This window comes from Dapis purpurea BLCC-M126 (genome assembly GCF_050015975.1).
Lineage (GTDB): Bacteria > Cyanobacteriota > Cyanobacteriia > Cyanobacteriales > Microcoleaceae > Trichodesmium.
This window is the reverse complement of record NZ_JBNHER010000300.1, coordinates 1-47,393: the sequence shown is the minus strand read 5'-3', so window position 1 is coordinate 47,393 and position 47,393 is coordinate 1. Positions and strand designations below refer to the sequence as shown.

The following is a 47,393-nucleotide window of genomic DNA, read 5'->3' as shown; positions in this document are numbered from 1 at the left end:
TCCTAACTCCTAGCTAACGCGCATATTTATAAAGATACGCTTAGGGGTTCTATATATTATTGAAGTTCGCTATGATGGAAGAATTTGGAAAACATTGAATTAATTTATGTGGGAATTGTTCAGCTACGGAGTTATACATCTGTGGTTAGAAATGGCAGGGATACAAACTATTGGGCAGAACACTATAGCTAGACTCAAATGGCAGGCAGGTCTACCTCAATTAATTTCTCCTCAAAATTCAGATGAAATATTGACCTTAGAAGTAGATGAATATTTAGAAAGCTTAAAAACAAAAGGATTACTAACTGCTGATTCTCAGGGTATCTGGATACAGTCAGAACTAAGTTCTCTACATAGTCACGAAGGTACAATTCCTATTCCCGGTGCTTCTTTAACTAAAATCGCTACATCTTTAGCTGCACTGGAAACTTGGGGACCTCAACATCAATTTGAAACTTTGATTAGTACCACAGGTCCAATTACTAATGGCATCTTGCGAGGAAATTTAGTCATTAATGGTGGTGGTGACCCTTATTTTGTCTGGGAAGAGGCGATCGCCCTGGGCAACGCTATACAAAAATTGGGTATCAATCAGGTGACGGGTAATTTAGTTATAGTAGGCGATTTTTCGATGAATAATCGCTATGATCCTGTAGTCGCTGGTCAGTTCTTGCGAGAAGGTATAAATTCAGGAACTTGGTCTAGAAATGTCAGAAGTATCTACAACCGAATGCCACTAGGAACACCGATGCCGAAAGTAGCGATCGCTGGTTCTGTTATATCCCAAAAATCTGTATCTCAGAAAATTCCTATTATTAGACACAAATCATTACCGCTGGTGTATATTCTCAAAACAATGAATGTGGAAAGTAAGAATAATTTAGCTGAGAGGTTAGCGGAAAATTTGGGAGGAGCAAAAGTTGTGCAACGAAAAGCTGCTTGGAGTGCTGGAGTGCCGGAGGCAGAAATACAGTTAATTAATGGTTCTGGATTGGGAGTAGAAAATCTGATTTCTCCAAGAGCAGTAACTGCAATGTTGGTAGCTATTCAACGGTGTCTGCAAAATTCTGAGTGGGTTATTGCCGATCTGTTTCCGGTATCTGGGTACGACACGGGAACTTTAACCGATCAGTCACGGAATATTCCCCAGGGAGCGGCGGTAAAGACTGGTACTTTGAATGATGTTATTGCTTTAGCGGGAGTTTTTCCCACGCGGGAACAGGGTTTGGTTTGGTTTACGATGGTTAACCGGAGTCCTTATTGGGAGGAAACACGAGCAGAGCAGGATAAATTTTTACAGGAATTAGTTAAGAGGTGGGGAGCAACAACGCCACCTGGAGGTATTGTTCCTAAGATAAATGGCGATCGCTTGGGTTTGGGAGATAGTAGAAGAAATATTATGCTTTCAGGAAATTAGTTTGAGGAAAGTTTTGAGTGAAAATAGCGAACAGATACAGATGATAATTAGTTTAACGTATCTGCTGATGTACAACTTTCTAGGAGATAATCAGCATTTCTGGCTATTTAGCAGAAATTCTGGTTCTTAACAGTCCCTAAATTTCCTCGTTTAGAAAAAGTTGCACACAGCGTTGCATTAGTCCTAGAAGCAACCAAGGCATATGCAATAACATTTGCAGGATAATTACGCATATTAGCAGTAGTTAGGGATTGCTGATTAAATCTTAAAGCATTGACAGATAAAAGTTTTAGCCTTTTTAGGTCGGGAAAACGTACCTAGTACCGCTACGCGGAAGTCAGAATTCAGAATTCAACCCACCCCTGCCCCTCCCAGGAGGGGAAGTCAAAAGTTTTGATTGGTAAGGCTTTGAGTATTTTGTCACTGGTCACTTACAGCGGCTTCCGAAGTTATGAGGTACACCAAGAAGCGGGCAAGATGCCCGCACTGCAATATTTTCACTATTCACCTTGTACCTTATTTGCCCGAAATCTGCTGTATTTCTGTCATCCTGCACTATTTTTTAGCTCTTTATGCTCAAAAAGTTAGGATTTTGGGCAAGAGTTGAGCCAAAAAATTACTCCCCTACTCCCCTACTCCCCTACTCCTTAAAAAAGACTTTTTCAGTAAACCGTAGTTAAACTCTATCAAATAGCTTGTTTATCCTATAAAAGCAGCTGAACTAGCAGGAATGTCATGGGGATAATTTCTACTTAACTTAGGAAAATATCAAGTCTTTCGCTTGACTCAAGAATTGCAGGAATTGGAAGTAGAAAGTTTCGGCAGCCATCAGTAATACATCACTTAACCCAAGCTTGCTCCCAACCTCCGCCACCTACTTCTAAACCACATAGATCGCTACGCGCCTCCAAAATTAACTTTGAATAACCATCCCTAACTTCTCTTAACTTCAAAGTTAAATTACCCCGCATGGTATCCCGACACAAAAATATTAATCCCTGTTCTGATGGTGCCCGTAGAGGTGTACCAGAATGATTTGTAGTTGCAGTCAACTCTACCTCAAATAAATCATTTTTTGCCTGCATTTTCCATTCTCCCCAAGGCTGAATTTGCCAATATACTTCAGAGTTCCACGGTACAAACTCATAAAATTTCCCTTGGTAATGAATACCCACCATTGCCACTTCTTCCATCCACCACAATACTCCTCGCTTACCACCGCCAGCAGTTAAAGCTAAATCTGGTTCATCATAAAAACTGTTGCAGTTCAACCAAAACCATTTTTTGGGGAAGGCTCCACCCCAATTTTTCTCACTGTAGGCTGGTGCATTGGTAAATTCATAGGTATTTCCATTCCATTCTATCCAACCACTAGCAAAACCATGAGCCATTAATATTTGCCATCCAGGCTCAAAAATTGGTAAAAACGAGAGCCAACCTGCTGTTGATTGTTGTATTGCATCTGGGTTTCCCCAACCATATATAGGTTGTGTTTCATATTGCCAACGGCAATAATTATTTGTTCCTGGGTCAAAAAGAATTCCTTGATGCCAAGTTGCTGTAGCTTGATACCCTTGTTTGATTTGAGTATCAAATACTTGTGGCTCTAGATAGCCAACAGGACCTTGTAAAGTTGTTTGTCCCCAATGACCTAATTCTAGAACCTCTGGAGTTGCCCAAAATTTTTTGACATCTGGAAAAGTACGACAGAGATATTCGTCATTTGGGCCAAGAATTTGAGCGCCACCACCACTATAAGTTTGATCGCCAATAGGATCTTCTATAGAATACATGAAAGCAAAGGTTTGTTTTTCTTCTGGTAGGGTGACTCGATAATACCAGCCTTCAAAGAAACGGCGATCACTACCATCCCAGTGATAGCCACTATGAGGTGTTTGTTTTGGGTATCCTCTCACAATTCTTTAAGTAATTTTGTTTAAATGAGCTAAATTCTTGTAAGCAAAGGGTACGCTCACATTATTTTGATAATATTGTGCGATCGCACCCAATATTTAATATTTTATCCTAATATAAGACTTGATTAACGAGACATACCTACTTCTTCTGAGGAACGATTTAGCATAGATTCTTGTAGATGTTCTTCATTTTGCCGTTTTTGAGCAATTAGTTCTGTGGCTTTTTCTTCCTCTGTATGATTTGCTGTCTGTTCGACTTCTTCTCAGGCTCGGTTTTGCATAGATTATTGTAGATTTTCTTCGTGGAGTCTATTTTTTACCATTAGTTCCCGGGCTTGTTCATCAGTATTCATTTTTGTTTTCTCGAGATGGTCTTTCTTTTATAACTAATCTGGCACGACCCTTGTTCCTTTGTAATAATAACTACAAAAAAATTAACATCTACTAAAAATGGTTTTTGGTTAATTAGGAGACTACACTTCAACAGGTTCTACATGAGTTAAGGTACTTTAACTACATTATTGAGGAATAATTTCTGTTACTACATTGCTATTACCACCTTCAATAATAACTGTTTCATTTTTTAGTTGTCCCACTGCCCTTGGGCCTCTAACATTAAATGGTGGATCGACTTGACGATAAAATACATTACCTTCTGCTTCAAAAGTTTGATTTTTCAAATACCAAGTTAGGCGATCGCTATTTAATTGAGCTTGATTTTCTTGCCCAACACCAATGACATCTCCTGATAAAATAAAGGTATTGTTCTGAAAATTTCCTTGACCTTTATTTGCTTGTAAAACTACTTTTTCTCCTTGTTCTAATACTGTTATAGGTCCTGGTGAATCAATTAAATCTTGTGGCATATTCCAAATCATCAAATCACTACTTATTTGTAATTTTGGATTAGTTCGGAGCAGTTGTACATTTTTCTTTAGAGTAGCTATTTGACTTTCTAAATTAAATTCTGATTCGTCACCATAAGCTATGCCAATAACTTTGTTATCTTTTAATTCTTCTATTTTGATTGGTTGATTAGCAATCAATTTTTTTTTATCTATCTCCCAAAATAATTGGTCTGTTTGTATTTTCATTACAGGTTCTTGGAACATAGCTACTACTTGACCATAAAATTCTATTCTTTTTTCTAGGCTAATAACTTTTGCCGTTTGAGCTGATGCTTGTATCTGTTCGTTACTACCTGTTATATTGTTGCGAACAATAATGATTCCTGGTTCAGTTAACCATTCTAATTGTTGTCCTCTGATAACTATTTTATTTTGAATATCATATACTTCTATTTCTTCTATCAGTAAAATTTTGTTTCCATCTTGATATACTTCTCCTTGCAATGCAGTAATTTTATAGGCTAATTTTCCATCTCGAAACAATTCACCTTCAGGTTTAGTTACCCTCACTAATTCTTTATCTTGTACATAGGAAGCTTGTTTAGATTTTACCCTCCACAACATTTCACCTGCTTCCGATGCTTCTTCAAGAGTAACGTCATTTAAGGTTAAATCACTTTCTGGTGTTTGATTAGGGATAGTTTGTTCTGAGATATTTTCTTGAGTTTGATTTTGTTGATTACAAGCCGTTATTCCTAGAAGTAAAGTTACTAAGATTAATAAAGGGATTGATATTTTTTTTGAATGGGGAAAAGAATTATTTTGTGTTGTCATAAAAAGTCTATTATATTCAGATTATGTTTATCCATATAATTATTACATAAGTCTACAATACACAGGAGAAAATAAACAGTATATAAGGGCATTAATAAAAGGAATAAAAAGATTTAATTTTGAATTTTCAAGAAGTATGAAGATAATTTTCACAAACAAAATATGTAATAATTCGGCAATAAATAAAATTGATATAGCGTTTCCCAAGCTAATGAGGTACAGTTGTTTTTCTTCTTTATTATTCCTAAGGAACCAGAATTACTACTCCCTACTCCCTCTTCCGTGTTCCCTAAAACCAAGGAACTTTACCTCACCAGTATGGGAATTGCTATATTATACTAAACCTGGGTATAAAAGCAGGCTTTTCCCATCCCCAAATCCTTTACTTAGCAACGGCTTTAATTTTAAAAAATACCCTCTCAACTAAGGCTCATTTGATATTATCTATAGCAATCAGGAATCAGATGTAAGAATTCAGATATTTCTTAAAAGAACAGAATATAGCAGTTATCTTATTCATATCTATTCGTTTTTTTATTCTTCTCTGTTCCCTATTACCTTTTCCCTGCTCCCTAAAAGTCTCCAATATCTCACAACTCAAAACATATTGCTATATATTCATAAATTCTATATCTGCAAAAAGACTCAAGGAAAGTTTTTCATCATAAGCACAAATTTTTCCAGCTTTCACTTGAATAATGCTTAGTTTTTTCAACTTTCCTTGTAGTTAAATAATATTTAATTTTTGCTCTAATTTACTTTTCAAACCTAGACAGAAAAATGCTTCAGGTATTAATCTACTAAACTCAACAAAAATTCACACCACTTTGAAATTAATTATTGTTCTAAAATTTGACAAATTTTCTAAGTTACATTAGACCAAATATTATCCTTAATCATGTTCATCCATCAACCCTATAGCTGATAAAGGACGATAGGTATAGCTAGGAGATTTTGAAGTTTTTTGAATGTCTTCTTTAATCTGTTCCAGGTCTATATAACGATCAGAAACATTAATTAAACTATCGCTAGTCATAGCTCTAAGACTAACCACTTCAACCCTAACACCTCTATAACTAACAGCATCTACAGCATAAGCTAAATCTCCATCTCCACTAACTAATACAGCAGTGTCATAAGAACCTACTAAAGCCATCATATCAACAGCTATTTCTACATCAAGATTAGCTTTTTTAGAACCATCTGGTAATTGTACCAAGTCTTTAGAAATGACCCGATAACCATTACGACGCATCCATAACAAAAACCCTTGCTGTTTTTCATTAGTACGATCTACTCCAGTGTAGAAAAAGGAACGTAGAAGACGAGAACCTCCTGTAAGACGTGAAAGAAGTTTCGTATAATCTATCTCAATTCCTAACTGCAAAGCAGCATAAAATAAGTTAGATCCATCAATAAAAATAGCTACTTTGCCACGATTTTCTAGAACTTGTTCTGGTGTAAATATTTCATTACACTCTATTTGTATTTGTTGATGATTCAACATGATTTTTAACCTCAGTTTTTTTATGAAATAAAGAAATTTAATTCTTAATCAGAGATAATTTGTAAGAGAAAAAACAAGCTATGTAATTAAAAAAACAAAAGTACAATTGGCTTTATTAAGCAACAGTTTCTGTCAGTTCTAGTCTTTGAAAAACAGGTTGAGGTTTCCCCAGAATTTGATTTACAGGTAGAGCGCCCCAACTTATTTGTTTGGCAAAAGTTTCTGAACTATAAATTACTGATTTATTGTTAAAATCATTTGAGAAACCTAGTTGCTGATAGATAGCATTGCTAATATTAGGAATAATCGGCGATAAAAGATAGGCTGCTAATCTAACAGACTCCAACACAGAATATAACACTTCTGCTACAGCTTCTAATTGACCCTGTTTATATAAACTCCACGGAGCAGTTTCGTCTATATATTTATTGCAGGTTCTAACTAAAACTAATACTGCTTCACAAACTTTACTAAAAGCTAAAGATGTGTAAGCTTGACTAACTTCTTCGCCCAAACTGATGCCTATTGTTTTGAGTGGATGAGTAACTTCTACTTCCTCACCATTAATATTAGGAATTTGACCATTAAAGTATTTATGAGCCATTTTCAGGGTACGATTTAGTAAATTACCCAAGTCATTTGCTAAGTCAGCATTTAGGACATTGATAAACCGGGTTTCACTAAAATCACCATCAACTCCAAATTCGATTTCTTTGAGAAAATAGTAACGAACTGCATCAGAGCCGTACTTTTGGATTAATTCAAAAGGATCTAAAGTATTACCTAGAGATTTACCCATTTTCTTGCCGTCTTTAGTCAAAAACCCATGTCCAAATACACCGCCAGGCATAGGTAAATCTGCTGACATTAGCATTGCTGGCCAATAAACAGCATGAAAACGTAATATATCTTTCCCAATTAGGTGTAGATTAATCGGCCACCATTTTGATAAAGCATTCTCTAGGGTGGGTTCACTATCAGGATCTAAAAGGGCCGTAACATAACCTAAGAGAGCATCAAACCAAACATATATGGTATGGTTGGGATCGATAGGTAGTTGAAAGCCCCAATCCACATTAACTCTAGAGATTGAAAAGTCTTGTAATCCTTGATTGACAAAGCTTAAGACTTCATTCCGACGGCTTTCGGGTTGAATAAATTCTGGCCTTTCTTGGTAGAAAGCTTGTAGTTGTTCCTGATACCTAGAGAGACGAAAGAAGTAGTTTTGCTCATCGCGCCATTCTACTTTTTGGTTAGTGTGAATAGCACAATATTTATCTTCTAGAAGTTCGCGCTCTTCTTTAAATTCTTCACAAGATACGCAATACCATCCTTGTTGCTGACTTAAGTAGATATCACCTCGATCCCAAACTCTTCGAAAAAATTCTTTGACAATTTTTTCGTGGTTAGATGCAGTAGTACGACTAAAACGGTCATACTGAATATTTAGTTGTTGCCAAAGAGATTCAAATCCTGTAACTACTGAGTCACAGTGTTCTTTAGGAGACCTTCCTTTGTTCTGAGCTGTTCTTTGAATTTTCTGGCCATGCTCATCTGTACCAGTAATCATAAGTACTGATTTACCTTGTAGCCTTTGAAAACGAGCTACCGTATCGGCGGCAATAGTGGTATAAGCACTACCTATATGTGGTAAATCGTTAACGTAGTAAAGGGGGGTTGTAATTGCAAAGGTATTTGTATTTGTATATATGTTTTTCATGGAAAATCAGAATTAAATACTTTTGATTTGAACTGGCAAAGGTGATAATCATTTTCTAGTAGTATCGACCTATTTTATTTGCTACTTAGCTTAACTACTTGTTTGCTGACCTAAATTAACTTGATTATAATTAGCTAATCGAGGCAATAATATCCCCTACCCTAACAGTAATGCTCTTGTATTGTTCTTCTAGAATTTCTCAAAGAAATTTTAACTATTGGTATTTTGGTGTTATGATTCTTACAGAATATCTATTTATCCAAATTCTAGAATTGATTCTCTAGTTAGAGGCAAAATGGGGATCTAAGCAAATAACACATCCTTAATTTCCCGTTTGTTCTTAGCTACTATTGGCAGTAGAACTTTTATTTAACCGAATTCCTTCAACATTAGGCATGCTTCTTGTAACTAACCATGGTAGTTTTATGGACCCTTCGTTAATTGCAGTGTCCTTTAATCGTCAAATCCTATTTGCCTGCCATCACTATATGAGCCAAGTACCTTTGGTATGGGAAGTAGCGACTGGTTTAGGAGGTTTTCCTTTAGATTATCCTACTCATAGAAAAAAGCATTTTTTCTAACAGGTAATAAAATTATTAGAAGCTCACGAAATAGTTGGAGTATTGCCATGAAGGTGCTCCACCTATGGTGAAATTTACCGAAAAATCAAGGTATAAAGCCTCTCCATTGATGAAAAAAAAGAAAAAATTTTTTTTTAGCCCAATACTCTTCTTTATAAGAAGAGGTAATAATTAATTATTAATTATTAATTGTTGAACCATCCTAATTTTGTTGGTGATTTTCAAAGAAGATTTGCCCATTTGGCTCTACGAGCGCCAGTATCAAATCTGGCAATATGACCAGTAATGAGCGCTTCATATGATGAGCAGTTAATTTCTTCCAGAATACCCTTGAAATTATTAAGTTTTTTTGATCCTTCAGAACCTTCAGAACCTTTGTTTAATCAATCTGAATGACATCCTGGAATAGTTGATCAATCCTCAGATATCATGTTTATGTCCATTGTAGGTTATAGCTTTACACTGTCAACAGTATCAAGGAAAATCTGCTAAACATTTATTTAATGATATGACTAATTATGTTAGCCAAGAAATTACTAGTTTACTGGCAGAAGTCTGTGTTTAATCCTTGAATATTCGTTGATTTTAGTTGATGACTTATATTTTTATTCTAAGAAAATAACACAAAAAATTACTCTTACTCCTGTACAAATTTAATAATTAAATAACTTAATTGTTTAGGTAGTCATTTTAAGTGAAAAATAACTAATCATTAAGTAATAATTAGGTAAATCACAAAAAAATAAAAATCTCATCAAAGTATAAGCTAAATCAGAAGTTACTTAGATATCTCAACTATTAGTTATTAATTTATCAATCATTACTAATTTATATCTGTATTCAATCATGCAAGTAGAAAGTAGTAAAATTAGTTTTTTAAGGCCAACTGCCTCTCAACCAAAATTACCTCTATTTATTTTCCTACCTGCTATGGACGGTACAGGTAAATTGTTGCGATCGCAACTTTCCAGATTATCAACTGCTTTTGATATTCGGTGTCTCAGTATCCCACAAAATGATTTATCGAGTTGGGATTGGTTATCCGAGAAAACAATAGACTTGATTAAAATTGAACAGGAAGCAGTACCCAAAAGACCTGTTTATTTATGTGGAGAATCTTTTGGTGGATGTTTAGCTCTCAAAATTGCCCTAACTTTTCCTGATTTATTGGACAAACTTATTTTAGTCAATTCAGCTACTTCATTTAGTCAAGAACCTATAGTAAAATACGGCTCATATCTCACCCAATATCTACCAAGCTATCTATATCAATTATCTGTAACAGCAACTTTACCGTTTTTAGGAGCCTTAGGTCGAATACAACGAAAGGAACGTCAAGCACTACTGGAGGCTATGCAGTCAGTTTCTCAACAGACTTCCATTTGGCGGTTCGAGTTAATGCGCTCATTTAAGATAGACAAAAATCAACTAAAAAATTTCCCAAAGTCTACATTAATTATTGCTAGTGCTGTAGACCGACTTTTACCATCAGTATCAGAGGCTAAATTTTTAGTCCAGCATTTGCCTGAAGCTCAAATGGTTGTCCTTCCTAACAGTGGCCACGCCTGCCTGCTAGAAGCAGACGTAGACCTTTATGAAATTATTCGAGGCCAGTGGGGGAATAATTTAGTGGAATTAAGAACAAATAGAGTCTCTACTACCTTAAGTATTTAGTTTAAACTAAGCCACTTTTGAGCATTCAAGCGTTGAACCACACCAGATACCAATAATTTCAGAGTAATTTTACGCTCATCAATTAAAAAAGGTTCCAGGGTAGCAGGTTTAGTTCCATTATCAGCACAGGAGAAAGCTCTAGGGCCTTTAATATCCTTTTTGGGGAAATATACATTGAACTGACGCTGGCCTTTTTGGAATTTACCCACCACTTGCCAACATTCCTCAGATGAACCAAAGTCAATCATAGGTAGTTTTTGCTTCACTAGATTTAGATCAAGATCCTCAATACCTTCTTTAGTTAGAGCTTGCTGTAAAGCTGGGAAATAATCTTGCTGCACAAACTCAGCAAAAGGCTTATCTTCGACAGCAGGGGGCTTTTCTGGTTTGACCTTACCTCCAGCAGGCTTAGTTTCGGTTTTTTTAGCTTCTTGTTCTTCTGCCATAAATGCTTCCTTGGTTAAATTTCTGCATAAGCTCGTTCTATTAAACGACGAGCCAGGGTTTGAACTCCTGTATGTTCATAATAATTGGTACTCACATCTAGGAATGCAGCCAAATAGTCCAATTTATCATCGCTAAATTCTACGAAACTTTGCAAGCTATTGGCCACATTTTCTGGTGTAATGCCCCGATCACTGACAAAATCTCCCATCCAACCAGAAACAGAACCAAAAGCTTCTCCAATAAAGCCCAACTTACTATCTTTATCATCGCCAGGAATGGCATCTTCCATTTCCCGGAAACCTTGATTTTCTTCTAAGTCTGAGGGCGAAAGTCCATCTATCCAGTCAGCAGCAGCACCTAGAAAATCTGGCCCTAAAGGAATTAAACCATCAAAACAGACTAAGGCTGCTAACCGCATCAAAGATTCTCCACTATAATCTCCTAGAGCACCGACAAAATCACCAATACTATCTCCGGGAATGCCATTGATGGAACAGAAACCTAATAATTCTGCAACTACTTTCAGAGATAGATCGATAGTTTGAGCTTTTCCTGGTTTAGGAGTAAGGCTAGTTAACAAACCTCCGACAAGAGGAATTTTATCACCTACCATATTAGCTAAGGAAGCTGCACCTAAAGCACGGCCAGCTCCACTAACAGTTTGGTATAGCCACAAAGCACGTTGATATCCTTGAGCTTTGTCATTGAAAAGAATTACAGCTCGATCGCCTATTTGTTGAATTAGGTCTTCGTCGTCTTCCCCTGTTACAGTGCGGATGGTATTTTCAAATCCTACTAAGTTATCCCACTCTCCAGGAACAACAAAGTCTAAGGCGCGTAAGGATTTAATTGTAAGATTGTCAGAGGGCAGTTCATCGACTAATTCAAAGATTGGTTTGCTCATTTGAGGCTCCTTAATTTCAGTTATCAGTTATCAGTTAGCCTCCTCGGGCTGAACTGTGTTAACAGTACCTATGGCTAAAACCAGAGGCAAGAAAATCTGAATTTTCCTTTTTATCTCCCTTTATTTGGGAGGCTATTGACCTTATTTCTTGTTCAAAAGTTTAAAGTGATATATAGGAAGACACTTTTTTCAGTATTGGGGCAGAATTTTTTTATTTGAGACTAGATAGACCACTCAGATTAAATTTCTTTAGCCATGCTTCGCGATCGCTGGGTGTAAATGAGGGGTCTTTTGATTGAGCTTTTACCTGAAAACGATTATCTACTAATACAGCAGTGGTTGTTTTACCTTGTTCTACTGCTGGATATCCTCCGATTTTTTTGCTGCTATTTTGGAATTTGTTGGCAGCAGTGGGGGAAGCAGAGATGTCGTTGATAGACATAACTGCTACTTCTTTTCCATCTTTTTTAAGACTTGCTTGAGCAAAACCTTTTTTCTCTTGAGCATAGTTGAGTTTATAGTCGCCACTTGATGATGGGAAGTATTTGTTTAGACTACCACCAGATACTTGTTTTGCTTGGGAGGGACGTTCTGTTTTGCTTTGTTGTTGGGCTTGGTCGAAGCGACTGGGTTGTTTACCTCCACCACAAGCAGATGTTAGTAGTAATAGGCTAATTAATACTGGAGCTAATATTTTGGGTAATCGATGACCGAATATCATTAGACATCTCTCCTATAAATTTATATTTGAGGTTGTTGTTACAATTTTCTCTTAAAATTGCACAATTTGTGTATATTTAATTTTTTGTAATGGCCGAGGAAACTTTATCAAGCAAAATGAATTGCTATAGCAATCCTATTAAGGAGTCGTAGGGGCGATTCACATAATTAGGAGCATGAAAACGGAAATCGTTCTTACAAGAGTTAGAACTTTCAAGGTTAAGGGCTCAAATTAACGATTATTAAAACTGTCAGGACCAATGCACGGATTGCTATATATATTTTTTTTTCAGGAGTAGGCAAAAGTTCAAGAATTGAGAATTGAGAATTAAGAATTGAGAATTACCTCTCCTTGAAAACGGATAGGATTGACAAACAGGAAAATTTTTATTTATTATCCCCTATCCAAGGGGAGGCTTTAAACCACAATATTTCGGTAAGAGGTAATATTTTGTTAGGAAAAAGGTGCTAAAAATAATTATTTGCATAATTTTCTACTTTATTCAGGTATCTTTTTTAATAGTTAAATTCAAGAATTATTTATTTTATAGAATTCTCTATTATACCTATTATCTAATTCAAATATATTGTTTGCCTGTAACAAAAATAGGGTTTTTCTAAGCAGGTAAACAAAATCAATTACACATTTTGTGAGTAGGAATCACTTAGACTGTATACCTCACATCAAATTAGGCTAGGGAAACAATTTTGTTTGGGTGCTTATATCAAAACTCATTAAATAGATTAAATCAATAAACTATGACAAATAAAATATCTCAAACTGATAAAAGAAGAGAAGTTATTCTAACTCTAGAATCTGCTTATCCAATATCAAATAAAAAAGCAAATTTAGCAGTTATAGGAGGAGGTGCATGGGGTTCAGCTTTAGCAAAATTAGCAGGTCATAATCAACATGAAATATATTTATGGTCTCGTAGCTTAAATGTAAGTTTAGAACAGGTACTAAAGGATGTTGATATAATAGTTTCGGCAATTTCTATGAAAGGAGTTAATGAAACTGCTGAGAAAATTAAAAAGATTGGTTTAGCAGAAAAAGTAATTCTTGTTACTGCTACAAAAGGATTAGATACAGAAACAACTCGTACTCCTTCTCAGATTTGGGAAGCTAATTTTCCTCATAATCCTGTGGTGGTTTTATCCGGTCCTAATTTATCAAAAGAAATTGATGATAAATTACCAGCAGCAACGGTAGTTGCTAGTAAAAATAAGGCAGCAGCAACGGCGGTACAAAATATTTTTGCTTCTGGTTTATTTCGGGTTTATAGTAGTTCCGATCCGATAGGTACGGAGTTAGGTGGAACTTTAAAAAATGTCATTGCTATTGCTAGTGGAGTTTGTGATGGTTTAGAACTTGGTACGAATGCTAAATCAGCTTTATTAACTCGTGCTTTGACAGAAATTATTCGTATTGGTACTCATTTAGGTGGAAAAACTGAAACCTTTTTTGGGTTATCTGGTTTAGGAGATATGTTGGCAACCTGTAGTAGTTCTTTGAGTAGAAATTATCGGGTTGGTTATGGTTTGGCACAGGGAAAAAGTTTGGAGGAAATTTTACAGGAATTACCTGGTACTGCCGAGGGTGTTAATACTACTAATGTTTTGATGAATATTTCTAATCGAGAGGAAATTCCTCTGCCTATTTCTACCCAAGTTTTTTTATTGTTGAATGGTAAGATTACTCCAGAAGAAGCTGTGGAAGCTTTAATGGAAAGAGATTTAAAACAAGAGTTTTAACTTTGCAAGCTTGAGTTTTGTCACTTCTTCTAAGTTAAAAGGCCAAAAATGTTGCGGATTATTCAACAATTGAGAATTGAGAATTGAGAATTGAGAATTACCTCTCCTTGAAAAGAAGAGGATTGACGAACAGGAAAATTGTTATTTATTATCCCCTTAAAAGGAGAGGTTTTAAACCATAATATTTTGGTAATTTGTTTTTAGTTTCAATTTTATGATTAAAAAAATATTTGTGATATTAAGGAGAATAAAAGAGCTAAAATGTCGGAAATCCTAATCCTGTAGTCTAGGAAAATTAGTTTTTTTCCCTGCTGCTGAAATTTTTTCATAACTCATCTAATACCAATTTAATAAATGTTTGTTACAAATAGAAAGGGTATTTTTTAGGAGTCAGGAGTCAGGAGTCGTATGGGAATAGCTTCGATGCTTTTTTTTAGTTCATAAATCATCTTTTTAGTCAAAGGGACATCTCCTGTAAAATCTTTTTATCGTCCTTATTATTCGTAACATTCTTTTTTCAAAATGGTATAAAGCCCGAACATATTGACATCTTCCCCAGCCTAAAAAGCGCGGGGATTCCTACCGAGCCTTAGCTCCTCGGTGGGGTAAATTCAGAACAAAAATTTTTGACATTACCAAGGATTACCAATAATAGTAAAAGCTGCCCAATAATAAGGATGAGATAAATTTGCATCTCTATATACTGCTAACTCCTGTGGCAATTTTACCCGACTATTAGAACCATATAACTCATCTTTTCTCAAATTTACTTTACCTTTTAACATTGCTATTTGTGCTTGTCGAAGTGCCTCAGCTTTGAGTAGAATTTTTTGAAAATGTTGATAAAATTCATTCATTAAAGCCAAAGTTCCCACATCACTAACATACCAAAGACTTGCCAGGGCAGATTTAACTCCAGCTTGCACAGCTAACCCGGCAAAACCTAATTCTGCTTGTTTATCTCCCACTGCAGTTTTACAAGCACTTAATACCAATAATTCTACTTTAGGTTGATGCCATTGTAAATTTCTAATATCGTCTAATTCCAGTTTTTCTTTCTGCCAAAATTGAATATAAGAATTACTTGGTTTGCCTGATCTAAACTCAGCATGAGTAGCTAGATGAATAATTCCAAATTTCCGTTTTTGTCGTTGCTCTTGTAAATTTTCAACTGTAAAATCCTGATTAATAAATGCCTCTCCTTGCCACAATTTTTGTGTGATTTGTTTTAACTCTGTTGGTACAGCAGGTAGAGATTGATGGTCAATAAATTCTGATGCTCCCATCCCTAATACTTGCATATTTTTTCTCTGATTATAATCGGTTTCAATCATATTAAAAGCGGTAATCAGAGCGACACTATACTTTTCTATGAGAAATTTTTCTCCATCATGTAATGCTGATAATGCTAAACTACGTAAACCAGGTCCTAAACAAAAAAGAATAGTATCTACTTGTTGCTTTTCTAATTCTGACTCAATGGGAGTGACTATCCACCGATAAAGTTTTTGAGCTGGTTTGAGATATGATTCTGTGTGACGCATTCTTGGATCTACTATTTCCCCAGTCAATATTTTTACTGTATTTAATACAGTTTTTCGCTCGGCATCAGTAATACTGTATATAACTGGTATTTGATTGGGAGTGATTAACACTAATTGTATTTGTTTTTTGCGAGGCCATACCCAAATTACAGCAGGGTTTTTATCCGTTTGATATTGCCATAGATAAAGTTGTTTAGCAATAGTTTCAGCGGTTAAAGTAAAACTTGAGAGATTTGCACCAAAGTAATTTTCATAAGCTTTTTCCCAAGTTTGCTCGATTCTATTGACAATTTCTTGGACAGCCTGATTTTCTAATAGTTTATCCCACTCTGATTCTTGAATAGCAAATGCTATTTGTTTTGGTAGGATAATATGTAAGGTAATGGTACTTAGGTAAACTAATGTAAATAGGAAAGATAAAATTAGATTTTTTTTCCATCTATTGTTAAACATAATTTAACTTCCTGTTTTTTGCCAAATCTATCAATTATGATTCAGTCGAAAATTTATGGATAGCTTAAAGATAGCAATTTTACTGTTGGTGTCAGAACTTAGCTTTTGTGTTTTCCTGATCTTTAGGATTGAGGATTAAAAAAAATACAGAAATTAAAAAGCAAAGCTTAAATAAGTTAAAATTCAGTCTGTGTAAATTATGTAAGTAATAAAATTCTCATTCCCGATCTTTATTTTCAAGTCTGATTTATTTACCTAGTTTACAGTGAAACTGGATCAGAGAAAATTTATGTTATTACTAATCTCTATACAATAGTCTACACTGTGAAAAATCATAACTTTTATGTATAATTAATCGAAAATCCAAAACAAATATGACAAAAAAATAAGATTGATAGCCTCCCTTTGGATAGGGGATGAAAAAAAATAAACTTCAGTATTTCCAGCCTCCCAATACAGCAGGATGTATTCATAACTAATAACTAATAACTAATAACTGAAATGACACCTCCAGAAATTAACACTCCTCCAGAAGATTCAAATAATAATAATTTAGCACCTATAAGTTTAAAAGAGCCAGAGATTAGGTCTGATAAAGTGGGCGATATTACTTCGCAAGACTTTGGCGATCGCCAAAATTCAGAAGAAAATGATTATCTTGATCAAGTTCCCGATGAAGTAGAGATGTCTATTTTTGACCATCTCGAAGAGTTACGAATGCGGATATTTTATTCTTTAATAGCAGCAGTATTAGCTATTATTAGTTGCTTTGTTGTGGTTAAACCCATTGTCAAATTTTTAGAAATTCCTGCCCAGGGAGTAAAATTTCTCCAACTCGCTCCAGGAGAATACTTTTTTGTCACTATTAAAGTAGCTGCATATAGTGGTCTTCTTTTAGCAAGTCCCTTTATACTTTATCAAGTAGTTAAGTTTGTCCTACCTGGTTTAACTATTAGAGAAAGAAGATTTCTCGGACCAATTTTCTTAGGTTCTACAGTCTTATTTGGATTGGGATTAGTATTTGCTTATTTTGCAATTGTACCAGCAGCTTTGAAATTTTTTATTGGTTATGGTTCGGCAGTAGTAGAACAAGCATGGTCAATTGAAAGATACTTTGAATTTGTATTGTTATTAATGTTTAGTACAGCATTAGCATTTCAAATTCCGATCCTACAATTCTTATTAGGTATTGTGGGAATAGTTACTTCTCAACAAATGCTCTCTGGTTGGAGATATGTATTGTTAGGAGCTGCAGTTTTAGGAGCTGTTTTAACTCCTTCAACTGACCCTTTGACTCAAAGTTTATTGGGCGGAGCAGTAGTTGCTCTTTATCTAGGAGGTAGTTTGGTTGTTAAGTTAATTGGCAAATAAAAAATACTACCTTTACTGAGATATTAGTAGCGGTTGTACTAGCAGTAAAAGTTGATGATTTTTGCTATGATAATTGAAAGTATTTAGGAACAATAATTATCTTATCATTCCTACACTTTCTTGATTCACTACCAACTGTTTTAAATCCTTCAACTGACCCTTTGACTCAAAGTCTATAGCGCTAGGGAATAGGGAATAGGGAATAGGGAATAGTAAACTGTCAAAGGGTTTCTAGAAATGTCTTAACCTTAATAAGTAACGCTATATTAGGTGGAGCAGTAAGTCACTCTTAACTTAGGTGGTAGTTTCGCTATAAAGTTGATTAGGCTATAAAGAATAGACCTCTTGCAAAAGTTTTAATTAAATCAATTCAAGTTTTTTCTCTCAAATGGGAAGTGGGAGATTTTGCTATCTGGAATAACCGAGAAATACTTCATAGTGGAACACTTTGGCATATCTATGAAAATGACCAAAGGTTGATGCACATCTTTTTTCTTGATAGTACAGAAAAATTTACTCCAGCTTCTCAACTCTACTAAAATATAGTTTGCTCAAAAAAGTTTCAAATCAAATTATACAGTATTAACATTTCTCTACTACTTACTCCCATAGTACCAAAAATAAACTGTTTATTTTATATGAAATACAAAAAATTGTGCAAATATGCAAATATAGGAATCTAGCTATATCCCCATCTCCCCATCTCCTTATTTATATGCCAAATAAATTATAAATTCGGTTCCTTACCCAAACCAGAGCTGTTTTTTGAGAGGTTGTTTGATCATGGAGTAATCCTAAATTTTTTAAAGTCTCTAAACGTTGGGATAATTCTTCAGGAATTTTGTCCGCTAGTCTTTGATGTTTTGCCAAAAGATTTTGTAGATTTTCTTGGTCTACTACAAATAATATTGTATCTTCTAGAGCACGAAGACTAGCTGTACGAGTAATCCCTAAAAGTGGTGACATTTCTCCAATAAATTCTCCTGCGTATCTAGTCGTAATATACTTATTTGCCTTTTCTGAAAATACTTCTACCGACCCAGAAAGTATAATATAAAATGAGTCTCCTGGTTCTCCCTCTCTACAAATTATTTCACTTCTAGGAATAATTTTTCTATATCCATTTTCAATCACATCTCGTAGTTCTATACTATTACAATTCTTGAAATAACTAATCTGTCGTAATAAATCTCGTAAATTCGATTCTGAGCTTTTGTATTTAGTCTTTGGTAGATTTTTGACTAGGGAAATTGACTGGCTTATCTGATTTTTTTGAAATGTTGTTAATTCGGCTTTTTGATGCTTTTGAATTAAATCGTTAATATTGCGAATATGTAAATCTCTTTGAGGAAAAGGAACTTGAATATTCCGAGAACGTAATTCTGAGTCAATTGAAAAATTTAAAGAACTTTTGATTGGATCTGTAAGAGAAGGATATTTAATCCAGACTAATAGTTCAAAATTTAAGGCACTATCTCCAAACCCTTTAAACCAAACTTTAGGTGAAGGATTTGATAAGACTTTTTTTTCCTTTCTAGCTGCATCTAAAAGTGCTTCTGTTACTAAGATTGTATCGCTACCATAAGCAACTCCAATAGGAATATGTAGACGACATCTTGGGTCTTTGTGACTCCAATTAATAATATCTTTTTCTACCAGACAATTATTGGGAACAATGACAAAAATACCATCAAGAGTGCGGATTACAGTTGATCGGATTAAAGTTTTTTCTACTATTCCTGATAAGTCATCAACTTCGATAAAATCTCCTACTTTAATTGGTTGGGCAATCAGAATTGTTAAACCACTAATAAAGTTACTAATAATATTTTTAAGTCCGATACCTATACCAATACTTAAAGCACCAGCAATCACAGTAATTGAAGTTAAGTCAATGCCTGTGTTATGTAAAACTATTAAAACCCCAACTATTGTAATTATATAATTAATAATAGTGGCGATCGCTTCTCTTGTACCTTTTTTTACTCCTAGACTAACTAATATCCATTCATTCATCCACTTTTTGATTGTACGGGATAAAAATATTACTACAATGATTGAGAAAATAATTTGAGTAATATTCTTGATGGAGAATGATTGATTCCCTAATTCAAATATCTCTGTTTGAAAGATTTGAACTAAAAAATTAAATATATTTGCTATTTCTATAAATATTCGATTCATAGGTTTCAGCTAATCCTTTTCTAAGTAAGACAAAATAGCCTTTGCTGTTGATAGGTTTGTTGCTAAAGGTACTTGATAAACGTCACATAACATTAAAAATGCTTCTATATTTAGTTGGTTTTTTACTGCTAATATGGGTGTTCTTAAATAGATAACTGCTGATACATTTCCTGACATAATCAGGGAACCAACTGCTGTTTCTGTTCCAATCAACCTTTGATAATCTAGATATTTGCCAATGTTGATGTTGAGATTAATTTCTTTGGATAAAATATGGGCTAATTTCGGGGTAGTTGCTATTGGATGATTTTGCCAAAAATCTTGATATTTAACAATAAAATCTATGATCGGATAGTATTCATTTGCATTGGCAATTATAACTATATAATTATTTTTATTTTTGGTTTTACTTTCTTGCAATTTTTGCCAAGTTGATTTTGTCAAAACACTGATTAATTTAATGGCAATTTTCGGATGAGTATTCTTAATTTTCTCAATATCATCAAAGCTAATTATAGCGACTTCTCCATGACTAACAGCTACCACATTAGCACTTCTTGGTTGTGCCTGAATTAATGCTATTTCTCCTAATAATTCTCCTTTAGTTCGAGTTACTAATACTTCTGAATCTTCGACAACATTGATTTCTCCTTGGAGAATAATTCCTAGATAAGTTCCTATTTCTCCTTTTTTCATTAGCACTTGTCCTGCTAAGAATTGGTGGCGAGATATATAGTTACTGATTGCTTGAATTTCCTCTGTGTAAAATTCATGAAATACTTCTAGTTTCAGTAAAACATTTACTACCTCGTTCATTATATCTATCCTTTTTCTATTGCATATATTGATATCATATCCGGTTTAATAGCGATCGTAAATGGCAATAGATAAAAAGGAACAGGGAATGGGAGGGAAAAATAAGGTTAAGTAGAGTGGAGAGGGGAAAGTTTTTTTAATTATTCGGAGAGAATAGTTAGATATAAATAGTCTGCTTTGAACTAATTATGAAACTTTTTTTGCAACTATAAAATTGTTGTCTAATCCGAATAAATACTTTCAAATATCCCTGATTTATTATTTAGATCTATAGGCAATTAAAGACTGAAAATACTTAACTGATTTATACTATTCAATATTGATTAGGGAAGATTAATAAATGAGTCAAATCACTTATAATAATTTTCAAGATATAGAAATAAGAGTGGGAAAAATTATCACCGTCGAAGAATTTCCTCAAGCTAGAAAACCAGCTTATAAACTTTGGATAGATTTTGGTGAATTGGGAATAAAAAAATCTAGTGCTGGATTAACAAAACTCTATATTCCCCAAGATTTAGTAGGCAAACTAATTTTAGCAGTCACAAATCTGCCTCCACGTCAAGTGGCTAACTTTATGTCTGAAGTTTTAGTTTTAGGAGTAGTGATGGAGCATGGAGAAGTTGCGCTAATACAACCAGATCGAGATGTGCCAATAGGCTTAAGAATTTTGTAGCGTTTTGATTTGACAGAAAAATCAAAATTCTTCTACCATCCATTCTGATGCTCTCTCACCTAAATCTAAAGGAATACTCACTACCTTACCTAACCTAGGTCTTTCCTTTGTCTTCTCAATGTAATTCTTGACAGTTTCTACACCACCAAAACCGTTGATGTAGGTGGCTATGGCCTCTAAATGGGTAGAATATTCTGCTTCTGTCATGGGAAAGGATGCTTGTTCCAAATACTTCCACATCACCTGCACAAATATTTTGCCCTTTGTCCGTCGTAGTTGAATATCATAAGACTTACCCCACTTTGCCAATAATAATTGGTGTAATTCCTCGCCTGTCATTTCAGTTATTAGTTATTAGTTATCAATTATCAGTTAGGCTCCTAGGTCAGAAATTTCCTAGGTCATGCTACGCAAAGGTAACATCATCCCCTAATTCATTAGGAGGCTTAAAATCCGAAATCTCCTACTTTATCCCCTTGAAAGGGGAGGCTTGTTAAATAATTTCTTGGTCATATCTACACCTAAGATTTTCCATTGAGTTTAGTTTCCATCACAGCTTTATTGTGATATGATAATAAAATTTTTATTAAAAACTCAATAATCTATATATTACTTGCCTGCTAAATATTTACATTTCTTAATAATAAGAGTAAATGTTAAAACAATGTAATAATAATCAGGAAACGGCCTTAAGGCAGAATTGTTCTATCTAATAGAAGATTGTCAACTTGTCCGTAGTCGCAGGCTAACAGCAATTATATTTTTGTCTGCACATAATTAACGTAAATTAACAAAGAACACCCAACGTATTCATGGCTCAAGCAGAAGGAACACCAGATGTACCCGATATGGGGCGTCGCCAATTTATGAATCTTCTCACCTTTGGGACTGTAACAGGGGTAGCCCTCGGAGCCCTATATCCAGTCGTTAACTACTTTATTCCTCCATCTAGTGGTGGAGCTGGTGGTGGAGTAACAGCTAAAGATGCCCTTGGTAACGATATTATAGTTAGTGAGTTTTTAGCCAGTCATAACCCTGGAGAACGAACTTTAGCCCAAGGATTCAAAGGAGACCCTACTTATGTAGTGATCGAAGGAGACCAAACCTTAGCTGACTATGGGTTAAATGCAGTATGTACTCATCTAGGGTGTGTTGTACCTTGGAATGGTAGTGAGAATAAATTTATTTGTCCCTGTCATGGCTCTCAGTATGACAGTACAGGCAAAGTAGTGAGGGGGCCAGCACCTTTATCTCTAGCATTAGTTCATACCAATGTTAGTGATGATAAACTGGTCTTTACTCAATGGGAAGAAACAGATTTCCGGACTGGGGAAGATCCTTGGTGGGCTTAAGAAATTTTTGACTGGTAAATAATCAGTCATTGAAGCAGAAAGCTGCTATCCGTTATACCCCTGATGGTTAATGGTGGTATAACGTAAAATTTGTAGAAGTTTTAGATTTTTGAGAGAAGACATAATAAGTAATGTCAAAAATAAATTTATCAGCCGTATGGGGTAGTTTTGTTAAGCAGATCGCCAAGACAATGTTAGTAGCGATTGCTTCCATATCACTATTTCTCACAAGTTCCCCGGCAGCAAATGCCTATCCATTCTGGGCACAAGAAACTGCTCCGGCAACTCCTAGAGAAGCTACAGGCAAACTTGCTTGTGCTAACTGTCACATTGGTGCTAAACCTACCGAAGTAGAAGTACCTCAGTCTGTACTACCAGATACAGTATTTAAAGCCATTGTCAAGATTCCTTACGACACAAGTGTTGAACAAGTATTAGGAGATGGCAGTAAAGGTGGCTTAAATGTAGGTGCTGTATTGATGTTACCTGATGGCTTCAAAGTAGCACCGGAAGATAGAATACCTGAAGAGTGGCGAGAAGAAGTTGCGGATCTTTACTTCATGCCTTACTCTGAAAACCAAGAAAATATTCTTTTATTCGGACCAATGCCTGGGGATGAATACCAAGAAGTTGTATTCCCTCTCTTATCTCCAGATCCAGCAACAGATAAATCTATCCACTTTGGTAAATATGCTGTTCATGCTGGAGGCAACCGAGGTCGTGGTCAGGTTTATCCCGCTGGTAATAAGAGTAATAATACTGTTTACAATGCAGCTGCTAGTGGTAAGATTACTGACATTACTTTTGAAGAATATGTTGGTAATCAAATCACTATCGAAACTGCTGATGGTGAGACTATCGTAGATACAGTTCCTCCAGGTCCTGAACTTTTGGTTGGTGTAGGAGATACTGTTGAAGCAGGTCAAGTTATTACTAATGACCCCAATGTTGGTGGCTTTGGTCAAGCGGATGCTGAAATTGTACTGCAAGATGCAAATCGAGTTAAATGGTTGATGGCATTTTTTGCCTTGGTCATGTTAGCTCAAATTATGTTGGTTTTGAAGAAGAAACAAGTGGAGAAAGTTCAAGCTGCCGAAATGAATTTCTAGGTTGGCTAAATTTTTCCGTTAAAAATTAACTGATGGGGAGTAAAGTATCAGGAGTGGAGTTTAAATTCATTTCTGATGTTTTGCTCCTTCTGATATTTTAGGGGTGTTCAAGAAACCCAAAATATTAGGTTCAAGAATCAAAATTAACCTTGTCATATAAGTCAGCTAAAGTAATCTCAAAATCAATAAATTTTAGAGATAATTTACTCTCTTCTCCTCTATATTCAGATAATAACCATTGTCCGGATTCTGTTTTAGTAAATTGCTCAACCTGCATCGTATATTGGTCGATTAAAATATATTCTTTAAAAGTTGAAATTGTGCGGTAGGCAGCAAATTTTTTACCTCTATCAAAACCCTCAGTTGATGTTGATAAAACTTCGGCAATAATTATAGGATTAGTTAGAGTATCTCGTCTTCCTTCCTGAAATTGTAATTCACCCTCAATTATCATTACATCAGGATAAGTGTAGATTTTTTCCGTAGGAATCCAAAGTCGTTGATCTGTGATAAAAACTTGATATGGTTGACGTTTTAAAGCCAAGTTTAAGGCTGCATATAAATTCCCTGCTATTTTGTTATGATTAGGAGTACCACCTATCATAGAAATAATTTCACCATTAATATATTCATGTTTTTCTTCTGAATTAACTTCTAAAGAAAGATATTCTTCTGGAGAATATAATTTTTCAGTTTTAATTTGTGTCACCATTAGATATTATTTCTTTTTATATTTTTTTTATTTATTTTACCACCAATTTTCGCTACATTATACTCCAAATGATAAATATGCAATTAATTTTGTGTCAAGACTGAATATAATTATAAAATTTTATTTATCGGTAAACAAATTAATAAACTTTGTAGAAATAACTGTCGGTTGATAATAAGGAAAATCAGGCTTTAATAGGAGAATTACAAATATAACTTATCAAAAACCTCCAGAAAGTCTAGTTATTCTGGAGAAAAGGTCTAAAAGTTTAATTATTAATATTCCATCTGTGAGTTCTTCAAAGTCGGAGCAAATTTTCTTGTGTTTTATGGCTGTTGTATTATGTCTTATTTACTTATGTCCTTTTGTGCTATTAAGTAGCAATAGAATTGAGTGCCTGACTGGTTCATTAATAGTAAATTTTCTTTACTTATATCCCTTATTTATAGCCTGCTTTGGAAATCATATCCAAATAGCTAAACATCAGTTTTTGATTAACTGGAATCTTAGTTTTTTTATTAGATTAAGAAATAATTTGATAAATCGCGCTTTAATTATTATTGCCTGAAAATACTATCATCACCAATCCTGCCTCGTGCCTTACCGAATTTGAATTAGTATTTCAAAACAAGATTTAATATCTTAATCCCTGAATAACTAACTATTTTATAAGTAGTCAACTTTCCTACAAAAAAAAAGTAGTTTAATAGCATCAGGATAAATTCTCCCTATAAAATGATATAATCGCCAAGTTAATCTAGTCAAAAAATTAATAAAATAAATGTCAATTGAGAAAAAAAATATAACAGTCGATTCCCTCGAATGGTTTTATCGGGAAGCAAAACCCGACACCGAAACAGATAAATTGCCAATATTACTATTACATGGATTGCCTTCTCAAAGCCATAGTTGGACTGTAATTATGCCTGAATTAGCTCAAGCAGGTTATCGGGCGATCGCTCCTGACTGGATAGGTTGTGGTTTGTCTCCTAAATTAGATAAAAGAGATTTTCCCTACACACCAGAAGCTTTTATTAAGGCTTTAGCAGAATTAATTAATAGTCTACAACTTGAGCGTTTTTATCTAGTTGTGCAAGGATTTTTAGGCTCGGTAGGTTTACAATATGCGTTACGAAATCCAGAAAAAATTGAACGTTTAACTATTTTAAATACTCCTATTTCTACTGCTGCAAAATTACCTTGGCAAATGCAACAATTAGGGATACCATTTGTTGGAGATATGCTGACTCAAGACCCTCTATTTGTAGATAGAACTTTAGAAAAGGGAAGTTGTTTAGTTGTTAGTGATGAAGATTTAGATGTGTATCGTAGCCCTTATTTAAAAAGTTCTGCTGCTGGTAGAGCAATATTAGCAATTGTGCAAAAATTAGACTTAAAAAAATCAATGGCAGAAATTGAATCTGGCTTTAAAGGATGGCAGCAACCAACATTAATTATTTGGGGAATAAAAGACCCTTGGTTAGATATTAGCCAAGCGGAAAATTTAGCTAATATTTGTGAGAATGGAAAGTTAGTTAAATTGCCAGATGCAGCACATTATCCCCAGGAACATTGGTCAGGAAATATTATAGATGAACTCCTATTATTTTTGAGGCGAACAGAAGTTTAGGAAGAATTTATCTCAATTTCAATACTGCTTGGAATTATCAATAGACATCTCTAGAAAAGAGGGAATAGGGAGTAGGGACTAGGAGGAAAGAATTGACAGTTTCTGCGTATGGGATTGATTTAATTTTTTATTTTTGGAGATGTCTAATAGTGTAGTAGCTTGACACAACTAAAATGTTGCAATAGTAGGGGTGGGTTCCAGGTTAAATTAATGAAGCTTTACATTTAATCAGATGAACCTACCTACCCCTCGCTCTAAAGATGCCTCCTTAATTTAGCTGTGTCAGTTCAGTAGAGTGCGTTTCCTTTATTAGTGAGGATGAGTATGTGGAAGAAAAGCTAGAATTAATTGTAGAAATTGGTGCGAGTAGTGTTTCTATTGATGTGCATGATAAGCTAAAAGTTGATCGTCGTAATCAAGTTCCAGAGTATTTAGTTTGGCGAGTTGAAGATGGAGAAATTGATTGGTTTAGGTTAAAATCAGGAGAATATATTCAGCTTCAACCTAATTTAGAAGGCATAACTTGTAGTGAAATTTTTCCGGGGTTATGGTTAGATAAAACTGCTTTCTTAACAGCTAATTTAATGAAAGTTATTGAAGTAGTACAACTGGGGTTACGTTGAATAATTTAGAAGTTATCCAGGGTATGATACAAAATCAGGTTATCAAAAGTACCTTTTAGATTACTTTCTAGCCCTTCTGCCTTACTTTCATAATAAAGCGTCTGTATAAACCCTATTTAGTATCAGTCGTTAGAGCTTTAAAAAGTTGGTATTTTTGCAGACAAGATTCCATATCCCAATTCTTACTAAACTCCCAAAACTTCCCTCTCTCCCATTACTCTTCTTTTTTCAGCTAACCTTAACTAACAATATTCTATAGTTACCTCCTTCTGTTTTTCCCGCAAATATTTAACCAAATCTTCTATCAAATTGCGACGAATTGAAATATTTTTCGGCAATAAAGGATTTTGATAAAATTCATTAATTTTCTGCCCTACCAAAAATAAAATAGAATCAGCTTCCAATATTTCTTTTGCCAACATTACAGCGCCACTTTTATCTGAAGGCAACCTACCAAAATCACAATTACACTTTTTCAAAATATCTGTACATTTAGAAATAGTTAAAATTCCTTCCGTCACTAAATCTATTCCACTTAATTTACCTATAGGTGGCATTTCCTTAGTCATTGTGGCAATATCCATTTCAATAGTTTCCCCTAGAAAACTTGCCACAATATTTCCTGTTGTACCACCACAAACGACTCTCCGACCACGAAAATCTAATAATTTTTCTACATATTCAAAATCTCTATTTTCATCTAGAGGCGGACCTGTAAATATCATTACAGAATTTCTCTTCCTAACATAAATTCCGAGGAAAGAGGCATCATCCCCAATTTTACCTCCATACAGATTATGAGTTTTTTTAATTACATTTTGAACAATATTTCTCGCAGTATGAGTATGATTAATAAATAAACTTTCGATATGTTTAGCGATATTATCCCAACCCCAACCAAAATTTAAACTAACTCCAAGACCTGCATACAAAATTCCATCACTAATAGCTCCCAAAAAATCACCTTTTTCTAGCTTTCCTTCAGAAAAAGTTATTTTTTTATCTAAGATTTTTTCAGTTCTGATATCTAACTGAACTAATTTACCTTTTTTAAAATATAAAACAGGTGGGTTGTCAAAATTAATCACTAAAAATTTATTATTCTTGGGATTAATTTGAATAACTGTAAAAGTAGCATAGGCAATTTTTCTAACTTGACAAATAGGCAAAGTACCGATGACAGTTTCTATCACTTCTTCCAAAGAAATATCTTCGGTATTCAACATATTAATCAAAATTTCTGTAGTTAAAGTAGCCAGAATATTAGCTTTAACTCCACTACCCAAACCATCAGATAGGACAATAATAGCTTTATTTTCAGCCTTGCGGAATTTAACTTTATCACCACATAATTCTTCGCCTTTTTTATTTAAACTAAGGTTGTAAATGTCTAAAAAATTTTCCATCTAGACAGTCTCCTGATTTACCATTTTGATAATTTTTAATAAACTAACCTTCGTTTCTGCAGTTGTTTCTCCTAATAATCCAGCAATTTCTTGCACTACTTTCATTTGATGGTCTACTACTTCATTGACTTTACTAACTGTTTCATTTCTTAACTTAATCATTTCTTGTTTTCGTTGCCATTCATGGGTAATATCAACCATGATACAAGCAATTAAGTTTTGGTCACGAATAGGAAATATGACTTCTTTGACATACAAAATATCAGTTTCTGAATTTTTATGATGTTCTAGGTGATATCTTTTTTCTCTCCCCCGAATTACTTCATCTTTTTCCCAGACTTTTTGGAAATCTTTTAAATCTTCTAAAATGGTAGATGCTGGTTTACCAATAGTTTCATCTTGGTTAACATTAAACATCTTACAAAATGCGGGATTGACCAAAGTAATATTCATCTGAGTGTCAACAACAATTAAACCATTAGGGTCATATTCCCAGATAATTTGCCAGATATTTTTTTCGTTATTCAAAATAATTTACTCCCCCAATTTATCAGTTATCAGTTATAAGTTATAGCGCTACGCGCTAGGGAATAGGCAACAGGGAACAGGGAACAGGGAACAGGTAACAGTAGACAATCAAAGGGTTTCAGGATTTATAACTGTCCTAACCTTTGCTTCGACTGCTATATCAGTTAACAATTAATTTTTTTTATAATACTATAGCAAGGAACATTGAACAGTTGGGAAAATATTTTTGCTGTCTAAATTCCTCATCAGTTCTTGATTTTTGTATTGCGTCAAAATTCCTTCACTACAACTTTTTAAACAGTTAACTAATAACTAACTGTTTTATTAATACTAGGTAAAATTTCATCTCGGAATTTTTGTTCGATATTTTCGGAATTAATTTTGATAAATACTTGGTTTTTGTATTTCATTACAATTCCATCACTACAACTTTCTAAACAAAAGGAACCTTTTAATTCTATTGTGTCTTCTAGTTTATATTCACTGATCATACTTTGGAGTTTTGGCAATACTTCATAAACTCCTAATTGATGACAAGCAGAACCCATACAAAGGTATAAATTTTCTTTTTTCATCGTTCTTTTTTTGTAGGCGATGGAGAACAGGAGAGATTTTTCATACTTGTATTTTTTCTTCTAGTAGGGAGCCTAAAAATAGTTAGCAATTAAAGATTCAAGAGAATAAAGAAAAAAATTTAATAGCTAATACTAAATCCAATTTTCATAGAAGGTGTAAGCATTCAGCTATTAGCTGTCAGCTCTCAGCAATAAAAACCACACCTTAGTACCAAGCGTGAAAAAAGAATGCTAGAAATTATATTGATTAGAGATGCTTAAAAAGAGCTGCTCTAATTCATTTTAGACACCTATATCTATCATTATCATTTTTCCCTTTTTTTTCAATATTTCCTCCTTTTCTTACTTCTTTCTTTCTTTAGCTTATAGCTGAAAGCTGACGGCTGAATGCTTACTAGAAGGTTTATTCAAATGATTATTTTTTTATTCCTGACAGTAAAATTCTTTAAATTTGCCTATCCTAGCTCTCAATAAAAAAGAAAAAGGAAGATATTTTTGGAGATGGGGAGTGATAATTTTTTACTCCTACTTAGAGGGTAAATATCATATAGCAATCCTATTTTATTTGTGTATAAAAACCTTGAATTTTTGGATTTATTCAAATTTTAGATGCACCCTACTTAGACTTCTATAACTTTCATTTTCTATTGATATAGAAATTCCCATACTCGTGAGGTACACAATTTTTTTGCTTTGGTAAGTAGAAAATTTATAGGAGTATGAAGATAAGAAAAATAACTGTACTTCATAACTCTGGGAATTGCTATAATTTTCTTTCCTTCTCCTTCTCTCCTAGATAACTAAAGCCTTCTTCCTTCTTTTAATTCCGATAAACCTCATCTAAAACAGTACCATTTGCAGAAATTAATTGAATATGTAGTGGCATTTTACCTGCTGCATGAGTCGAACAACTTAAACAAGGATCGAAAGCACGAATACCAGCTTCAACTCTGTTTAACATTCCTTCTGGAATTTGATTATTGTGAATATAATGTTTGGCTATTTGAGTGACAGTTTGATTCATTGCCAAATTATTTTGACCAGTAGCAATAATCATATTTACTTTCTGAATAATGCCATTTTCATCTACTTTATAATGATGGAATAAAGTACCCCTTGGCGCTTCACTAACTCCTACTCCTTCTAAACAGTTAATACCAGCAGTAGCACGGGTGCGTGGGGAAACAATATCTGGGTCATCTATTAGTTGTTCAATTCTTTCTAAACAAGCAATAATTTCTACCAAACGAGCATAATGATAAAAGAAAGAAGAAGTCGGAACACCACCCGCACGGTCTCGAAATCCTTTTAATTCTTGGTCTGCTTTTTCTGTACCAATTTGCGAACAAACGTTTAAGCGAGCAAGAGGTCCGACTCGATAAATACCATTAGGATAACCCATTGGTTTATAATAGGGAAATTTTAAATAAGACCAACTTTCTACCGCTTCTCCTAAAAATTCCTGATAATTATCTTCACTTAAATTATCGGCAACAATATTACCTTCACTATCAGTAAACCGTAACTTTCCACCGTAATGTTCCCAGTCACCATTTGCGCCAACTAATCCCATAAATAATGATGGAAACTTACCAAAAACTTCGGCTTCAGTTTTGAATTGTTCGTCTAATAAACCTTTAAACAAATTGAGAGCAATATTAGTAGTTTCAAAAGATTCTGGCAGACGATTTCTTATCCATTCTCGCCCTTCTTCAGATAGAGGAGTTCGGACACCACCAGGCACTGCCCAAGCAGCATGAATTTTTTTAGCTCCTAACAATTCTATGACAGTTTGACCGAACTGCCGGAGTCGAATTCCTGCCCTTGCCAAATCTGGATTTTCTGCCATTAAACCAAAGACATTTCGTTTAGCAGGTTCGCTATCCCAACCCAATAGAAAATCAGGACTACTAAGATGAAAAAAACTTAGAGCATGAGACTGAGTTAACTGCCCTAAATTCATCATTCGGCGCAATTTTTCCCCAGCTGGAGGAACTTGGACTGCGAGAATTTTATCTCCTGTTTTGGCAGATGCTAATAAATGACTTACAGGGCAAATTCCACAAATTCTTGCTGTTATTCCTGCCATTTCTGTAAAGGGTCGTCCTTCACAGAATTTTTCAAAGCCGCGATATTCTACAACATGAAATCGACAGTCGGATACTTCTCCAGCATCATCTAATATAACGGATATTTTGGCATGACCTTCGATTCTAGTTACGGGGTCAATGACTACTGTTTTAGACATAGTTTATTTTCTCCTTAGTTTAATAAAATTATGATTTTTTTGATTAAGTCTAGAGGTAAATTTAATAAACTTAAGCATTTCATTATTAGCAGTAACTTTTAACTCTTTCTCAATTTATCAATTGCTTTTACTTCCTCCAAAATCAATAGTTAATAGCTGATAACTAGATGCTTACCCTAATATAATATCTCAATTGAATTATAAAAAAAATTCTTGTTTGTAGTTGGGCTTTAGCCCTAACAATATTTGAGGGGCTAAAGCCCAACTACAAGCTTTAATTATAACTACTTAAATCCTAATTACAAACACGGGCTTTTTGCCAATATTGTTGATAATTCCACACACCTAAACCTGCTTGTATGGCAGAATTTTGAGCATTTAAGTAAGCGCTTTTTTAACTAGGGCAAGTATCATTTAGGTGTTTACACAAAAGATAAGCTTTTCCTTCACTAACCAGTTGTAAGTTAATGGAAATATTATCTTTAAATACCTCTGTAACTATCCGTTGATGACTACTTTTTCCTGTATCACTAACTAATACTATTGTACCTCTAGAAATTAATGTTTCAAGTCTACTTCTAGCAGCCTCAAAAAAAAGGACTATCTCCATAATCAAGACCATCAATACAGGGAAGTTGTAGGCGACATAATTGTGAATTTCCTTTCCAAGGAATTCGACATTGTGACATAGTAACTTATAAAGTATTTCCATCAAGAATTCGAGAAATTCTTGCCTGTTGAGTAGCTAAAGACTTGGGAGTATTTAATAGAGATAATATTATTAAAATCCCACAGGATATAAAGGCTAAAATTAGATTAATGTTTTGTCTTTTCATTCTGCTTTTTTTGTGAGTTATTTAGTTTGTAGTTGGGCTTTAGCCCAGTTTGAAAAAAGAATGTTACGAATAATAATGGCGATTGAAAGACTTTAGAGAATAAAAAATGTTATCAAAACTCTTTATTCTGACTCCTGACTCCTAAAAAATTCCCTAGCTATCTGTAGCAAACATTTATCAAATTGCTATTAGCCTCTCAAATATTGTTAGGGCTAAAGCCCAACTACTAACCTACTAAAATTCAGCCAAACTTAATCATTTCTCGGCCTACCATTTTTGGTTTTTCACCCTTTAATAAAGGTTCTAAAGTTGCCTTAATTCTATCAGCAGAAGGTGGACATCCAGGCATAAAAATATCTACAGGTACAATTTCATGTACTGGTCGAACTTTATCAAGTAATTCTGGTACAATTCCCGGTGCGTATGGTAATTGTTTATTTTCATCTGCCAATTCTAAATAAGCTCTTTCTAAAACAGAGCTTGTACCACCTAACATATTTCGCATAGCTGGCACATTTGCAGTAACAGCACAATCTCCAAAAGAAATTAACGTTTTTGTCTTTTTCCTGACGTCAAGAATTATTTCTAAATTATCTTGATTAGCCACGCCTCCTTCTACTAAACAAACATCAACATTTTCTGGATATTCTTTAATATCACTGCCAACCGGACTATAAACAACATCGACATGATTTGCTAGTTCAAACAACCATTCATCTAAGTCGAGAAACGACATATGACAACCAGAACATCCAGCTAACCAAACTGTGGCAAATTTTATTTTGTTTGACATAATTAATACCTTGAATTAGGGAATAGGGAGTAGGGAATAGGGAACAGGGGACAGGGAATAGAGAATGGAAAATAACTCTATTTTTTTGTTTCAGAAATATCACTTACCCACAGGGGCAAGATGCTCCCACTGAATAATTTTTGTATTTTTAACTTCTGACTTCTGACTTCTAACTTCTGACTTCATTCACCTTGTCCACTGGTGATTTTCCCTCGCATTGACCAAAAATTCTAATTTTGAGCGATCGCGTTCCATCTCAGCTACTGTTGCTCCCTTACGGAAAATTGCTCCAGTAGGGCAAGCATCCACACATTTACCGCAGGAAGTACAAGCATCCACCTCTCCCCAAGGTTGATTCAAACCAGAAACAATAAAACAAGCAGCACCACGACTACCCACATCCCAAACGTGGGCACCTTCTATTTCGTCACAAACCCGCACACAGCGAGTACACAAAATACAACGATTATGATCTATACCAAACTGCTTATGAGACAGATCCATTCCTCGATCTGGGAAACGATAAGTAAACCGAGAATGATCCATCCCTACTTCAATTGCCACATTTTGCAGTTCACAGTTTCCATTGGCAACACAAACCGCACAAACATGATTACCCTCAGAAAACAACAACTCCACCAACATCCGCCGATATTCTTGCAACTTCGGAGTCTGAGTCTGTATTTGCATTCCCTCGGCAACCTGAGTTACGCAAGCAGGCAATAACTTTCTCATCCCAGAAATTTCTACCAGACACAACCGACAAGCTCCAATATCGGTGACACCCTCCAAATGACAGAGAGTGGGAATGTGAACTCCTGCTTCCTTCGCCGCTTTGAGAATAGTAGTTCCTTCCTCAACTGCAATTTGATTACCATCAATAGTTAACGTTTTTACTGACATATTTTTTTCTCCTCATCTATAACTATACCTAATTCAAAAAAGAAGGATATTTACCTTACCTTTCTAGGGGCGAATGACTGTAGGGCGAATGGCGATTTGCCCCTACTAACTCAATTAGTAGCAGTTACAATATGACCATTATGAAATGCTGATTCCTGCAACAAATCCAGATATTCTTGCTTAAAATACTGCAACGTACTCAAAACTGGATTAGGTGCAGTCATTCCCAAACCACACAAGCTAGTATCTTTCACCAGATAAGACAACTGTTCCAACCTTTCCAAATCAAGAGAAGTCGCCTGTTTATTCAGAATTTTAGTCAGCAAAGCGTACAATTGTACAGTACCAGTCCGACAGGGAATACATTTACCGCAAGTTTCACCACGACAAAATTCCATATAAAACTGTGCTACCTCTACCATACTCGTTTCGTTATCCATGACAACCATACCACCAGAACCCATCATGGAACCCACACTGCTGAGAGATTTGTAGTCTACAGGAGTGTCAAGCATGGAAGCAGGAATGCAGCCACCAGAAGGCCCACCTGTTTGCACCGCTTTCACTTCCCCACCGGGAACGCCACCGCCCATTTCTTCTACTATTTCTCGTAGAGTAATTCCCATCGGCACTTCAATTAAACCATTATTCCGGACTTTGCCTGTGAGAGCGAATATTTTTGTACCTTTACTATCTTCAGTGCCAATACTAGCGTACCAGTCTGCTCCTTTTTTGATAATAGGAGCAATATTGGCAAAGGTTTCCACGTTATTAATCAGAGTCGGGCAACCCCAAATACCAGACTCAGCAGGATATGGCGGACGGGGTACTGGGTTGCCACGTTTGCCTTCTACTGATTGAATGAGGGCAGTTTCTTCCCCGCAGACAAAGGCACCGGCACCGATGCGGATGTCGATTTTGAAGTCAAAGGGGCTATCGAATATTTGACTACCCAAGAGTCCGTATTTTTTTGCTTGTTGAATAGCTTTTTTTAAACGTTGGATGGCGAGGGGATATTCGGCGCGAACGTATATGAAACCATGATTTGCTCCTACAGCATAAGCAGCGATCGCCATTCCTTCTAATACTAAATGAGGGTCACTTTCTAATACACTCCGATCCATAAATGCACCGGGATCTCCTTCATCACCGTTGCAGATAATATATTTTTGAGCTTCTGGCATTTTGGCAACTGTTGCCCATTTTAAACCAGTGGGATAACCGCCACCACCTCTACCCCGCAACCCACTGCGAGTAATTTCCTCTACGACTTCACTAGGAGACATTTCATGTATAGCGTGATATAAAGATTGATATCCACCTACAGCTATGTATTCTTCTATGCGTTCGGGGTCAATTTTTCCTGTGTGTTCCCTGACGATGCGGAGTTGATGAGAAAAGAATGGGTGTTGAGAGTCGCCTTTGATAGCTTCGGTTGTACCACCATTGAGTGCATCAATAATGCTAGCTGCGTTTTCAGGTTCTACCTCTTCATAGAGAATGTCATCAGGGTCTATTTGTACTAGGGGGCCACGTCCGCAAGCTCCCATGCAGCCTACTCCTACTACTTGGACGCGATCTTCGAGACCAAGTGTTTTGACTGCATTCTTCATATTTTTCATAACGTCTACAGAGTTAGAAGCTTGACAACCTGTAGACGTACAACAGTGAACCCGAATACTTTTTTGCCTATTTTTTTCCGTTTCGGCAATGTCAAGCAATTCTTGATAGTCCATATTTCGTTCTCCTCTTTTTTTTGTAGGTATTCAGCTTATTTTTCCTGGTGTTGGGTTTCACTTCCTCAAACTAATCTACCCTTATGGCAAACTATTAGTTGTGCCATATCACTATAATTATCAATGCTGAGAGAAAGTTTAATAGTTATTAAATGAAATTATTTATTTTAGTTCCCAAGCCAAAAACTTACTGGCAATTTATCTATTCAATATTATCGGCTAAACATAGCATTTTTTCTGACTTTAAGAATTTATGCAATCAAAAAATATCAACTTTAAACCAGATAAAACTTTCCCTACTTTTCTAAATTGATCTATTTATTTTTGATAACTGACAACTGATTTACCGAAAAATAAAGGTATAAAACCTCTTCATTCATGCAGAAAAAATTTCCTTTTAGGCAATCCTTCTATGACAGAAGAGTTAATTATTAATTGTTTACCGAAAAATAAAGGTATAAAGCCTCTTCTTTAAAGGAGAAAAAGGAGAAACAAGAAAAAATTTTCCTTTTATTCAATCCTCTTCCTTTTAGGGAGAGGTAATTATCAATTATCCATTATCAATTATCAATTATTTATCCTGCCAACCTTTAATTTTTTCCATCACTGTTTCAGGAGTTTGTTTACCAGCAACCCTACCATCAAATACCACTGCTGGTGCAATTCCACAAGCTCCTATACAACGGGCAGCCATCAGAGAAATTTGATTATCTGGCGTTGTTTCTCCTACTTTAATTTCTAACTGTTTTTCTACTGCTTTAACTACTTCTCCACCACCTTTTACATAACAAGCAGTACCCATACATACCACACAAGTATGAGCACCACTAGGCTTGAGTGAAAAAAGATGGTAAAAAGTTGCTACTCCATAAACTCTACTTAATGGTAACTTTAAACCCCTTGCTACATAGGTCAAAACATCTGCTTCTAAATAGCCAAATGTTTCCTGGGCTTTATGCAGTACCTCAATCAAAGAATCTTGACGATATTGATTCCGCTTCATTGTCATATCTAACTGTTTGAAGCGTTTATCGCCACTGGGATGACCTTTTTTTGCTTGTTGAGTATCTTTGCTTTTAGTATCTTTTGTGGCAGTTTCCATATATGAATGAATCTCCCTAAGCTTACTTTTATTGGTATTTGCTTCTGAATAATATCCTAATATTTACCTTATTTTTACTGTCTGTTTCTTTCTACTTAAGTTAGAATTTTACCTTCTCTATAATTGTTACATATTGCTGTTTTCTAGGAGAACTTAATTTACATTTTATTACAATCTTGTTTATCTTATTTAATAAACAACTTCCTAATTGTTTAACTACAAAAGAGGGAGTAGGGAATAGGGAGTAGGGAGTAGGAGGAAATAATTGATGATTTCTTGACCAAAAAATAAAGTCTCAAGCATCCTTTTTCAAGGGGATGAAAAAAAATTCGATTCAATATTTCAAGCCTCTGGCTTCAGGCACAGAGAGGTACTGTTTCGCTCCGCGATATGAAAAACGCAGTTCATCTGCCAGGAGGCTAACTGATAACTGAAATGACGGCAATTAATTTTATTTTTTATTATTGGAGATGTCTAAATCGACGTAATTCCCTTGTCTAGTCTGAATTATGATTAGGGCTTTCTGATTAACTTTCAAAGCCTTTATCTGTACAAATTATAGCATTTTTAGAGTAAAAAAAGGTGCAAGGTTTTTGGTATAGGGGGCTAAAAAAGTTAGGGTTTCGAGTAGATCAGGATAGAAAAATGAAGTGATATTTATACCTCCTAACTCCTCTAAATTATGAATTCTAAATTCTTAATTCTACCCTCAACCATAAGACTTTTTCAGTAAACCCTAATTAACCTTTTGTTTTAGCTTGATCGAGTCCAGCTTTTACCCAGTTAATACATTCATATTCAGACTGAAAAATTTTTGGAGCAGCAACATTAGTCAAACTATCAGGTTTATAATGGTCGTAAAAGAATTTATCAGCCTTTTGATGAATAATAATTAAATCATCATTATAAACGTATCTTAACTTAAAATAATCACCATGAGATTTCACATCTGAATTTTCATACAAATGTGATTGAGCAACTTTAATTATTTTCTCAATGCTATTAGTATAAAAACCTGTAGGATTTTCCTCTAGATGAAAATTTCCCTTATGTCCTAACTCAGATAATAATTTATATGAATAAATTGGAATATCGTTGGCGATCGCTAAGACATAAGGAATAATCAAATAACCTTGATAGGAAACTGAATTTTCGTAAATAAATCTATTTATCATCATACTTATAAAGAGAGGATTTATATAAAACCTGTTCTTGATGAGTATATACAGTACAATCAGACAAAGGAATAGCTACACAAGTAAGAATATAACCAGCTTCTTTTTCCTCAGAGCGCAAAAACTTTTGCTCGCTTTGGTCAACTTCACCACTCACCAATTTTCCCAAACAACCAGAACAATTTCCTTGCCTACATCCATAAGGTAAAAGAATCCCATAATCTTCAGCGATATCTAATATATACTCATCTTCAGGTACTTCAATAGTTTCATCTAAACCAATTTCTGGATTTAACAAACGAACTTGATAAATAGTCATTTTTACTTCTTATTGAATACTACCGTCATTATTAAAAAATAATGGGGCTGAGTTAACGTTGTCTACCATAGGGATACAAAAATTAATAAATTAACTGAAAAATATTACAAGTATATTGCTTTGTAAGGTATTTTCTTAAATAAAAATTAATAATTTTTCTGGCACTTGAGCTGATAGCTGTTTGTGCAGCATTCCAGAAGGGAAATGCTTAAAGCTATCGGACTTATTTGTTGGGCAAATTACTACTAATTCCCAGGGAGAAAATTCTGAAAATTTTCTCTAAATTATTAATAAAATATTCAGTTAGGTCGATGTCAACTTCTGTATTTTCTAATTGTAAGAATTTCCAAAGATTTCCTGTTGTAACGATGCCATAAATGGTGGAAATTTGATTACCTTGTTGTTGATTAAATATTTGTCCGGCAATCATTTCTGCCAGACATTGCCCTAATCCGGCGTTTAAGTTTTCTTTTTTGGCTTCAACAATGGCAAAAACTGGAGATTTAATAAATAGTTGTTCTGAGTCTAGACTAATGAGAAAGTCACAAGTACCGTTTAATCCTCTGGCAGTATCGACGTTAAATTCTGTTCCTGAAAAGAGGCTAATTTGATTATTGAGGATTTTTCTGAATTCAATTAAAATCGGAGCAATAATCATTTCTGTTTGCGGAGCATTCCGTCAGGAAACGGGCTTTTTCTGTATTAATTGCTAAGGCTAATGGTAAATTATTTTGTAATGTTTGTTTTAAAAAATCCCTTGGTTTAACTTCTGGAATATTAGGAAAAAGATCGACTTGTTCATTGATGGTTAAAGAAAACTCTTGTTGGATTTTAGGTAATGTGAAATCGCTGTAAGGCATTTGATTTTTACTCCTTTTATAGCAATTCCCATAGTTATGAGGTATATTCACGATCCCCCTAAATCCCCCTTAAAAAGGCGGACTTTGAAGACTCCCCCCTTTTTAAGCGGTTCCCCCCTTACTAAGGGGGGTTAGGGGGTATCTGGGGGCAGGGGGGGATCTAAAACTGTACTTCATAGGTCAAAGAACTGTTATAGTATTAATAATAATAATTATTATTATGTTTACCACTCCCCTACTCAAGTCGGTTCTGAATCATTACCTAACTTTTCTAATACTTCTACTAAAGATGAACGCACTGTTGAATCATCATATTTAAGTAGAGTTAATATAGCTTGCACAACTGGCTCTGAATGATTACTTAATTTGCCTAACACCTGTGCCGCAGAATAACGCACAGTTGAATTGTCATCTTGAAGTAGAGTTAATAGAGTTTGCACAACTGCTTCTGAAGTATTATCTAATTTATCTAATGCTTCTGGTGCTGAACAATTGACTTCTAAACTGTCATCTTGTAGTTGATTTTTTTGTTGAATAAACTCCTCAAATTCCTCAAATGTAGGTTCTTCTAATTGATATTTTTCCTTAGTATAGTCTCCAGAACCTGCATCAAGTTCTTGGAGAAAACGTAACATTCCCACAACACCTAATGAATCTATTAGTGCTTCGTATCCTTTTTGTCTAATTTCTGTTAGTTTCATCATTTTCCTCCTGCAAAACAATTATTAACCAAGTAACTGGATTTTCTACCTTTATAGTAATTAAATCTGGATATTTTTTAGCCTTTCGTAAAAGTCTATCATCAGTAGTTAAAAAAACATCAAGATTATAGACTTGAGCAGAAGCTAAGTGTAAAGCATCATACAGTTTGAATCCTAGTTTTACTAAATCTGATGCTAATAATTTTACGGCTTCATTAGTCTTTAAATAATTAGTAGCATCAGTAGCAATAGATAAGAGCTTTTCTAGTTTTTCTTTTTTATAGTTTACACTTTTGGCAATTTCAAATTCAATTACATCACTGTTTACTAATGTCCATTTTTTCTGTTCGCACTTTTCTAGAATAGATATTATAGCTTCTGCTTCTAATTTTATTCTAGATTGCTGTAAATCGTCTAGAGGGCGACATAAACAACAAATATCAGCGTAGATTAAATAGTTTTTAGTCATTACTTATTCTTATCAATAGTCTTAATCTTCAGAAAGTTGTGAATTAATGCCCAACTTTTCTAATGCCTTTGCAGCAGAGGAACGCACATCTAAATCTTCATCTTGAAGTAAAGGTAAAAGAGCTTGCACCACAGTTTCAGAAGCATTGCCTAAGTTGCCCAACGCCTCCGCAACAGATTGACGTATATCCCAATCGTTATCATGAAGTAAAGGTAAAAGAGCTTGCACTACAGGTTCAGAAGCATTGCCTAAGTTGCCCAATGCTTTTACACCAGATTCACGCACAGATAAATCATGAAGTAAAGGTAAAAGAGCTTGCACTACAGGTTCAGAAGAATTGCCTAAGTTGCCCAATGCTCTTACAGCAGATTCACGCACAGATAAAAGGTGATCATGAAGTAAAGGTAAAAGAGCTTGCACCACAGGCTTAGAATCATTGCCTAAGTTACCCAATGCCTCTGCAGCAGATTGACGCATATCCGAATCTTCATCATGAAGTAAAGGCAAAAGAGCTTGCACTACAGGTTCAGAAGCATTGCCTAAGTTGCCCAATGCTCTTACAGCAGATTCACGCACAATTGAATCTTCATCATGAAGTAAAGGTAAAAGAGCTTGCACCACAGGTTCAGAATCATTGCCTAAGTTGCCCAATGCCTCTGCAGCAGAATAACGCAAAGATGAATCATCATCTTTTAGATATTTAACAATATCAAGAGCAACAAACTTAGCAACTGAACCACTATCTCCAATTTTTTGAAGATCGTCCACCCTATCTTGTACGGTTGCCCCTGGAGCAAACAAGTTTCGCACAAGCCTTTTAATCCTTTGCCTCTCTAACTCTTTTTGTAAAGCCTCCAAATCTAATCCTGCTAATTTCCCAATTTCATCTGCTACAAAATTGGGTACTCTCACCTCCGAACCTTTTGCCAAACAACAATCTCTCACTGCCAACAAAAAGCCTTTAATTTCTTCCTTACCCAACTTTTGCTCTGCTGTTGCTAGGAACTCCCCCCACTTTTTCTCATCATCCTTATTCTCCTCTACCAAATATAGTGCAGCCAAATATTCTGCCAACGGATCGAGAGCAAAGCGAATTTTGTTTCTGTCTTTTCTTTCACCATATCCAATAGACTTTAGCAGTCTTAGGTATTTCTCAAAATACTCAAGACATGATATTGCATCATCTCTCCCCAAACTGCTAAAAGCTTCAATCACTTCTTTGCGCTCCGCATAGGATGGTTTATAATTTTGCTCCAAACATTTCCAAGCAATTAGTTGAGCATCCTTTTTAACCGTAGGATATTCACTTCTAGTCTCTCTTTCACCTTGACGGTTCAACTTTTCTAAGTGGTTAAGTATTAGATCGGGAATATTGTCGAGAGAACCCTCGGAGGTAACATTATTCTCCTGACTATTAATCATCTTCTCAGCATAAAGCTTTGCCAGCAAAACAGTAATAGTCTTCTGTTCCCCAACTATTCGCGCAAGTTGAGCGCATTCGTGTAAAAATTCTTCTTGATCCGCCTCAAATAAATGCCACTTACCGCACTCCTTCAAATATTGCTCGATAAAATAAGCTAACTTTCCTCCATCAAACCTGAGAGTTTGAATTTTAATATCAATACCCCGGAAATCTTCCTCTATTCTGGAAGTGACAATTAAAGCATTTGCTGGAAACTCCTTCGAGTCAGGATTAAATTTTGCTTGAGTTTCCTGATTCATCTCCGAATAGCGATCGACTATCAATAAAATTCGGCGCTGTCGCAGGAGTTGTTTAACCAATAATTCATCGACTATCATTTGTTCGTTGTCGATCAACTCCTGAATTTCTGCCATTATTGCTTCCATTATCGGTTTGATGCCATCTCCAGTATTATCAATTTCCTTCTCAATTAAAACTGGTAACATCAAATGTTTAGCTAAAGCTTTGGATTGATCCTGTTTTTTCATTGCCCATTTAGCAATTTGACAAGCAATAGTTGTTTTTCCCGATCCTCCCTCCCCCCAAATTAACAGTCGCACTCGCTTTTCTTTTTTAAAAGGTTCGCTCAAGGTTTCCGCTGTCAGTTCATCAATTTCTTCACTATTTAATTCAACCGGAAGCGAAACATAATCTTTTCGCTCCTCAACAGTTTCATTCTCCAGAAACTTCCTTTCAAAAGTCTCCAGATGTTCTTTAACCCAAGCATCTAATACCCAGGGGCGATACTTGAGAAAAAGTAAGATACCAACAGGTAATTTCAGCTCTGGAGTTTTAGGTGTTTCCGGTATCTTCAATTCCGCAGGTAGTTTCAATAACCATAGGGGGCGAACCCAGAGAATTCCCAAATACAAACCCATCAGCGCAGGAATTAAAATTAACCACCCTTCCAACCCTTTCTCATCATCATAATTTTCCGGTTTTTCCTGTGTTTTTTGTTCGGTGGGTTGACTTGTCTTTTTTGGTTCAAGACTAGCACTAGGTTGAGGACTAGGTTGAACATTTACTTGGGCAAATACCAGACTATTAATTTGCTTAGTGCCTGGATATACTAGAGAAAAATTTGTTGCTATTAAAGGCAAAGAAGTAGACAAGAGAGCTATTTTCAGCAAAGCTAATAAGGTCTGTTTAGGTGGTTTGACCATAAATTAGAATACCCAAAAAGAGAATTTTTGAAAGTATATTATAGTATAAAAATACATAAACCGGGTTTATATTAGATATCTGGTGAAAATTAAAAATCAAATCAATTCTTATCCAGAAATTATCTATTATTTCTTCCTGTTCCCTGTTCCCTTTTCCCTGTTCCCTCTTTTATAGAGATGTCTATTAGATACCTTTCCATGCTGATAACTGATAAGTGATAACTGATAACTGATAAGTGGTATCCTAAATAAAAGTTACTAACTTTAACAAATCAACTTTCAATGACTATCTCAATTCCAAACACCCCCAAACATAAGAAAGCTAAAGCACTCAGACCAGGTGCTCGTCGCCCTGCCAAAGAACTCTGTAGCGAATGTGGTCTTTGCGATACATATTATATCCATTATGTCAAGGATGCCTGTGCATTTCTTAACCAACAATTTGACAATCTCGAACAACAAACTCACGGACGCACTCGCAACCTGGATCGGGAAAATGAAACCTATTTCGGCGTTCATCAAGATATGATGGCAGCTCGGAAAAAACAACCTATTGAGGGGGCACAATGGACTGGTATTGTAAGTACGATCGCCTGTGAAATGCTAAATCAAGGTATTGTAGAGGGTGTAGTCTGTGTACAAAATACTAAGGAAGACCGCTTTCAACCAATGCCAGTTATTGCTCGTACTCCAGAGGAAGTATTGGCAGCAAAAGTTAATAAACCGACTCTTTCTCCTAATCTTTCAGTATTAGAAGAAATTGAAAAATCAGGGCTGAAAAAATTATTAGTAATAGGGGTTGGTTGTCAGATTCAAGCATTACGAGCGGTGGAAAAACAATTAGGTCTAGAAAAGCTCTATGTTTTAGGAACTCCCTGTGTGGATAATGTGACAAGAGAGGGTTTGCAAAAGTTCTTGGAAACTACAAGTAGGTCACCAGAAACTGTTGTACATTATGAATTTATGCAAGACTTCCGAGTACATTTTAAACATGAGGATGGTTCGATAGAAAAAGTACCGTTTTTTGGTTTAAATACTAAAAAGCTAAAAGATATTTTTGCTCCTTCTTGTCTGAGTTGTTTTGACTATGTAAATGGTTTAGCAGATTTAGTAGTTGGATATATGGGAGCGCCCTTTGGTTGGCAGTGGATTACTGTTAGAAATGAGACGGGAAAACAAATGTTAGATTTGGTGATGGATCAGTTAGATACTCAACCTGTAATGTCTCAAGGAGATAGACATGAAGCTGTTCAACAAAGTATTCCAGCTTATGACAAAGCTGTAACATTACCAATGTGGGCTGCCAAATTAATGGGAGTTGTAATTGAAAGAATTGGTCCTAAAGGTTTGGAATATGGACGATTTTCTATTGATTCCCATTTCACTCGCAATTATCTTTATGTAAAGCGGAATCATCCAGAAAAATTAGAGGCTCATGTCCCAGAGTTTGCCAAAAAAATTGTAGAACAATATAAGTTGCCAGAATAATTTTTTTGTGTTGGATTTTCAGGTAATATTTTTTCCATATCTAAGTTAATTAGGTAGGAGAAAATAAACCTAATATCATGTCCAGTTGAATAGTTATAATTAAAGTTCGTAGTAGGGCTTCAGCCCTATCCATGACTTAGGGCTGAAGCCCTACTACAAACAAAAACTTTTTTATCACTGATTATCCGGACATGATATAACTATATAAAAAAATAGCGAATAAACAGACCTAAAACCATTATCAATTATCAATTATCAATTATCCATTATCCATTAATGAATCGTGTTTTAGATAATTTCAAAGTCATCTGTAGTGAGAGTATTTTGATCAAATGGCATTTCTAAAACTGCATACTGTTGTAGTGTATTAGTTGAGTCAACAAAGTAAAGATTTCCTGTATTTTCTTCGTAAACTATATTACTAACATCATTAAATTCTCCAATGTTTTGAACTATTTGTAAGTCAGCAGTACTACCAGAAATTATTGTATCATCTATCTGAATAATATCGCCCTCTGCAGTGCCTTGGAAATTGGTGAGAGTATCAATATTTCCTGGAGCATTATCAAAAATATAAACATCTGCTCCACTGCCCCCATCAATGATGTCATTACCAATGCCACCAATCAAGGTGTCTGCACCTTCACCACCTAGGAGAGTATCGTCACCATTCCCACCTTGCAGGAAGTCATTATCAATACCACCATTTAAACAGTCATTACCAATTCCACCGAATAAGGTATCATTGCCAATATTACCTATCAGGGTATCATTACCATCATCACCTAATAAAGAATCATTACCTAGTCCACCATCTAGGATATCATTATTTTTTCCACCTCGAATAGTATCATTACCCTCTTCACCAAACAGGATATCATCTCCTTGGTTACCTTGAAGGAAGTCGTTACCATCACCACCTCTCAGGGTATCATTACCTAGATCACCAAATAGGATATCATCTCCTTCATTACCTTCAACGAAGTCATTATCTTTTCCAGCGAATACAGTATCATTACCGAGTCTACCAGCGATGGTATCACTACCTTCATTACCCTGAATATAATCATCTCCATCACCTCCATCTACTGTATCATTGTCTTCATTACCGTAAATAGTATCGTTACCATTTCCACCAGAAAGATTATCATCATTTTTTCCACCATAGATAATATCATTGCCATCATCTCCTGTGATGGTATCATTGTCTCGGTTGCCGTGGAGTTCGTCATTCCCCACCCCACCTCGGAGAACATCATTACCATTTTTTCCTTGAAGAAAATCATCTCCTTGACTACCTATCATTGAGTCATCGCCATCTCCCCCGCAGATGGTATCATCACCCTCTAAACCAACGGCTACATCATTCAGGGAACCTAGTTGGATTCGATCATTATTAATGGTACCATTTAAGCGATTTAGGCGATCGTCGAATCCTTCGATGATTACGGTGCCTGTGTTGGGATCAATTTGTATACTTTCAGGTAAGGTAGGATTAATTATTATTTCTGACATAGTAATTTTTATTTTGTAGTTTATGTTGACTATTAGTAGGTTTGGAAATATTTGTTAACTACTCTAAGTATTTTGTGATAAAGATTGATAATATTGAGCATACATGAGGAAAAAATTGACAAAAAAATACTGCGCTTTTACGGTTTACTATTCCGTGTTAGCGAGTTGATTTTGTTAATTTGGTTGTAGATAATAATTGTCTTACTTGACAATTTTCCTGATAATTAAATAAGTATTTCAACTATCTAGTTTTACTAATGTGAATTTTTATATCAGGAAAGTAACTGCAAAAATTTTGAAATTTATAATCTTATTTTCCTGGCTGCGGACTAGGATTTTCGATAATAGTTCCCGGATATTAGATATTTATTTATGTATAGGAAAGAGAACTTATATTGATTATATTTTCTCCTAGTTTTCACTTAAGCCAAATCATTTATTAATTATTTAAAGACGAAATCAAATAGTTTATAACTAATACTAAAGGCGTATATTAATAGTTCTTAAATCATATCATGTCCACTGGTATCGGACTGTGTAAACAAGAGGGTGGATATCTACAGAAAATTTAAGTTTTTCCAGCTTTTAAGCCTTCTTACTTCACCCTTATTTTACAATACCGATGCTACCGGACTTGCTCTAATATCATATTCGGATAATCACTTATAATAAAGTATATGGTTTGTAGTAGGGCTTCAGCCCTATCTACAGTTCGGGCTGAAGCCCTACTACGAACTTTAATTATGTATAACTATTTAACCGTTAGCGTAGCTCCCCCGAAGGGGGCACATAATATAATACCATTTATCAAAAATCTTGCTATATCTGATTGGGTGGGGAAGTTTGCGGAGTGTGGGAGGTGGGGAGAAAGGTTAACAATAAGAATAATATCATGTCCGGTAGCATCGGTATTGTAAGGTAAGGGTAAGGAAGAAGTTAGTTATCTAGGAGAGAAGGCTTACAGCGCTTTTCATTTGAGTAGACCACTAAACTCATTGTTAGGAGTCAGGAGTTAGGAGTTAGTAGTCAGGAGTTAGGAGTTAGGAGTTAGGAGGCAGGAGTTAGAAGTTAAGAGTTAGGAATTAGGAGTTAGTATCATTGTGGTTTATTGATATGAAAACCGCTGTAAAAGCCTAAAAAAACTTTAATTTCCTGTAAATATTCACACTTGGGTTTACACAAACGATACCAGCGGACATGATATAATCATGACTAATAATGGTCAAAAATAGACTTTGAATCTTCCTAACTTATGATCTGTTGAAGTATAGAACCCATTTGAGATCTATATAATTATGCAAGTTAAGTCTTTTCGTGCATC

Annotated in this window: 42 protein-coding genes; 12 read left to right on the top strand and 30 right to left on the bottom strand. The window is 35.0% G+C overall.

Features of this window, described 5'->3' with window-relative positions:
* Nucleotides 1-106: 106 nt before the first annotated feature.
* Nucleotides 107-1,417: a D-alanyl-D-alanine carboxypeptidase gene (locus tag ACP6PL_RS27300; protein WP_426548485.1), complete on the top strand. Its 1,311-nt coding sequence runs from the start codon at nucleotides 107-109 to the stop codon at nucleotides 1,415-1,417.
* Nucleotides 1,418-2,256: 839 nt separating this feature from the next.
* On the opposite strand, the gene ACP6PL_RS27295 is transcribed toward ACP6PL_RS27300, so the two are convergent.
* From ACP6PL_RS27295 to metG, 4 genes are all read right to left on the bottom strand, one after another.
* Nucleotides 2,257-3,333, bottom strand: a complete 1,077-nt coding sequence (locus ACP6PL_RS27295; protein ID WP_426548484.1) for a tocopherol cyclase family protein — start codon at nucleotides 3,331-3,333, stop codon at nucleotides 2,257-2,259.
* A gap of 518 nt (nucleotides 3,334-3,851) precedes the next feature.
* Nucleotides 3,852-5,015, bottom strand: coding sequence for an LPS export ABC transporter periplasmic protein LptC (lptC, locus tag ACP6PL_RS27290; RefSeq protein ID WP_426548483.1), 1,164 nt, complete (start codon nucleotides 5,013-5,015; stop codon nucleotides 3,852-3,854).
* A gap of 892 nt (nucleotides 5,016-5,907) precedes the next feature.
* The gene (locus ACP6PL_RS27285) at nucleotides 5,908-6,522 is read right to left on the bottom strand and encodes a LabA-like NYN domain-containing protein (RefSeq protein WP_293104224.1); all 615 of its coding nucleotides are present in this window, start codon (nucleotides 6,520-6,522) and stop codon (nucleotides 5,908-5,910) included.
* Nucleotides 6,523-6,637: 115 nt separating this feature from the next.
* Nucleotides 6,638-8,242, bottom strand: a complete 1,605-nt coding sequence (metG, locus tag ACP6PL_RS27280; protein WP_426548482.1) for a methionine--tRNA ligase — start codon at nucleotides 8,240-8,242, stop codon at nucleotides 6,638-6,640.
* 425 nt (nucleotides 8,243-8,667) lie between these two features.
* Between metG and ACP6PL_RS27275 the strand changes: the two genes are divergently transcribed.
* Both ACP6PL_RS27275 and ACP6PL_RS27270 read left to right on the top strand, forming a co-directional pair.
* A complete protein-coding gene (locus ACP6PL_RS27275) occupies nucleotides 8,668-8,823 on the top strand; it encodes a hypothetical protein (protein ID WP_426548481.1) in 156 nt (51 codons plus the stop codon).
* Between the two features lie 846 nt (nucleotides 8,824-9,669).
* A complete protein-coding gene (locus tag ACP6PL_RS27270) occupies nucleotides 9,670-10,497 on the top strand; it encodes an alpha/beta fold hydrolase (RefSeq protein WP_426548480.1) in 828 nt (275 codons plus the stop codon).
* Here the strand turns inward: ACP6PL_RS27270 and ACP6PL_RS27265 are convergent.
* From ACP6PL_RS27265 to ACP6PL_RS27255, 3 genes are all read right to left on the bottom strand, one after another.
* Nucleotides 10,494-10,943: a DUF2996 domain-containing protein gene (locus ACP6PL_RS27265; RefSeq protein ID WP_426548479.1), complete on the bottom strand. Its 450-nt coding sequence runs from the start codon at nucleotides 10,941-10,943 to the stop codon at nucleotides 10,494-10,496. The genes ACP6PL_RS27270 and ACP6PL_RS27265 overlap by 4 nt on opposite strands.
* Before the next feature lie 14 nt (nucleotides 10,944-10,957).
* Nucleotides 10,958-11,848: a hypothetical protein gene (locus ACP6PL_RS27260; protein WP_426548478.1), complete on the bottom strand. Its 891-nt coding sequence runs from the start codon at nucleotides 11,846-11,848 to the stop codon at nucleotides 10,958-10,960.
* Between the two features lie 211 nt (nucleotides 11,849-12,059).
* Nucleotides 12,060-12,569, bottom strand: a complete 510-nt coding sequence (locus ACP6PL_RS27255) for a hypothetical protein (protein WP_426548477.1) — start codon at nucleotides 12,567-12,569, stop codon at nucleotides 12,060-12,062.
* A 758-nt stretch (nucleotides 12,570-13,327) separates the two neighbouring features.
* Between ACP6PL_RS27255 and ACP6PL_RS27250 the strand changes: the two genes are divergently transcribed.
* The gene (locus tag ACP6PL_RS27250; RefSeq protein WP_426548476.1) at nucleotides 13,328-14,323 is read left to right on the top strand and encodes an NAD(P)H-dependent glycerol-3-phosphate dehydrogenase; all 996 of its coding nucleotides are present in this window, start codon (nucleotides 13,328-13,330) and stop codon (nucleotides 14,321-14,323) included.
* Nucleotides 14,324-14,955: 632 nt separating this feature from the next.
* On the opposite strand, the gene ACP6PL_RS27245 is transcribed toward ACP6PL_RS27250, so the two are convergent.
* Nucleotides 14,956-16,320, bottom strand: coding sequence for a CHAT domain-containing protein (locus ACP6PL_RS27245; protein ID WP_426548475.1), 1,365 nt, complete (start codon nucleotides 16,318-16,320; stop codon nucleotides 14,956-14,958).
* 501 nt (nucleotides 16,321-16,821) lie between these two features.
* Between ACP6PL_RS27245 and tatC the strand changes: the two genes are divergently transcribed.
* Nucleotides 16,822-17,691: a twin-arginine translocase subunit TatC gene (gene tatC / locus ACP6PL_RS27240; protein WP_426548474.1), complete on the top strand. Its 870-nt coding sequence runs from the start codon at nucleotides 16,822-16,824 to the stop codon at nucleotides 17,689-17,691.
* Nucleotides 17,692-18,020: 329 nt separating this feature from the next.
* The gene (locus ACP6PL_RS27235) at nucleotides 18,021-18,230 is read left to right on the top strand and encodes a TauD/TfdA family dioxygenase (protein ID WP_426548486.1); all 210 of its coding nucleotides are present in this window, start codon (nucleotides 18,021-18,023) and stop codon (nucleotides 18,228-18,230) included.
* Between the two features lie 172 nt (nucleotides 18,231-18,402).
* Here the strand turns inward: ACP6PL_RS27235 and ACP6PL_RS27230 are convergent, their stop codons facing one another.
* The gene (locus ACP6PL_RS27230) at nucleotides 18,403-19,875 is read right to left on the bottom strand and encodes a mechanosensitive ion channel domain-containing protein (RefSeq protein ID WP_426548473.1); all 1,473 of its coding nucleotides are present in this window, start codon (nucleotides 19,873-19,875) and stop codon (nucleotides 18,403-18,405) included.
* Between the two features lie 9 nt (nucleotides 19,876-19,884).
* On the bottom strand, nucleotides 19,885-20,691 hold the full coding sequence (locus ACP6PL_RS27225; protein ID WP_426548472.1) for a cyclic nucleotide-binding domain-containing protein: 807 nt from the start codon (nucleotides 20,689-20,691) through the stop codon (nucleotides 19,885-19,887).
* A 340-nt stretch (nucleotides 20,692-21,031) separates the two neighbouring features.
* On the opposite strand from ACP6PL_RS27225, the gene ACP6PL_RS27220 reads away from it, so the two are divergent.
* Nucleotides 21,032-21,367, top strand: coding sequence for a tRNA-binding protein (locus ACP6PL_RS27220; protein WP_426548471.1), 336 nt, complete (start codon nucleotides 21,032-21,034; stop codon nucleotides 21,365-21,367).
* A 21-nt stretch (nucleotides 21,368-21,388) separates the two neighbouring features.
* On the opposite strand, the gene ACP6PL_RS27215 is transcribed toward ACP6PL_RS27220, so the two are convergent.
* Nucleotides 21,389-21,706 carry a DUF3067 family protein gene (locus tag ACP6PL_RS27215; RefSeq protein ID WP_426548470.1) on the bottom strand — a complete coding sequence of 106 codons (318 nt, stop codon included), beginning with the start codon at nucleotides 21,704-21,706 and terminating at the stop codon, nucleotides 21,389-21,391.
* 473 nt (nucleotides 21,707-22,179) lie between these two features.
* Between ACP6PL_RS27215 and petC the strand changes: the two genes are divergently transcribed.
* Both petC and petA read left to right on the top strand, forming a co-directional pair.
* On the top strand, nucleotides 22,180-22,719 hold the full coding sequence (gene petC / locus ACP6PL_RS27210; RefSeq protein WP_426548469.1) for a cytochrome b6-f complex iron-sulfur subunit: 540 nt from the start codon (nucleotides 22,180-22,182) through the stop codon (nucleotides 22,717-22,719).
* A gap of 131 nt (nucleotides 22,720-22,850) precedes the next feature.
* The gene (gene petA / locus ACP6PL_RS27205) at nucleotides 22,851-23,828 is read left to right on the top strand and encodes a cytochrome f (protein WP_426548468.1); all 978 of its coding nucleotides are present in this window, start codon (nucleotides 22,851-22,853) and stop codon (nucleotides 23,826-23,828) included.
* Between the two features lie 130 nt (nucleotides 23,829-23,958).
* Here petA and ACP6PL_RS27200 read toward each other — a convergent pair whose 3' ends face one another.
* Nucleotides 23,959-24,540 carry a Uma2 family endonuclease gene (locus ACP6PL_RS27200; protein WP_426548467.1) on the bottom strand — a complete coding sequence of 194 codons (582 nt, stop codon included), beginning with the start codon at nucleotides 24,538-24,540 and terminating at the stop codon, nucleotides 23,959-23,961.
* Nucleotides 24,541-25,321: 781 nt separating this feature from the next.
* Here ACP6PL_RS27200 and ACP6PL_RS27195 point away from each other — a divergent pair.
* Nucleotides 25,322-26,170 carry an alpha/beta fold hydrolase gene (locus tag ACP6PL_RS27195; RefSeq protein WP_426548466.1) on the top strand — a complete coding sequence of 283 codons (849 nt, stop codon included), beginning with the start codon at nucleotides 25,322-25,324 and terminating at the stop codon, nucleotides 26,168-26,170.
* Between the two features lie 326 nt (nucleotides 26,171-26,496).
* Nucleotides 26,497-26,793, top strand: coding sequence for a Uma2 family endonuclease (locus tag ACP6PL_RS27190; RefSeq protein WP_426548465.1), 297 nt, complete (start codon nucleotides 26,497-26,499; stop codon nucleotides 26,791-26,793).
* 242 nt (nucleotides 26,794-27,035) lie between these two features.
* Here the strand turns inward: ACP6PL_RS27190 and ACP6PL_RS27185 are convergent, their stop codons facing one another.
* From ACP6PL_RS27185 to ACP6PL_RS27105, 17 genes are all read right to left on the bottom strand, one after another.
* Complete coding sequence (locus ACP6PL_RS27185; protein WP_426548464.1) at nucleotides 27,036-28,199, bottom strand: SpoIIE family protein phosphatase; 1,164 nt, start codon at nucleotides 28,197-28,199, stop codon at nucleotides 27,036-27,038.
* Entirely contained in the window at nucleotides 28,200-28,727 is a 528-nt protein-coding gene (locus ACP6PL_RS27180) for a PAS domain-containing protein (RefSeq protein ID WP_426548463.1), read from the bottom strand.
* 305 nt (nucleotides 28,728-29,032) lie between these two features.
* Complete coding sequence (locus ACP6PL_RS27175) at nucleotides 29,033-29,302, bottom strand: (2Fe-2S) ferredoxin domain-containing protein (protein WP_426548462.1); 270 nt, start codon at nucleotides 29,300-29,302, stop codon at nucleotides 29,033-29,035.
* Between the two features lie 820 nt (nucleotides 29,303-30,122).
* A complete protein-coding gene (locus tag ACP6PL_RS27170) occupies nucleotides 30,123-31,550 on the bottom strand; it encodes a Ni/Fe hydrogenase subunit alpha (RefSeq protein ID WP_426548461.1) in 1,428 nt (475 codons plus the stop codon).
* 394 nt (nucleotides 31,551-31,944) lie between these two features.
* The gene (locus tag ACP6PL_RS27165; protein ID WP_426548460.1) at nucleotides 31,945-32,160 is read right to left on the bottom strand and encodes a thermonuclease family protein; all 216 of its coding nucleotides are present in this window, start codon (nucleotides 32,158-32,160) and stop codon (nucleotides 31,945-31,947) included.
* 85 nt (nucleotides 32,161-32,245) lie between these two features.
* A complete protein-coding gene (locus ACP6PL_RS27160) occupies nucleotides 32,246-32,386 on the bottom strand; it encodes a hypothetical protein (RefSeq protein ID WP_426548459.1) in 141 nt (46 codons plus the stop codon).
* A 241-nt stretch (nucleotides 32,387-32,627) separates the two neighbouring features.
* Complete coding sequence (locus tag ACP6PL_RS27155) at nucleotides 32,628-33,179, bottom strand: NADH-quinone oxidoreductase subunit B family protein (RefSeq protein ID WP_426548458.1); 552 nt, start codon at nucleotides 33,177-33,179, stop codon at nucleotides 32,628-32,630.
* A gap of 186 nt (nucleotides 33,180-33,365) precedes the next feature.
* Entirely contained in the window at nucleotides 33,366-34,082 is a 717-nt protein-coding gene (gene hoxU, locus ACP6PL_RS27150; RefSeq protein WP_426548457.1) for a bidirectional hydrogenase complex protein HoxU, read from the bottom strand.
* Nucleotides 34,083-34,192: 110 nt separating this feature from the next.
* Nucleotides 34,193-35,818 (bottom strand): NuoF family protein, encoded by a 1,626-nt coding sequence (locus ACP6PL_RS27145; RefSeq protein ID WP_426548456.1) that lies wholly within the window; start codon nucleotides 35,816-35,818, stop codon nucleotides 34,193-34,195.
* A gap of 571 nt (nucleotides 35,819-36,389) precedes the next feature.
* A complete protein-coding gene (gene hoxE / locus ACP6PL_RS27140; RefSeq protein WP_426548455.1) occupies nucleotides 36,390-36,920 on the bottom strand; it encodes a bidirectional hydrogenase complex protein HoxE in 531 nt (176 codons plus the stop codon).
* A gap of 740 nt (nucleotides 36,921-37,660) precedes the next feature.
* Nucleotides 37,661-38,098 carry a hypothetical protein gene (locus tag ACP6PL_RS27135; RefSeq protein WP_426548454.1) on the bottom strand — a complete coding sequence of 146 codons (438 nt, stop codon included), beginning with the start codon at nucleotides 38,096-38,098 and terminating at the stop codon, nucleotides 37,661-37,663.
* Complete coding sequence (locus tag ACP6PL_RS27130; protein ID WP_426548453.1) at nucleotides 38,085-38,414, bottom strand: 2Fe-2S iron-sulfur cluster-binding protein; 330 nt, start codon at nucleotides 38,412-38,414, stop codon at nucleotides 38,085-38,087. The genes ACP6PL_RS27135 and ACP6PL_RS27130 overlap by 14 nt, the downstream gene beginning before the upstream one ends.
* Nucleotides 38,415-38,637: 223 nt before the next feature.
* On the bottom strand, nucleotides 38,638-39,072 hold the full coding sequence (locus ACP6PL_RS27125; protein WP_426548452.1) for a hypothetical protein: 435 nt from the start codon (nucleotides 39,070-39,072) through the stop codon (nucleotides 38,638-38,640).
* Nucleotides 39,047-39,274, bottom strand: a complete 228-nt coding sequence (locus ACP6PL_RS27120; protein ID WP_426548451.1) for a hypothetical protein — start codon at nucleotides 39,272-39,274, stop codon at nucleotides 39,047-39,049. The genes ACP6PL_RS27125 and ACP6PL_RS27120 overlap by 26 nt, the downstream gene beginning before the upstream one ends.
* Nucleotides 39,275-39,513: 239 nt before the next feature.
* The gene (locus ACP6PL_RS27115; RefSeq protein WP_426548450.1) at nucleotides 39,514-39,978 is read right to left on the bottom strand and encodes a HEAT repeat domain-containing protein; all 465 of its coding nucleotides are present in this window, start codon (nucleotides 39,976-39,978) and stop codon (nucleotides 39,514-39,516) included.
* A complete protein-coding gene (locus tag ACP6PL_RS27110; protein ID WP_426548449.1) occupies nucleotides 39,956-40,444 on the bottom strand; it encodes a PIN domain-containing protein in 489 nt (162 codons plus the stop codon). The genes ACP6PL_RS27115 and ACP6PL_RS27110 overlap by 23 nt, the downstream gene beginning before the upstream one ends.
* A gap of 21 nt (nucleotides 40,445-40,465) precedes the next feature.
* Nucleotides 40,466-43,069: a HEAT repeat domain-containing protein gene (locus ACP6PL_RS27105; RefSeq protein WP_426548448.1), complete on the bottom strand. Its 2,604-nt coding sequence runs from the start codon at nucleotides 43,067-43,069 to the stop codon at nucleotides 40,466-40,468.
* Nucleotides 43,070-43,351: 282 nt separating this feature from the next.
* Between ACP6PL_RS27105 and ACP6PL_RS27100 the strand changes: the two genes are divergently transcribed.
* Nucleotides 43,352-44,557: a Coenzyme F420 hydrogenase/dehydrogenase, beta subunit C-terminal domain gene (locus ACP6PL_RS27100; RefSeq protein ID WP_426548447.1), complete on the top strand. Its 1,206-nt coding sequence runs from the start codon at nucleotides 43,352-43,354 to the stop codon at nucleotides 44,555-44,557.
* A gap of 288 nt (nucleotides 44,558-44,845) precedes the next feature.
* On the opposite strand, the gene ACP6PL_RS27095 is transcribed toward ACP6PL_RS27100, so the two are convergent.
* Nucleotides 44,846-46,072 (bottom strand): calcium-binding protein, encoded by a 1,227-nt coding sequence (locus ACP6PL_RS27095; RefSeq protein ID WP_426548446.1) that lies wholly within the window; start codon nucleotides 46,070-46,072, stop codon nucleotides 44,846-44,848.
* Nucleotides 46,073-47,393 lie beyond the last annotated feature (1,321 nt).

Excerpts from the sequence above, each read along its gene's own strand:
- tatC (WP_426548474.1), top strand. The coding sequence starts at position 16,822 with ATGACACCTCCAGAAATTAACACTCCTCCAGAAGATTCAAATAATAAT.
- ACP6PL_RS27285 (WP_293104224.1), bottom strand. The coding sequence starts at position 6,522 with ATGTTGAATCATCAACAAATACAAATAGAGTGTAATGAAATATTTACA.
- ACP6PL_RS27185 (WP_426548464.1), bottom strand. The coding sequence starts at position 28,199 with ATGGAAAATTTTTTAGACATTTACAACCTTAGTTTAAATAAAAAAGGC.
- ACP6PL_RS27125 (WP_426548452.1), bottom strand. The coding sequence starts at position 39,072 with ATGATTATTGCTCCGATTTTAATTGAATTCAGAAAAATCCTCAATAAT.
- ACP6PL_RS27155 (WP_426548458.1), bottom strand. The coding sequence starts at position 33,179 with ATGTCAAACAAAATAAAATTTGCCACAGTTTGGTTAGCTGGATGTTCT.
- hoxU (WP_426548457.1), bottom strand. The coding sequence starts at position 34,082 with ATGTCAGTAAAAACGTTAACTATTGATGGTAATCAAATTGCAGTTGAG.
- ACP6PL_RS27110 (WP_426548449.1), bottom strand. The coding sequence starts at position 40,444 with ATGACTAAAAACTATTTAATCTACGCTGATATTTGTTGTTTATGTCGC.
- ACP6PL_RS27135 (WP_426548454.1), bottom strand. The coding sequence starts at position 38,098 with ATGATGATAAATAGATTTATTTACGAAAATTCAGTTTCCTATCAAGGT.
- ACP6PL_RS27260 (WP_426548478.1), bottom strand. The coding sequence starts at position 11,848 with ATGAGCAAACCAATCTTTGAATTAGTCGATGAACTGCCCTCTGACAAT.
- ACP6PL_RS27255 (WP_426548477.1), bottom strand. The coding sequence starts at position 12,569 with ATGATATTCGGTCATCGATTACCCAAAATATTAGCTCCAGTATTAATT.
- ACP6PL_RS27145 (WP_426548456.1), bottom strand. The coding sequence starts at position 35,818 with ATGGACTATCAAGAATTGCTTGACATTGCCGAAACGGAAAAAAATAGG.
- ACP6PL_RS27215 (WP_426548470.1), bottom strand. The coding sequence starts at position 21,706 with ATGACAGGCGAGGAATTACACCAATTATTATTGGCAAAGTGGGGTAAG.
- ACP6PL_RS27195 (WP_426548466.1), top strand. The coding sequence starts at position 25,322 with ATGTCAATTGAGAAAAAAAATATAACAGTCGATTCCCTCGAATGGTTT.
- ACP6PL_RS27245 (WP_426548475.1), bottom strand. The coding sequence starts at position 16,320 with ATGTTTAACAATAGATGGAAAAAAAATCTAATTTTATCTTTCCTATTT.
- ACP6PL_RS27095 (WP_426548446.1), bottom strand. The coding sequence starts at position 46,072 with ATGTCAGAAATAATAATTAATCCTACCTTACCTGAAAGTATACAAATT.
- ACP6PL_RS27275 (WP_426548481.1), top strand. The coding sequence starts at position 8,668 with ATGGACCCTTCGTTAATTGCAGTGTCCTTTAATCGTCAAATCCTATTT.
- petA (WP_426548468.1), top strand. The coding sequence starts at position 22,851 with ATGTCAAAAATAAATTTATCAGCCGTATGGGGTAGTTTTGTTAAGCAG.
- ACP6PL_RS27225 (WP_426548472.1), bottom strand. The coding sequence starts at position 20,691 with ATGAACGAGGTAGTAAATGTTTTACTGAAACTAGAAGTATTTCATGAA.
- petC (WP_426548469.1), top strand. The coding sequence starts at position 22,180 with ATGGCTCAAGCAGAAGGAACACCAGATGTACCCGATATGGGGCGTCGC.
- ACP6PL_RS27100 (WP_426548447.1), top strand. The coding sequence starts at position 43,352 with ATGACTATCTCAATTCCAAACACCCCCAAACATAAGAAAGCTAAAGCA.
- ACP6PL_RS27200 (WP_426548467.1), bottom strand. The coding sequence starts at position 24,540 with ATGGTGACACAAATTAAAACTGAAAAATTATATTCTCCAGAAGAATAT.
- ACP6PL_RS27105 (WP_426548448.1), bottom strand. The coding sequence starts at position 43,069 with ATGGTCAAACCACCTAAACAGACCTTATTAGCTTTGCTGAAAATAGCT.
- ACP6PL_RS27175 (WP_426548462.1), bottom strand. The coding sequence starts at position 29,302 with ATGAAAAAAGAAAATTTATACCTTTGTATGGGTTCTGCTTGTCATCAA.
- ACP6PL_RS27115 (WP_426548450.1), bottom strand. The coding sequence starts at position 39,978 with ATGATGAAACTAACAGAAATTAGACAAAAAGGATACGAAGCACTAATA.
- ACP6PL_RS27265 (WP_426548479.1), bottom strand. The coding sequence starts at position 10,943 with ATGGCAGAAGAACAAGAAGCTAAAAAAACCGAAACTAAGCCTGCTGGA.
- ACP6PL_RS27270 (WP_426548480.1), top strand. The coding sequence starts at position 9,670 with ATGCAAGTAGAAAGTAGTAAAATTAGTTTTTTAAGGCCAACTGCCTCT.
- ACP6PL_RS27160 (WP_426548459.1), bottom strand. The coding sequence starts at position 32,386 with ATGAAAAGACAAAACATTAATCTAATTTTAGCCTTTATATCCTGTGGG.
- ACP6PL_RS27230 (WP_426548473.1), bottom strand. The coding sequence starts at position 19,875 with ATGAATCGAATATTTATAGAAATAGCAAATATATTTAATTTTTTAGTT.
- ACP6PL_RS27220 (WP_426548471.1), top strand. The coding sequence starts at position 21,032 with ATGAGTCAAATCACTTATAATAATTTTCAAGATATAGAAATAAGAGTG.
- ACP6PL_RS27120 (WP_426548451.1), bottom strand. The coding sequence starts at position 39,274 with ATGCCTTACAGCGATTTCACATTACCTAAAATCCAACAAGAGTTTTCT.
- metG (WP_426548482.1), bottom strand. The coding sequence starts at position 8,242 with ATGAAAAACATATATACAAATACAAATACCTTTGCAATTACAACCCCC.
- ACP6PL_RS27250 (WP_426548476.1), top strand. The coding sequence starts at position 13,328 with ATGACAAATAAAATATCTCAAACTGATAAAAGAAGAGAAGTTATTCTA.
- ACP6PL_RS27165 (WP_426548460.1), bottom strand. The coding sequence starts at position 32,160 with ATGGAGATAGTCCTTTTTTTTGAGGCTGCTAGAAGTAGACTTGAAACA.
- ACP6PL_RS27300 (WP_426548485.1), top strand. The coding sequence starts at position 107 with ATGTGGGAATTGTTCAGCTACGGAGTTATACATCTGTGGTTAGAAATG.
- ACP6PL_RS27170 (WP_426548461.1), bottom strand. The coding sequence starts at position 31,550 with ATGTCTAAAACAGTAGTCATTGACCCCGTAACTAGAATCGAAGGTCAT.
- ACP6PL_RS27130 (WP_426548453.1), bottom strand. The coding sequence starts at position 38,414 with ATGACTATTTATCAAGTTCGTTTGTTAAATCCAGAAATTGGTTTAGAT.
- hoxE (WP_426548455.1), bottom strand. The coding sequence starts at position 36,920 with ATGGAAACTGCCACAAAAGATACTAAAAGCAAAGATACTCAACAAGCA.
- lptC (WP_426548483.1), bottom strand. The coding sequence starts at position 5,015 with ATGACAACACAAAATAATTCTTTTCCCCATTCAAAAAAAATATCAATC.